This is a genomic window from Collinsella aerofaciens (assembly GCF_040926265.1).
GTDB lineage: Bacteria > Actinomycetota > Coriobacteriia > Coriobacteriales > Coriobacteriaceae > Collinsella > Collinsella aerofaciens_BB.
The window spans coordinates 1-57,671 of record NZ_JBCOIL010000014.1 but is presented as its reverse complement, the minus strand read 5'-3'; the positions used below and the strand labels follow the sequence as shown (position 1 = coordinate 57,671).

General features: G+C 61.3%; 44 protein-coding genes and 3 tRNA genes (1 of these 47 running past the window's edge). 10 read left to right on the top strand and 37 right to left on the bottom strand.

Annotated features, from left to right (window positions below; all coding sequences use genetic code 11):
* From AB5767_RS05695 to AB5767_RS05680, 4 genes are all read right to left on the bottom strand, one after another.
* Positions 1 to 1,795, bottom strand: the 5' portion of a protein-coding gene (locus AB5767_RS05695) for a proton-conducting transporter transmembrane domain-containing protein (protein WP_368132438.1). It extends 1,088 nt beyond the left edge of the window; the window shows 1,795 of its 2,883 coding nt (coding positions 1–1,795); it begins with the start codon at positions 1,793 to 1,795; its stop codon lies off the left edge, out of view.
* Between the two features lie 180 nt (positions 1,796 to 1,975).
* Positions 1,976 to 2,371 carry a helix-turn-helix domain-containing protein gene (locus AB5767_RS05690; protein ID WP_368132439.1) on the bottom strand — a complete coding sequence of 132 codons (396 nt, stop codon included), beginning with the start codon at positions 2,369 to 2,371 and terminating at the stop codon, positions 1,976 to 1,978.
* 448 nt (positions 2,372 to 2,819) lie between these two features.
* Positions 2,820 to 4,850 (bottom strand): bilirubin reductase, long form, encoded by a 2,031-nt coding sequence (bilR, locus tag AB5767_RS05685; protein WP_368132440.1) that lies wholly within the window; start codon positions 4,848 to 4,850, stop codon positions 2,820 to 2,822.
* 528 nt (positions 4,851 to 5,378) lie between these two features.
* Positions 5,379 to 5,455: transfer RNA gene (locus AB5767_RS05680), tRNA-Met, on the bottom strand.
* Between the two features lie 196 nt (positions 5,456 to 5,651).
* Between AB5767_RS05680 and AB5767_RS05675 the strand changes: the two genes are divergently transcribed.
* Positions 5,652 to 6,425, top strand: coding sequence for a type III pantothenate kinase (locus AB5767_RS05675; RefSeq protein WP_368132441.1), 774 nt, complete (start codon positions 5,652 to 5,654; stop codon positions 6,423 to 6,425).
* Between the two features lie 145 nt (positions 6,426 to 6,570).
* Here the strand turns inward: AB5767_RS05675 and AB5767_RS05670 are convergent, their stop codons facing one another.
* The 3 genes from AB5767_RS05670 to AB5767_RS05660 form a co-directional block, all read right to left on the bottom strand.
* Entirely contained in the window at positions 6,571 to 7,272 is a 702-nt protein-coding gene (locus AB5767_RS05670) for a hypothetical protein (protein ID WP_055310271.1), read from the bottom strand.
* Entirely contained in the window at positions 7,273 to 9,003 is a 1,731-nt protein-coding gene (gene folP / locus AB5767_RS05665) for a dihydropteroate synthase (protein WP_368132442.1), read from the bottom strand. It lies immediately after the preceding gene.
* A gap of 95 nt (positions 9,004 to 9,098) precedes the next feature.
* Complete coding sequence (locus AB5767_RS05660; protein WP_368132926.1) at positions 9,099 to 9,851, bottom strand: NAD-dependent protein deacylase; 753 nt, start codon at positions 9,849 to 9,851, stop codon at positions 9,099 to 9,101.
* Positions 9,852 to 9,986: 135 nt separating this feature from the next.
* On the opposite strand from AB5767_RS05660, the gene AB5767_RS05655 reads away from it, so the two are divergent.
* Complete coding sequence (locus tag AB5767_RS05655; protein WP_368132396.1) at positions 9,987 to 10,805, top strand: exodeoxyribonuclease III; 819 nt, start codon at positions 9,987 to 9,989, stop codon at positions 10,803 to 10,805.
* Positions 10,806 to 10,954: 149 nt separating this feature from the next.
* Here the strand turns inward: AB5767_RS05655 and AB5767_RS05650 are convergent, their stop codons facing one another.
* The 3 genes from AB5767_RS05650 to AB5767_RS05640 are packed head-to-tail and all read right to left on the bottom strand — an operon-like array spanning position 10,955 to position 14,203.
* Positions 10,955 to 11,668: a DUF6580 family putative transport protein gene (locus AB5767_RS05650; RefSeq protein WP_368132397.1), complete on the bottom strand. Its 714-nt coding sequence runs from the start codon at positions 11,666 to 11,668 to the stop codon at positions 10,955 to 10,957.
* Between the two features lie 4 nt (positions 11,669 to 11,672).
* Positions 11,673 to 13,316, bottom strand: a complete 1,644-nt coding sequence (locus AB5767_RS05645) for an ABC transporter ATP-binding protein (protein WP_368132398.1) — start codon at positions 13,314 to 13,316, stop codon at positions 11,673 to 11,675.
* Positions 13,316 to 14,203 (bottom strand): energy-coupling factor transporter transmembrane component T family protein, encoded by an 888-nt coding sequence (locus AB5767_RS05640; protein WP_368132399.1) that lies wholly within the window; start codon positions 14,201 to 14,203, stop codon positions 13,316 to 13,318. The genes AB5767_RS05645 and AB5767_RS05640 overlap by 1 nt, the downstream gene beginning before the upstream one ends.
* A gap of 199 nt (positions 14,204 to 14,402) precedes the next feature.
* Here AB5767_RS05640 and glmU point away from each other — a divergent pair, with 199 nt between their 5' ends.
* The 5 genes from glmU to gltA all read left to right on the top strand — a co-directional run bounded on the left by glmU (position 14,403) and on the right by gltA (position 20,480).
* Entirely contained in the window at positions 14,403 to 15,815 is a 1,413-nt protein-coding gene (glmU, locus tag AB5767_RS05635) for a bifunctional UDP-N-acetylglucosamine diphosphorylase/glucosamine-1-phosphate N-acetyltransferase GlmU (RefSeq protein WP_368132400.1), read from the top strand.
* Between the two features lie 191 nt (positions 15,816 to 16,006).
* Entirely contained in the window at positions 16,007 to 16,993 is a 987-nt protein-coding gene (locus AB5767_RS05630; protein ID WP_022094252.1) for a ribose-phosphate diphosphokinase, read from the top strand.
* Between the two features lie 243 nt (positions 16,994 to 17,236).
* Complete coding sequence (gene pth / locus AB5767_RS05625) at positions 17,237 to 17,866, top strand: aminoacyl-tRNA hydrolase (protein ID WP_199576303.1); 630 nt, start codon at positions 17,237 to 17,239, stop codon at positions 17,864 to 17,866.
* A 374-nt stretch (positions 17,867 to 18,240) separates the two neighbouring features.
* Positions 18,241 to 19,080, top strand: coding sequence for a sulfide/dihydroorotate dehydrogenase-like FAD/NAD-binding protein (locus AB5767_RS05620; RefSeq protein WP_368132401.1), 840 nt, complete (start codon positions 18,241 to 18,243; stop codon positions 19,078 to 19,080).
* Complete coding sequence (gene gltA / locus AB5767_RS05615) at positions 19,071 to 20,480, top strand: NADPH-dependent glutamate synthase (protein ID WP_006235794.1); 1,410 nt, start codon at positions 19,071 to 19,073, stop codon at positions 20,478 to 20,480. The genes AB5767_RS05620 and gltA overlap by 10 nt, the downstream gene beginning before the upstream one ends.
* A gap of 123 nt (positions 20,481 to 20,603) precedes the next feature.
* Here gltA and AB5767_RS05610 read toward each other — a convergent pair whose 3' ends face one another.
* The 11 genes from AB5767_RS05610 to AB5767_RS05560 all read right to left on the bottom strand — a co-directional run bounded on the left by AB5767_RS05610 (position 20,604) and on the right by AB5767_RS05560 (position 30,759).
* Positions 20,604 to 21,227, bottom strand: a complete 624-nt coding sequence (locus tag AB5767_RS05610) for a cytidylate kinase-like family protein (RefSeq protein WP_055285378.1) — start codon at positions 21,225 to 21,227, stop codon at positions 20,604 to 20,606.
* A 48-nt stretch (positions 21,228 to 21,275) separates the two neighbouring features.
* Positions 21,276 to 21,914 carry an amino acid ABC transporter permease gene (locus AB5767_RS05605; RefSeq protein ID WP_006235796.1) on the bottom strand — a complete coding sequence of 213 codons (639 nt, stop codon included), beginning with the start codon at positions 21,912 to 21,914 and terminating at the stop codon, positions 21,276 to 21,278.
* 3 nt (positions 21,915 to 21,917) lie between these two features.
* The gene (locus tag AB5767_RS05600) at positions 21,918 to 22,664 is read right to left on the bottom strand and encodes an amino acid ABC transporter permease (protein WP_035136546.1); all 747 of its coding nucleotides are present in this window, start codon (positions 22,662 to 22,664) and stop codon (positions 21,918 to 21,920) included.
* Positions 22,665 to 22,689: 25 nt separating this feature from the next.
* On the bottom strand, positions 22,690 to 23,565 hold the full coding sequence (locus AB5767_RS05595) for a transporter substrate-binding domain-containing protein (protein ID WP_368132402.1): 876 nt from the start codon (positions 23,563 to 23,565) through the stop codon (positions 22,690 to 22,692).
* Between the two features lie 8 nt (positions 23,566 to 23,573).
* Complete coding sequence (locus AB5767_RS05590) at positions 23,574 to 24,305, bottom strand: amino acid ABC transporter ATP-binding protein (RefSeq protein ID WP_022094215.1); 732 nt, start codon at positions 24,303 to 24,305, stop codon at positions 23,574 to 23,576.
* Positions 24,306 to 24,603: 298 nt separating this feature from the next.
* Positions 24,604 to 25,047 (bottom strand): GatB/YqeY domain-containing protein, encoded by a 444-nt coding sequence (locus AB5767_RS05585; protein WP_117862823.1) that lies wholly within the window; start codon positions 25,045 to 25,047, stop codon positions 24,604 to 24,606.
* Between the two features lie 54 nt (positions 25,048 to 25,101).
* Positions 25,102 to 26,322, bottom strand: coding sequence for a peptidylprolyl isomerase (locus AB5767_RS05580; RefSeq protein WP_368132524.1), 1,221 nt, complete (start codon positions 26,320 to 26,322; stop codon positions 25,102 to 25,104).
* Between the two features lie 197 nt (positions 26,323 to 26,519).
* Entirely contained in the window at positions 26,520 to 26,984 is a 465-nt protein-coding gene (locus AB5767_RS05575; RefSeq protein WP_368132525.1) for a PTS sugar transporter subunit IIA, read from the bottom strand.
* A gap of 152 nt (positions 26,985 to 27,136) precedes the next feature.
* Positions 27,137 to 27,838 carry a phosphoribosylglycinamide formyltransferase gene (purN, locus tag AB5767_RS05570; RefSeq protein WP_006235804.1) on the bottom strand — a complete coding sequence of 234 codons (702 nt, stop codon included), beginning with the start codon at positions 27,836 to 27,838 and terminating at the stop codon, positions 27,137 to 27,139.
* Positions 27,828 to 28,931 carry a phosphoribosylformylglycinamidine cyclo-ligase gene (gene purM / locus AB5767_RS05565; RefSeq protein WP_368132526.1) on the bottom strand — a complete coding sequence of 368 codons (1,104 nt, stop codon included), beginning with the start codon at positions 28,929 to 28,931 and terminating at the stop codon, positions 27,828 to 27,830. The genes purN and purM overlap by 11 nt, the downstream gene beginning before the upstream one ends.
* A 157-nt stretch (positions 28,932 to 29,088) precedes the next feature.
* Positions 29,089 to 30,759, bottom strand: coding sequence for an amidophosphoribosyltransferase (locus AB5767_RS05560; RefSeq protein WP_368132928.1), 1,671 nt, complete (start codon positions 30,757 to 30,759; stop codon positions 29,089 to 29,091).
* A 294-nt stretch (positions 30,760 to 31,053) separates the two neighbouring features.
* On the opposite strand from AB5767_RS05560, the gene AB5767_RS05555 reads away from it, so the two are divergent.
* Positions 31,054 to 32,283, top strand: coding sequence for a putative ABC transporter permease (locus tag AB5767_RS05555; protein WP_117848443.1), 1,230 nt, complete (start codon positions 31,054 to 31,056; stop codon positions 32,281 to 32,283).
* A gap of 90 nt (positions 32,284 to 32,373) precedes the next feature.
* Here AB5767_RS05555 and AB5767_RS05550 read toward each other — a convergent pair whose 3' ends face one another.
* From AB5767_RS05550 to rpsF, 16 genes are all read right to left on the bottom strand, one after another.
* Positions 32,374 to 32,790, bottom strand: coding sequence for a molybdenum cofactor biosynthesis protein MoaE (locus AB5767_RS05550; protein ID WP_368132528.1), 417 nt, complete (start codon positions 32,788 to 32,790; stop codon positions 32,374 to 32,376).
* A gap of 69 nt (positions 32,791 to 32,859) precedes the next feature.
* Positions 32,860 to 33,858 (bottom strand): class B sortase, encoded by a 999-nt coding sequence (locus tag AB5767_RS05545; RefSeq protein ID WP_368132529.1) that lies wholly within the window; start codon positions 33,856 to 33,858, stop codon positions 32,860 to 32,862.
* Between the two features lie 36 nt (positions 33,859 to 33,894).
* A complete protein-coding gene (purE, locus tag AB5767_RS05540; protein ID WP_006235810.1) occupies positions 33,895 to 34,359 on the bottom strand; it encodes a 5-(carboxyamino)imidazole ribonucleotide mutase in 465 nt (154 codons plus the stop codon).
* A gap of 289 nt (positions 34,360 to 34,648) precedes the next feature.
* Positions 34,649 to 41,008 (bottom strand): discoidin domain-containing protein, encoded by a 6,360-nt coding sequence (locus AB5767_RS05535; protein ID WP_368132507.1) that lies wholly within the window; start codon positions 41,006 to 41,008, stop codon positions 34,649 to 34,651.
* Positions 41,009 to 41,982: 974 nt separating this feature from the next.
* On the bottom strand, positions 41,983 to 45,297 hold the full coding sequence (gene carB / locus AB5767_RS05530; protein WP_368153310.1) for a carbamoyl-phosphate synthase large subunit: 3,315 nt from the start codon (positions 45,295 to 45,297) through the stop codon (positions 41,983 to 41,985).
* Between the two features lie 98 nt (positions 45,298 to 45,395).
* Positions 45,396 to 46,901, bottom strand: a complete 1,506-nt coding sequence (gene carA / locus AB5767_RS05525) for a glutamine-hydrolyzing carbamoyl-phosphate synthase small subunit (protein WP_368132567.1) — start codon at positions 46,899 to 46,901, stop codon at positions 45,396 to 45,398.
* Positions 46,902 to 47,111: 210 nt separating this feature from the next.
* Positions 47,112 to 48,074 (bottom strand): hypothetical protein, encoded by a 963-nt coding sequence (locus tag AB5767_RS05520; protein WP_035136527.1) that lies wholly within the window; start codon positions 48,072 to 48,074, stop codon positions 47,112 to 47,114.
* Between the two features lie 19 nt (positions 48,075 to 48,093).
* Complete coding sequence (locus tag AB5767_RS05515) at positions 48,094 to 49,866, bottom strand: ABC transporter ATP-binding protein (RefSeq protein ID WP_368132566.1); 1,773 nt, start codon at positions 49,864 to 49,866, stop codon at positions 48,094 to 48,096.
* 82 nt (positions 49,867 to 49,948) lie between these two features.
* Positions 49,949 to 50,644 carry an NUDIX domain-containing protein gene (locus AB5767_RS05510; protein WP_195232596.1) on the bottom strand — a complete coding sequence of 232 codons (696 nt, stop codon included), beginning with the start codon at positions 50,642 to 50,644 and terminating at the stop codon, positions 49,949 to 49,951.
* 21 nt (positions 50,645 to 50,665) lie between these two features.
* Positions 50,666 to 51,970, bottom strand: a complete 1,305-nt coding sequence (gene purD / locus AB5767_RS05505) for a phosphoribosylamine--glycine ligase (protein WP_035136518.1) — start codon at positions 51,968 to 51,970, stop codon at positions 50,666 to 50,668.
* 118 nt (positions 51,971 to 52,088) lie between these two features.
* A complete protein-coding gene (locus AB5767_RS05500) occupies positions 52,089 to 53,375 on the bottom strand; it encodes an adenylosuccinate synthase (protein ID WP_006235826.1) in 1,287 nt (428 codons plus the stop codon).
* Positions 53,376 to 53,468: 93 nt separating this feature from the next.
* A complete protein-coding gene (gene dnaB / locus AB5767_RS05495) occupies positions 53,469 to 54,866 on the bottom strand; it encodes a replicative DNA helicase (RefSeq protein ID WP_006235827.1) in 1,398 nt (465 codons plus the stop codon).
* 219 nt (positions 54,867 to 55,085) lie between these two features.
* On the bottom strand, positions 55,086 to 55,625 hold the full coding sequence (gene rplI, locus AB5767_RS05490; protein ID WP_368132470.1) for a 50S ribosomal protein L9: 540 nt from the start codon (positions 55,623 to 55,625) through the stop codon (positions 55,086 to 55,088).
* 15 nt (positions 55,626 to 55,640) lie between these two features.
* Positions 55,641 to 55,907: a 30S ribosomal protein S18 gene (gene rpsR / locus AB5767_RS05485; protein WP_368132471.1), complete on the bottom strand. Its 267-nt coding sequence runs from the start codon at positions 55,905 to 55,907 to the stop codon at positions 55,641 to 55,643.
* Positions 55,908 to 55,979: 72 nt separating this feature from the next.
* A complete protein-coding gene (locus AB5767_RS05480; RefSeq protein WP_368132472.1) occupies positions 55,980 to 56,432 on the bottom strand; it encodes a single-stranded DNA-binding protein in 453 nt (150 codons plus the stop codon).
* A 48-nt stretch (positions 56,433 to 56,480) separates the two neighbouring features.
* On the bottom strand, positions 56,481 to 56,774 hold the full coding sequence (gene rpsF, locus AB5767_RS05475) for a 30S ribosomal protein S6 (protein WP_006235831.1): 294 nt from the start codon (positions 56,772 to 56,774) through the stop codon (positions 56,481 to 56,483).
* A gap of 505 nt (positions 56,775 to 57,279) precedes the next feature.
* Between rpsF and AB5767_RS05470 the strand changes: the two genes are divergently transcribed.
* Together AB5767_RS05470 and AB5767_RS05465 are read left to right on the top strand one after the other, a co-directional pair.
* A tRNA-Ser gene (locus tag AB5767_RS05470) sits at positions 57,280 to 57,370 on the top strand.
* Positions 57,371 to 57,418: 48 nt separating this feature from the next.
* A tRNA-Ser gene (locus tag AB5767_RS05465) sits at positions 57,419 to 57,509 on the top strand.
* Positions 57,510 to 57,671 lie beyond the last annotated feature (162 nt).

The window sequence follows — 57,671 nt, the reverse complement described above, 5'->3', positions numbered from 1 at the left end:
GGCGATATTTGTCGGTCCCCACGCCCGAAAGGTACACGTTGACGTGCGGTTTGTTGCTCACGCGGAATGAAGTCAGCAGCACCACGGCGATAAACGCCACGATAACCACCATCAGGTACATGGCGTCCTTGCCAATAACGTACGGCACGCGGCCAAACACCATGGCCAAGTAAGGCGACACCAGACCGCTCGAGATAACCGGGAACGCCACGCAGCACAGAATCAGCAGCGCGGCGATGGTGTTGAGGGCCATCCATTCGGTCTTATGGACATTGACCTCAACGTTTTGAGCCGTGGGGTCGACGCCCGAAAGCTTGGCAAGCCACTTGCCCCAGAAGAAGAAGGTCGCGGCCGAGCCAAAGGCAAGTACCATGATCATGAGCACGTTGCCGGTCTGCGCGAACGCCACCAGAGCGCCCCACTTGGACACGAGCATGCCAAACGGCGCCACAAACATGCCCATGATGCCCAGCATCATCAGGCGCGTCAGGTGCGGCATGCGGCTGAACATACCGTCCATGTCCTCGATATTGCGGCTGCCGATATGATGCTCGGCCGTGCCCACGCACAGGAACAGCAGCGACTTTGCCACCGTGTGGAACAGGATCAGGAAGATGGCCGCCCATACGGCCTCGGGCGCGCCGACACCCAAGCAAGCACTGATGAGGCCCAAGTTGGAAATGGTGGAGTACGCGAGCACGCGCTTGGCATTGCTCTGCGAGATGGCCATAAGGGCAGCGAGCAAAAACGTGATGGCGCCCACGCTCGTGACCATAAAGCCGGTCACGGGATAGATGGCATAGAGCGGGCTCAGCTTGACCATCAGGAACACGCCGGCTTTGACCATGGTTGACGAGTGCAGCAGGGCGCTCGTGGGCGTGGGGGCAACCATGGCACCCAACAGCCAAGTGTGGAACGGCATCTGTGCGGCCTTGGTGAGCGCGGCGAGCGACAACAGGATGACCGGCATCACCAGCAGCGCGGACTGCGCGGTTCCGGCGCCGGAAAGCTCAATCATGCCCGAGATGGTCAGCGGCATGCCGTTAACGTGCAGGTACATGAGTCCGGCCAAAAACGCGATGCCGCCCAGCATGTTGAGGATGATCTGGTTAAAGGCGTTCTTGATGGCCTCGGGCGTGCGCGTATAGCCAATCATAAGGAACGAGCACACGGTGGTGATTTCCCAGCCGCAGAACAGCCACTCAAGGTTGTCGCTCGTCACGATGACGAACATGGCCGAGAGGAACAGGAACATAAGCGCCAGGAACTGCGGACGACGGTCGGGCGCGGTCTGCCCGCGCAGCGCGGCCTCGTGCTCATCATGGGTCTGGAAGTCCTTCATGTAGCCCAAAGCGTAGATACAGATAAGGCTGCCGACGATGCCGACGGCGAGGACCATGATCACGCTCATGTAATCCAGGTAGAGCGGCGTTGCGATGACGGCTTCGGCCGCGGGCAGCGTCATGGCTGCAAAGGCGAGCGAGCCCACCAGCTGGACGATGCCGAGCACCGTGGTGAGCGCGTTCCTATATTTGTACGCGTTGTACAGGATGACGGCGCACAGGATGACATCGATGACGGAGCTGATGATCGAGAGCACGTGCGAGGTGCCGGGGGCGACCTCAAAGCTCTGCGGACCCGTGCCAAAAAACATGACGGCGACTACAACTGTCACCGCCATAATAATGCCGGAACCTATGAGCCCCACCGCATCGCGGGCGCGGTCACCGCGCACGAGCAGCATGCCCAGCGCCGGTACCAGCGGAAACAGGGTAAGGAAATACAGTAGCGTCATACCATCACTCCCCCATGCAAAAACGCTGCAATTGTTTAACGTTATAGCTCAATTGATGAGTAGCGGCGGCGGGTTTTCGGTCAACTGGGGAGTTTTAGGCGTACGGGGCAAGGGCACGTCCGCTTTGGAGCAGAGAGGCGGCAAGAAAAATGCGCCCCTGTGGGCGCACCATCCCGTTCGCTATTCCGCCTTTTTAACGCGCGGCTTGCGACCGCGCGGCTCATCGACCAGTGCGGACTCACCGCTCTCGCGATACTGGCGGCACCAAGCCTTGACCGAAGACTCGCTGGGAATCTTGTGCTTGATCATGGCCTCGCGAACCGTTAAGCCATTTTCCAAGCGGTCCTTGACCACGGCGAGCTTAACTTCGTACGAATAGGTGTGATGATGCGAACCGGCGTTGAGAACGGCGTCGGCACCGCCCACGGCATACGCGCGGGCCCACTGACGAGCCGTGGCCTGGGGAATGCCAAGCTCCGCGGCGAGGGCGCGATGACCGACCCCCTCTTGGAGGATCTCGACGGCGCGCTGCCTAACCTCGGGCGCATGCGTGCGAGTCCTAGTTGCTTCCGACATACCTGCCACTTCTTAGCCTTAACCGTTAATCTGCTTTCTTACGTGCAAGTTAGATAGTAGCATTTTACTGTTTGCTCAAAGCAGTTAATTAAAATAGACGCGGTGTTATCTGGACATTTGGCACCAATTTACGACATTTCTTTATCGATTATTTACGCTGGTAGCTGACTCGCAGCTAATCGTCATTCGCTTGTCAACAAAATTGGCATCTCTTTATGTCCTTTGGCATAGAGGATATAGTTATTAACCCCTCCCTCAATAATTTTGAGTAATCGGCAAGGCAGTAGACGTCCTTACTCCTCATGATTACCGCGCATTGCCATCCACCGAAGCAAAACAAAAAGGGCGGGGCCTGCTGCGCTTGCAGGCCCCGCACCGGTTGACACCCGACGGGACACAGCCGGGCGAGGCGAATCCGTGCTACCGCCCCGCCTGGCCGCGAAGTTAACTACAGCTCGTTGGCCGCGTGATATGCCGTGCGAATGGCGCTCGCGATGTCGGCGGTGCGCTCGCCCGAGCAGTCGCCCACGCAGGTCACGGGCACCGTCACGCCGTTCAGGTCAAACGCGTTGGCCTTGGAGCCCACGGCCATCACCACGTAATCGCAGGCGATCTTCACCGGCTCCTCGGCGCCGTCCTCGGTGGTGCGAATGGCCTCCACGCCCTCGTCGGTAATGGCGGTCAGGCGGGTCTTCACGTGCTGCTCCACGTTATGCTCTGCAAAGTCGCTCATAATCAGCGGCAGAATGGTCTCGGACTCGCCCGCGGCAATCTTGTCGAGCATCTCCACGATCGCCACCTCGCAGCCGTGCTGCAGCAGGTACTCGGCAGTCTCGGTGCCCACCAGGCCACCGCCAATGACGGCGACGCGGCCCGTAAGCTCCGCCTTGCCGGCCAGCACGTCCCAGCTCGAGACGACCTTGTCCGAATCGGCACCCGGAACGGGGATGACCACGTCGTGCGCGCCCACGGCCACAATCGCGGCGTCGGCGGCGTTGAGGTCCTCAGCAGTAGCAACATGGTTGAGCTCGACCTTCACACCCAGGCCGGGCAGAATCTTCTCGTAGTACTCGACCGAGCGCATGATCTCGTCCTTGCGCGGAGGCGCGGCCGCCAGCACAATCTGGCCGCCCAGATGATCGCTCGCCTCGTAAACGGTCACATCGTAGCCGCGCTTGGCCGCCACGCGTGCGGCCTCCAGGCCGGCAATACCGCCGCCCACCACGGCGATCTTCTTGTCGCCCTCGCCCGGCTTGATGGCGATGGTCGCCTCGTCGCCGTTCTCGGCGTTGAGCACGCACGAGATGTACTTGCGGTTTTGAATCGCGTCGACGCAGCCCTTATTGCAGTTGAGGCACTCGCGGATAGGCTCGCCGGTCGCGGCCTTCAGCGCAATGTCGGGGTCGCACATGAGCGAGCGGCCATAGCCGATGATGTCGGCGGCGCCGTCTTCCAGAATCTTCTCGCCGGCCTCAACCGAGACAACACGTCCGACGGTGGCCACCGGCACGGAGACCAGGGCCTTGACGCGCTCGGCCACGGGCAGCGTCCAGTTGTAGGGCATGGCGCCCATGGGCGGAATGGTGTCGCCCATGTTGCCGGTGTGGTTGGCCTGCGCGACCTGGATCATGTCGATGCCCGCACCCTCGAGCAGCTTGGCGAACTCGCAGGCCTCGTCGGGCTGCAGGCCACCCTTGCCGCGCGGCGTGCCGTCGGGGTTCTCCATAATCACGGGGAGCTTGTACTCCACCATCAGCTGCGGCGCGGCTTCCTTAATGGCAGCGACGACCTCGAGCGCATAGCGGACGCGGTTCTCGAACGAGCCGCCGTACTCGTCGGTACGCTGGTTGAGGATGGCCGAGCACAGCGAACCCACCAGCCGGTCGCCGTGGACCTCGATGGCGTCGATGCCGGCCTGCTGCGCGCGAGCGGCCGAGGCGGCGATGGCCTCCTTGATCTGGGTGAGCTGCTCCACACTCGCCTCGTTCACAAAGTGCTGCATGTCGTGGTGCAGCTTGGCGTAGGCCTGCTTGCGAATCTCGTTGGACTCGGCCATCTTGGCGGCAAAGGTCTCCTCGTCGCCGGCGGCCTTGGCCTCCTGCGCGGCCTTGGCAGCAACCATGGACCCCATGACCATGCGGCCGACACCGGGCACGTCGTACTCGGGGTGGAACAGCTGCAGCGCGACCTTGGCGCCATGCTTGTGGACGGCGTCGGCCAGCGCCTTAAACGTGGGGATCTGGGCGTCGGTCGCCAGCTTGGGCGTGGGACTTGCGGTCATGACGGGGGCAACGTCGCCGATGACGATGTAGCTCACGCCGCCACGGGCCAAGCGCTCGTAAAAAGCCAGGCTGCGCTCGCCAATGGAGCCGTCGCGCTCCTCGTAGCCGGTGGTCAGCGGCGGGAACATAATGCGGTTCTTGAGCTCAAGGGGGCCAACCGTAATGGGTTGGAGCAGCTTGGATGCAGGTGCGGTCATGGACATTCCTCTCTTGTAGGCGCGGCGGCGATGATGCCGCGTAGTTGTCTAGAGGATATGGCATGGGAGTACGGCAGCGCAACGGAAATCGGCGGACAGCAGGTAGCGGCAGGTGGATGGGGCGGGGCGGCCTGTCGGTTTGTCTCGATCTGTAACAACAACTCAGCAAAACCGGGTCTTACTGTTACAGATCGAGATATTCCTCTCGACCCATCCTCAACAATCTAAATCTGTAACATCTAGACCGACTTTTGGCCCCTTACTGTTACAGATCGAGACAAACCAATCTGGCCTGCCGAAAGATCTCAATCTGTAACAACAACTCGGCAAAATCCGTCCCTCGTGTTACAGATTTAGACAAACAAAGATCGTCCTGCCGAAACATCTCGATCTGTAACACCTAGCCGTCCAAATCGGGTCTAAATGTTACAGATTGAGATTTTGTTTGAGAGGCTGAGAATTGGGCTGAGAAAACAGTCCCGGAATAACAAAAAAGCCCGCCGGCTAGGCCGACGAGCTGCAAGTTCTTGGTCGCGGGGGCAGGATTTGAACCTACGACCTCCGGGTTATGAGCCCGGCGAGCTACCAGACTGCTCCACCCCGCAATGTCTGGGCGCCTCATGTGCGCAAAAAAGAATATTACGTGGGAGTTCGGTAAACGGCAAGGAAAATCTCGCAGAGCATAATTCCTTCATATTTAAACCCCTCAGTCCATATCAGCGTAAACGAATCGCAGCCGAGCGCCGTCGGCGGCGCGTATACAATGGTGCGCGTCCTTTTACGCCGACACCGGGAGTAGACATGCTGCTCGCTATCGATATGGGAAACACGCAGACGGCCATGGGCCTGTTTGACGGAAACGAGCTGGTGCAGTCGTGGCGCATGCCCACCGACCGCTCCTATACCGCCGACGAGATCCATGTGCGCCTGATGGGTTTCTTTAAGATGTACGGCCTTTCGCTCGATGCGGTCGATGCGATCGCCTTTGCCGGCGTGGTTCCGCAGCTCTCACGTGAGTGGCATGCCGTGGCCGACCGCATCGCGGCGGACGCCATCGTCATTGGGCCGCAGACGGCCGCCGTGACCAAGCTGCGCGCGGCGCGCCCCCAGGCCGTTGGTGCCGACCGCATCGCCAACGCCGTCGCCGCCGATACCTTCTACGGCGCCCCGGCGATCGTTGTGGACTTTGGCACCGCAACCAATATCGACGTCATCGACGAGGACGGCTATTACATTGGCGGAGCGATTGCGCCGGGCATCCGCATTTCGATGGACGCGCTCGCCACCCGAGCCGCCAAGCTCGCCAGCGTTCCGCTCGAGGCGCCCGAGCATGCCATCGGTCGCGACACCGAAGAGTGCATCAAGGTCGGCGCCGTGATGGGCGCCGCCGCCATGGCTGAGGGCCTGGTCGCGCGCATGAAGCGCGAGCTGGGCCGCGAGGATGCCACCGTTATCGCCACGGGCGGTCTCGCCAGCATCGTCGCCGATTCGACCGATGCCTTCGACGTGGTCGACGGACAGCTCACCATCAAGGGTATCTGCGAAATCTACCGCCGCATGCAGGAGCTGGGATAGGACAGGGGCTTAAGTCGAGCACGCCCGATGCCACAGTCCCCGCAAACGTTCGCCAAGCCCATTCCCCAGACAGGCGAAACCCTCCCCGGCACAGGCCGAAGAGGGCTTCGTTGTCATCGTTATCTTTGAGCGCGAGCGCCCCGCGCTACAGCCCGCGAATTCGTACGGCCTCGGGCGGAAACTCCTGCTCGCCGGCATCGGTCTTAATGGTCGCGCGGCCCCAGATGTCCAGGCCTGCAAACACACCGACCGCAAGCGGCAGGCCGTTGGGCGACACCGCCGCAACTTGGCGGCCCAGCAGCGGCACCATGTCGAAGTACTCGCCCAGCACGGGAGCCAGCGGCCCTGCGGCGCCTTGCGGCGTGTTGGCAACAACCGCCCAAGCGTCCACGCGGGCCAGCACGGCGGCGGCCAGCGTCTCGACCAGCGCTTCGTCAGCCACGTCCACACCAAGCTCGCCCAGCGCCGAACGCTCAATATCCACCGTCACGGCACCGAACATGCCCGCAGCAGCGGCACCGCCGTTCACGGCAACACGCGCGAGCGACGTCTCAAACGCAGGCGCACCGCACACGATATCGCTCGGCCACTGGATACCCACCTTACCGGCAAGGCCCAACCCCGGCGTCGAAGCCGTGCCCACGAGCGCGTCCATCATGCCCATCGCGGCCACAAACGGCAGGCCGTGGAAGGCATGCATGTTCACGTCCGGGCGCACGATCAGCGAAAACGTCAGCGAAGCATCGCCCGCGCTCCAAGCGCACCAGCCCGCGGACGCACCCTCGCGGCCCGCGTCGCGCGCGGCGTCAAGCTCGGTACCGGCGACAACAGCATTCATCTCGATCATCTACATACGCCCCAATTCGCCCACGATATGGCCCACGCGGTCCTCGGGCTCCTTGACCTCGACACCGTTGTAGCGGAAGAACCGCGCCGGGTCGTGCATCAGGTCCTCGAGCGGCACCAGCACAAAGTCGCGCTCGCCAATGAGAGGATGCGGCAGGCGCAGCTTTTTGCCGCCGTGAGTCTCGCCGTCCATCCACAGCAGGTCCAGGTCGATGGTGCGCGGACCGTTGGCCTTGGCCTTTTTGGAGCGGTCGCGCCCAAGCTCGGCCTCGATCTTCATGAGCTCGTCGAGCAGCACCAGCGGCGCCAGCTCGGTCTTGATCTCGATGACGGCGTTGGCAAAGGCGTCCTGGCGCGTCTCGTAGGCCGGCTCGCTCTCGTAAATCTTGGAGGAGTTAGACACGCAGGTAAGTGGAATCTCGGCGATCATCTCACGTGCGGCGCGGATGTTGTCGCAGCGATGCCCCAGGTTGGAGCCCACGGCCACAAACGCGCGGCGCGGCTGCGGCTTGGCAACCGCCCAGTAGCCGTTCAGGAACTGCGCAAAACCCGCGGCGTCGTGCACGCGCACGATGTTGGCACCGGCCTGGATGGCGCCCAGGCACACGCCAAACGTGGCGGCATCGCGCGCGGCGGCCTCGGTCACGCCCGAGATAGCGCCCACAAAACGCTTGCGCGACACGGCGCACATGAGCGGATAGCCCAGTGACGCCATCTTGGCAGTCTCGCGCTGGATGACGATGTCCTCGTTAGCCGACTTACCAAAGCCCGGGCCAGGATCGATGCAGATGCGGTCGCGCGACACGCCGGCATGGATGAGTGTGCGGGCCTGGTCGGACAGAAAGCCCATGACGCGGCGCATGATGGGCGCCGAATCGGGCAGGGTGAAGCGGCGGAGCTGCGAGGTGGGCACGTAGGCTTCCTCGCGGCGGGCGCTGCGGCGCATCATGGCGGCCAGTCGGTCATTGGACTCCGATGCGGCCTCGGTGGCCTCGGGCGCGGGCGCGACGGTCTCGGCGGCAGCAGCCTGCTCGGCGGCCGGCGTCTCCTGCTCGCTTGAAGGCTCGGACGTGGGCTCCGGTTCGCCAAACGGCAACGAGGGCTGCACCACGCCGCCCGGAAGCTTGGCCTCCGGCTTAGGCTCGCCCAGCAACTTGCCGCGACGGCGGCGAGCCGGCTTCTCGGCCTCACGCGCGGCCTCGGCAGCCGCCTCGCGCGCCTTCTCGGCAACAAACGCCGCTGCCGAGGTATCGAGCTGCACCGTTGCGTGCGTGCGGGCGGGCGCGGCGACCTCGCCGGCATGCATCACGATGACGCCGCAGGTGCTCGTCTTAACGAACTCGACCATCTTGGGATCAGTGAAGCCCGTCACGTCGTTGACGATCGAGGCGCCGCAGCGCACGGCCGCCTTGGCAACCGCCACATGACGCGTGTCGATCGAGACGATGGCGCCCTCCTTGGCCAGCGCACGCACCACGGGCAGCACGCGGCGAGCCTCCTCGTCGGGGTTGACCGGGGTAAAGCCGGGGCGCGTGGACTCGCCGCCCACGTCGATGATGTCGGCGCCGGCGTCGAGCATCGCCAAGCCGTACTCGATGGCGGCATCCGGGTCGAAGTGCTCCCCGCCATCGCTAAACGAATCGGGCGTCACGTTGAGGACGCCCATGATGCGCGGACGGTCAAAGCTGAGCTCGTACTTTCCGCACCGCCATGTCTTGCTGTCGTTCGCCATGAACATCCTCCTAAAATGCCCACGCCGCCGAGCTTGGGGAGCTGGCGGCGGGGTCGCTTTGCACTCAGTCTTTCTATTGTATCCGCGCGCGCGGGCTAGAACGCAAACGCGGCCGCAATGTCGCAAGAAATCAGCAGGTCGGCATTTGCATCCTGATCGGTGGGCGCCAAATTGCAAATGGCCAGCGTATCGCCAGTAAAGTAACGCATGAGGCCCGCCGCCGGATACACCACGAGCGAGGTCCCGCCCACAATGAGGGCATCGGCCGCGGCGATGGCGGCAACGGCACCGGTCAACACATGCTCGTCGAGTGGCTCTTCGTAGAGCACCACATCGGGCTTGATGCGGCCGCCGCACGCGGGGCACGCGGGCACGCCCGCGGCATCCTCGTGCTCGCGCGAGCAAATCCACTCGGCGCTATAGACCGTGCCGCACGACTGGCAAATGTTGCGATGGACCGATCCGTGCAGCTCGAACACGCGCTGTGATCCGGCCATCTGATGCAGGCCGTCGATATTTTGCGTCACCACGGCATCAAGCTTACCGGCGCGCTCCAGCTCGGCCAGCTTGGTGTGGCAGCGGTTGGGTTTAGCGTTAAGCGCGATCATCTTGGTGCGGTAAAAGTCGAAGAACTCCGCCGGATGCGCCTCGTAAAAGCTATGCGACAGCATGGTCTCGGGCGGATAGGCAAACTGCTGGTGATACAGGCCGTCCACGCTGCGGAAATCGGGAATGCCACTTGCCGTAGAAACACCAGCGCCGCCAAAGAAGACCACGCGCTTGTGGGTGTCAAACAGATCCGCCAGCGCGGCGGAGGCCTGCCTGGGGTCCGATATTGCCTGCGTCATATGAGTCCTCCGTCCTTGTTAGTCGGGCAGCGTTGAGCGACGTCCCAGCATGCGGCCTTTAAGTCAGCATACGCGGATCCCACCCCGCCCCTGTTGCGCTAATCTTAAGCCTGCCAACCCCGTCGAAAGGACACTATGCCTCAGACTTACACTTTCGCCTCGTGGAACGTCAACGGCCTGCGCGCCGTGCTCAAAAAGGACCCGAGCTTTATCCAGATCGCGCAAGAACTCGACGTCGATATCTTGGCGCTGCAAGAGACCAAGCTGCAGGAGGGCCAGGTCGATATTGACCTGCCCGGCTATCACCAAACCTGGAGCTACGCCGAGCGTAAAGGCTATTCGGGCACCGCGGTCTTTAGCCGCCAGGAGCCGCTGCGCGTACTGCGCGCCGATGCGCTGCTGCCCTACGCCGGCGAAGGCGAGGCGGCCGTGCTCGTCGCCCAAGCCGCGACCGAGGGCCGCGTCTGCGCGCTGGAGTTCGACAAGTTCTGGTTTGTGGATGTCTACACTCCCAACGCGCAAAACGAACTCGCCCGCATCGACGTGCGCATGGCCTGGGACGATGCCTACCGCGGCTTTTTGAACGCGCTCGAGTGCGAGACCGGCAAACCCGTCGTAACTTGCGGCGACTTTAACGTGGCGCACGAGGAGATCGACCTTAAGAACCCCAAGTCCAACCGCGGCAACGCAGGCTTTTCGGACGAGGAGCGCGGCAAGTTTACCGAGCTGCTCAACGGCGGGTTTACCGATACCTGGCGCGCGGCAAACCCCGACGTCGAGGGCGTCTACAGCTGGTGGAGCTACCGCTTTAATGCCCGTAAGAACAACGCAGGCTGGCGCATCGATTACTTTCTGGTAAGCGATTCGATCGCCGCCAACGTTCGCGACACCGGTATCCGTGGCGATATCTTCGGCAGCGACCACTGCCCCGTCACCCTCACGCTAGAGCTCTAGCCCCAAGTAATTTCCTGGGGGACAGAGGAAAACAGATCATGTGACCCCTCTCCCCCTATAAGTTGCGGTGGAATAGTTCCTGTTTGGGCAGCAAATAGCCAAAAAAGAGAACTATTCCACCGCAAGTTCGTGAGGGAACGCGAAATGCCTTACAGCCCGTATTTCACGACGACACGGTTAATGCGGCGACACCAAGGCTTGTACAAGGCGGCCAAAAACACGCAGGTCGCAAGGCCGTGCGTAATATCGAACGGCACTGCCGTGGCAAGACGCGCCATGGTGCCCGCCCACGTGAGCGGTTGAACAAAACCGATGATGTCATACGCGTTGATCACCACGCCGTACAGCAAACCCGACGCAAAGCCGTAGGTCAGTAGCGCCGGCATGCGCACGGCTCCGTCCGCACGGTCGAACGCACCCGCATGCGCCAGCGCGCCGCCAACATAGCCAACCAGACCCCAGGCATACATCTGCCACGGCGTCCACATGCCCTGCCCAAAAAAGAAATTGCTGGTCAGCGCCGCCAGCGCGCCAACCATAAAACCATTGCGGCGACCAAGCGTCGCCCCCGCGATAATGGCGATGGCGCTCACCGGTTTAAAGTCGGGAATGGGCCCAAACAGGATGCGCCCCGCCGCCGCCAGCGCCGCCAGCACCAGCGTGGGCATAATCTGGCGCAAACCTGGACGAGATGCCTCGTAACCCGCAAAGAACAGCGCAAGCACCAACGCCACCACAACCAGCATGGCCAACGCTGCCTGCTCAATGCCCGCCAGCAACGCCGCAGCCATCACCACTGGCACCGCCAGCAGCAGCGGGATCTCCAGTTTTGTAAGCAGGCGCGCGACGCGATAATCCGTCATCCCATCACGCCCTATAAAACACGTTGTCGGTAAAGAAGTCGGCCGGCGGCTCCATGCAGGCAATCTCACCGTCAAACATCATGGCAATGTCATCGGCAACCTGCTCAGCAAAATCCAGATCGTGCGTAGCCATGATGACTGTGCCGCCAGCCTTCGCATGGTCACGCAGGGCGCGGGCGATGATGCGGCGACTCTCCAGGTCCAAGCCCTTCGTGGGCTCGTCAAGCAGCAGCAGCTCGGGGCCGATCAGCAGCAGTTTTGCCAGTGCGAGCAGCTGGCGCTGTCCGCCCGAGAGGTCGTAGGGGTGGCGCGTCTCCAGGCCGTCCAATCCCAGTTGCGTCGCACGCTCCCGCGCCAAGTTCTCGTCATATCCGCAGGTCGAAGCCCATTCCATCAGCTCGTCGCGAACCGTCTCGGCAACCAGCAATGCTTTGGGATTCTGAGGCAGCAGCGCCGCCGAGGCCGCCCCGCGCTCCATATGCCCACGCTGCAACTTGACCGTCTTGGCCAGCACCGAAAGCATCGTCGACTTACCGCATCCGTTGCCGCCCACGATCGCATGCACCGCACCGGGCGAAAACGACGCATCGAGCCCACGCAACACCCAGCCGGACGCTCGATCGTAGCGAAACCAACCTTCCGACAGGGTGGTAGCCGACCCAGCGTGCATTTTTTGGAGTATTCTGCTTCCATCCGTGCGCGGGAAGGCTTCCGAGCCATTCTCGAGCGACGTTTGCGCCACAAATTTGGACGATTTGTCCAATTCTGAACTTTTTTTCGCGCTCGATACGTCCCCGGGCGGCTCCAGAGAGCCCAAATTGTCCTCACGCCTGCTGAATACTCCGTTTTTTGCACATCGGATGGCACCCCACCCCAACATGTCATCGGAAAACAGCGATTCTCGGCGTCCCAAAGAAGCCATATCCGCCACCTCGCGCACGCGACCGTCCTCAATCCGGTACGCACGCGTCGCGTATTCGAGCATTGGGCGCGGCTGATGCGTCGCCACAACAACCGTGCAGCCCAGCTCGCGATTCACACGAAACAGCGCGTGCAGGAAATTCTTCTCCGCAACCGGATCAAGCTGAGACGTGGGCTCGTCGAGTAGCAGCACGCGCGGACGCAGCGCCAGGACGGCCGCAAGCGACAGCAGCTGCTTGCGGCCACCCGGAAGCGTATCGGTATCACGATGAAGCCAGTCCTCCAGACCAAAGAAATAGCTGGTCTCGGCAACACGGCGGCGCATCTCGTCGCGCGACACACCCAGATTCTCTAGGCCAAACGCCATCTCGTGCCACACGGTCTCGCACACGATCTGGTTCTCGGGATCCTGGAACACATAGCCCACGCGCTCCGCAGACGCGCGCACGTCCATGTCGGCAACGTTCTCGCCCAGCACGCGCGCATCGCCAGTGCGCTCGCCCGCCGGAGCGATCTCGGGCTTGAGCAGCGACAGCAGCGTCGACTTACCCGATCCGGTACCGCCGACAAGCAGCGCAAATGCACCTTGAGGAACAGACCAGTCGAGCCCCTCGAGCACCGCATCATCAGCCCCGGGGTAGGCAAAGCTCAGGCTCCGCACCTCAATCGCCGGCATATCCGGGCCGCACGCCGCGCCCGACACCGGGCCCCTATCCAACCGAGCCATCAGCCAAACCTCTTCTTATCAATCGCGTGCAACGCGCAAGGCAGCACCATCCAGGCAGCGTACACGACATAGCCCGGCCACGGCGCCGGCACCGAGAGCTGCGGATAAAACGAATACTGCGTCGTCGCGGTCCACGCCACCGCCACCGCGGCAGCGCCAAACAGTACGAGCCCCACCAGCGCGGCAACATCGCCGCGCCCCAGCCGGTACCGCGCATACGTCGTACGACGCGTCGCGGCACCCCACCCGCGCGAGCGCATCGCGTCCGCGCGCTCCAGCGAATCTTCCATGCCCCAGCCCATCAACACACTCGATGCCCGCAGGCGCGAGCGCACGGGGTCGGCCGGCGCGCGCCCCGGCACGTCAATCGCATCTTGCACCGCCAGCACCGTGCGGCCGCGGCGCAAAAACTGCGGGATAAGCCTCATGCACATCGAGATCATGAGCGCAATCACCGGCGCGGCGTTGCCTAACAGTGCGAGTACCTTGTCGTATTCGAGCATCGACGCCGCGGCCTCAAACCACAGCACGCTCGCCACAAACAGCCCGCCCATGCACAGGCCGTATACCATGCTTTCCAGATACACCGCGCGCATGCCAATACGGAACAGCTCCGTCGAGCCCGAGGCGTTAAACAGCGGATTGACCAGCGCGATAATCAAAATCACCGGCAACTGCCAGCGGAGTGCGCCCAGCGTGCGGGCAGCCCCACGCGTCGCAAATCCATACGCCAGCCCGCCTGCGAGCGACAGCGCGATTAGCACCGGTTGCATCGAGAACATGGTGAGCCCCAGCGTCAGCACAATATAGAGTGCCGGCACAGCCGGATGCGACATCGAGAACGCCGCGACGGGCTCGCCGCCAAACTCCTCTTGTATGTTGTCCACGGGCACCCCCGTCCCCTCGCTCAAACGACAGCTCCGCAGCACCGCCAACGCCGCACGCAAGCAGCGCAAACGCCACGACGGCGGCGCAAGCCCCAACCGCCGCAAACCAATCGCTACGCGCTCAACATATGCCTGCGGTATCATATTGCGCCGTGTATCGTTTCCAAACACACGTCTCTATAACGTAACAGGAGATCACATGGACGCAACCGCAATTATCCTCGCCGCCGGCGAGGGCACCCGCATGAAGTCGAACCACTGCAAGGTTTCGCACAAGATCCTGGGCAAGCCCATGGTCCAGTGGATCGTCGACGCCACCATCAAGGCCGGCTGCAGCCGCGTCGTGGTCGTCATCGGCAGCCACGCCGACGAGATGCGCGCCCTCATCGACGGCGCCTACGTCAGCAGCGCCACCAAGGTCGAGTGCGTCGAGCAGACCGAGCGCCTGGGCACCGGTCACGCCGTGAAGGTCGCGCTCGAGGCCTGCGGCATCACGCAAGGCCCCGTCGTCGTGCTCAACGGCGACCTGCCGCTCATCACCGCCGACACCGTCGCCAAGTTCGCACAGACCGTCGCTACCGGCGAGCTCGCCTGCACCGTCATGACCATGACCCCGCCCGACCCCTTCGGCTACGGCCGCATCAAGCTGGGCGCCGACGGCCAGATCGAGCGCATCATCGAGCAGAAGGACTGCACGCCCGAGCAGGCCGCCACGCTGCTGGAGTGCAACGCCGGCTGCTACGCCTTTGACGGCGCGCAGCTCGCCGCCCACATTAACGAGATCGGCAACGACAACGCGCAGTCCGAGTACTATCTGCCCGACATGCTCGAAATCCTCAAGGGTCACGGCCAGGCGGTCTCCATCTTCCACTGCGATGACTACCGCGACGGCCTGGGCGTCAACAGCCGCATCCAGCTCGCACAGCTCACCGCCATCGCGCGCGACCGCATCAACGAGCACTGGATGGCCGAGGGCGTCACGTTCATCGACCCCACGCAGGCCTGGATCGGCCCCGATGCCATTATCGGCCGCGACACCGTCGTGTGGCCGCAGACGCACCTGATCGGCCACGTCACCGTGGGCGAGGAGTGCCAGCTCGGCCCCAACAGCCGCCTCACCGACGCCACCGTCGGCAGCGGCTGCATCATCGATGAGACCATCGCCATCGAGGCCGTCATCGAGAACGGCGTCGACTGCGGCCCGCGCGCCTACCTGCGCCCGGGCACCCACATGCTCGACGGCTCCAAGGCCGGCACGCACGTGGAGATCAAGAAGTCCACGATCGGCGAGGGTTCCAAGGTGCCCCACCTGTCCTACATCGGCGACACCACCATGGGCTCCGGCGTCAACGTAGGCGCGGGCTCCATCACCTGCAACTACGACGGCGTCCACAAGCACAAGACCGTCATCGGCAAGGATGCCTTCATCGGTTCCGACACCATGATGGTCGCGCCCGCCCAGATTGGCGACGGTGCACTCGTGGCCGCCGGCTCCGTCATCACCGAGCCGGTTCCGGCCGACGCACTCGGTCTGGGCCGCGCCCGTCAGGTAAATATTGAGGGCTGGGCTGCCGATTATCGCCGCCGCCTGCACGAGGACAACGAAGCATAACGCTTTGCCAAGCACAAAAGGAGCTGTTCCCATAGGGGCGGCTCCTTTTTCTATCGTGACCTGCGCGACAGGATGAGTGGTCGGTTCGTGTCCGTTGACGGTAAAGACGTTATCAAGACCCGATTAACCCCGTCGCGCGGTTACAATGCAACAAGGCATCTATATGGCATTCGATATAAAGGAGAAGGGTAATGCCGATTAATGATCCCGAGAAGTCGGAGAATATGCGCAAGTCCATCCGCGTGTATTCCGGTTCCTCCAACCGTCCCCTCGCTCAGAAGATCGCTGAGTACCTTGGGGTCGAGCTTTCGGGCCTTACGCTAAAGCAGTTCGCCAACGGTGAGATTTACGCCCGCTACGACGAGACCGTCCGCGGCGCCGACGTCTTCCTGATTCAGTCCGTGGCCGGCGGCAACGTCAATGACATGCTCATGGAGCTGCTCATCGCCACCGACGCTGCCAAGCGCGCATCCGCCCGCTCCATCACCGCCGTTATCACCCACTACGGCTATGCCCGCCAGGACCGCAAGGCCGGCCCGCGCGAGCCCATCACCGCCCGCCTCGTCGCCAACCTGCTCGAGCGCGCCGGCGTCAACCGCATCATCACCCTCGACCTGCACCAGGGCCAGATCCAGGGCTTCTTCGATATCCCGGTTAACCACCTGTCCGCACTGCCGCTGTTTGGCCAGTACTACAACGACATGCACTTCGACACCGACAACCTGGTTGTCGTCTCCCCCGATGTGGGCCGCGCCAAGGCCGCCAAGAAGCTGTCCGACATGCTCGGCTGCGACCTGGCCATCGCCCACAAGGGCCGTCCGCGCCACAACGCCGCCGAGGTCATGGGCATCATCGGTGACATCAAGGGCAAGACCTGCATCATCAACGACGACATGATCGACACCGCTGGCACCCTGTGCGCCAACGTCAAGGAGCTCAAGGCTATGGGCGCTGGCGACATCTACGTCTGCGCCACCCACGGCATCTTCTCCGGTCCGGCCATCGAGCGTCTGAACGACGCCCCGATCGTCGAGTGCCTCGTCACCGACGCCATTCCCGTCGAGGTCGGCGGCAAGATCAAGACCATCTCGGTCGCCGAGGAGTTCGCTCAGGCCATCTCCGCCGTTTACCACGAGGAGCCCGTCTCCACGCTCGTCGGCGGCGACTTCGCGCTGTAGTCGCTCGACCCTCGCATCCCTCCGGAAGCCCCGGACGCGCCTGCGGGGTTATCACGCGAACGTCCTCGCCGCTTTGCGGCTGCGGGATGTTCGCTTTGATAACCCCTCCCGGCGCGTCCGGGGCTTCCCGCTGTCTCGGGGCAGCTGTTTTCTGAAATGACTTTGCTGCAACCTTTCCTCGCCTTCGGCGGGCGTGGTAGCCTTTGTCGTTGATTGAACTATTTGTGTAACGAAGGGACAAATATGGCAGCTGCACAGCCGCTTAAGATTCGCATGGTTGCCGGACTTGGCAACCCTGGCGAGGAATATGCCGAGACCCGTCACAACGCTGGTTTCAAAGCAATCGACGAGCTGGCCCGTCAGGCCGGCGTCACGTACTGGAAAAACCAGGCCGGCGCCGAGGTCGCGCTCATCAACATCAACGATGCCGAGGAAGAGGGCGGCAAGCGCCAGATCGTGCTGGTCAAGCCGCAGTCGTATATGAATACCTCGGGTGGCCCCATCTCCAAGCTCTGCCGCGAGTACAAGATCAAGGCCGAGGAGCTGCTCGTGATCCACGACGAGCTCGACATTCCCGCCGGCGACGTACGTGTTAAGGTGGGCGGTGGCCACGCCGGTCATAACGGCCTGCGCTCCATCATCGACAAGATGGGCAGCCGCGACTTCAGCCGCATCCGCACCGGCATCGGCAACCCTCCCGGCAAGATGCCCGTCGCTGACTACGTGCTTAAGCAGCTGCGCGCCCGCGAGGCCGAGGATTTCCAGGACACCTGCGCCCGCGCCGCAGACGCCGCCGGCCTGGCAATCGTGCACGGCGTGATCTATGCCCGCGACCATGTCAACGGCGCCGCCTCCGCCAACGGCAAGCACTAAAACCTACCATTTAGGGACAGGTTTAGTTTGGCAGGTTTTACCTGCGGAAACGCCCTAGTTGCGGCATCGCAATAAACCCTGCGCCGCCATATACACATAGCACCCCAAAGGGGGCCGGCCTCATCACAACCCGAGGCCGGCCCCCTTTGCCGTTTTACCCGATAAAACTGACCAAAATAAACCTGCCCCTATTTGGTAGGCCAAAGTGGATAGACCCTGCTCCCAACCGCCGAAGATACACGTAAGCGACATGTCCATGAGGGTATAATTTGCACCGTATGTCTGCACAACGCCTGTGCGCGTACGGTTTTATTCGGGCTACCGTCCATTTCCGTGGAGGCACAGTTCGGTCGCCCTAACAAGAGAGGGGTTCTATGTATAAGATCCTGGAGAAGACGCAGTTCTCGGAGAAGGTGTTCAAGTTCCGCATCGAGGCGCCCGCAATCGCCAAGCATGCGCACGCTGGACAGTTCCTCATGGTTCGCGCCAATGAGACGGGCGAGCGTGTCCCGTTTACCCTGGCCGGCTGGAATGGTGACGAGGGCTGGGTCGAGTTCATCTTCATGGTGATCGGCAAGACCACCGAGATGCTTTCCACTTTCGAGGCCGGCGAGTCGCTGCGCGACGTCGTGGGCCCGCTGGGCGTTCCCACCGAGATGGCCGAGGGCCCCTGCGCCGTCATTGGCGGCGGCGTCGGCCTGGCAATTGCCTTCCCGGTCGCTAAGCACCTGGTCGAGACCGGTCACGAGGTGCACGCCATCATGGGCGCCCGCACCAAGGACCTCCTGCTCATGGAGGACCAGTTCCGCGAGCTCCTCGACGAGGACCACATCCACATCACTACCGATGACGGCTCCTACGGCGAGCAGGGCGTTGTTACCGCTCCGCTGGAGCGCCTGCTGCAGGACAAGGCCGTGAGCCAGGTCTTCTGCGTCGGCCCCGTTCCGATGATGAAGTTCTCGACCCTCACCGCCCAGAAGTACGACACCCCCATCACCGCATCGCTCAACCCCATCATGGTTGACGGCACCGGCATGTGCGGCTGCTGCCGCGTCGAGGTGGGCGGCGTGACCAAGTTCGCTTGCGTCGACGGCCCCGACTTCGATGCCACCCTGGTCGACTGGGATGACCTTCGTGCCCGCCAGGCCGCTTACCGTTCCGAAGAGGGCGAGTCCCTCAAGGCCTATGAGGAAAAGAGCTGCGCATGCCACTAGTTAACGGTCGTTTCGTTGCCGATATGAAGTCGCCCCGCACCCCCGATAACGAGGAGCCGGCTGCCGAGCGCGCCTGCGACTTCCGCCCCGTCGACAAGGGCTTCACCGAGGAAATGGCGCTGGCCGAGGCCGAGCGCTGCCTCAACTGCAAGAAGCCGTTCTGTGTTGAGGGCTGCCCCGTCAACATCAACATCCCCCGCTTTATCGAGCAGATCCGCGAGAAGGACTTCGGCGGCGCTCTCGATACCATCCGCGAGGACTCCATGCTTCCCGCCATCTGCGGCCGCGTCTGCCCGCAGGAGAACCAGTGCGAGGGCAAGTGCATCCGTGGTAAGAAGTCCGAGCCCGTGGCCATCGGCCAGCTCGAGCGCTTCCTGGGTGACCGCCCCGAGCTCGCCTCCACACCCAAGATGGCCCCCAAGAACGGCAAGAAGGTCGCCGTCGTCGGCTCTGGCCCGTCCGGCATCACCTGCGCCGGCGAGCTCGCCCGTAACGGCTTTGACGTTACCGTCTTTGAGGCCTTCTTTACCGGCGGCGGCGTGCTGGTCTACGGCATCCCCGAGTTCCGTCTGCCCAAGGCGGTCGTCAAGCGCGAGATTGACGGCCTGGAGGACATGGGCGTCAAGTTTGAGTACAACTCCGTCGTGGGCAACATGGCCACGGCCGAGGAGCTGTTCGAGCAGGGCTTCGACGCCATCTACGTGGCGACCGGCGCTGGCCTGCCCAAGTTCCTCAATGTCCCCGGCGAGAACCTGCCCAACGTCTTCTTCGCGAACGAGTACCTCACCCGCGTGAACCTGATGAAGGCCAACAAGTTCCCCGAGTACGACACCCCCACCAAGCACGGCAAGAACGTCGTCGTCTTTGGTGGCGGCAACGTGGCTATGGACGCCGTCCGCACCGCCAAGCGTCTGGGCGCCGAGCACGCCATCATCGCCTACCGTCGTACCGAGGACGAGATGCCCTGCCGTCGCGCCGAGCTGCACCATGCTAAGGCCGAGGGCGTCGAGGTTCTGCCGCTCGTCTCCCCGCTCGAGTTTGTCGCTGGCGAGGACGGCTCCGTGTGTGCCGTCAAGGTCCAGAAGATGGAGCTCGGCGAGCCCGACGAGTCCGGCCGTCGTCGCCCGGTGCCCATCGAGGGCGCCATCGAGGAGATCCCCTGCGACGTTGCGATCTCGGCTATCGGCACCAACGCCAACCCCTTCGCAAAGAAGATCGGCGGCAAGATGGAGCTCAACAAGTGGGGCTACATCGTTGCCGACGAGGAGACCGGCCAGACCACCGATCCCCGTATCTGGGCCGGCGGCGACATCGTCACCGGTGCCGCAACGGTCATTCTGGCGATGGGCGCCGGCAAGAAGGCCGCCGCTTCGATCACCAAGAGCCTGCTGGGCGAGTAATCACCCGCAGCGCTAGCCACCAAACGGCAAAGTCCCCGTCGAGCACACGCCCGGCGGGGACTTTTTTATAGCGGCCGCCCGACCACCATAAAGGGGCGGCGCCTTCGTGGTGGTTTTGGTCGGTCAGTCTTCGAGCTGCGCCACCTTGTAGCGGTAGGCTGCGGCGATGACGTCCTTGCAGCCTTCGCGGCCCAGCTTGGCGCGGTTGACGACGATGTCTTTACCGCTCGTCATCTTCCACTTGCCGGCGCTATAGCGCTTATAGAACGCCTCGCGCGCCTTCTGCTGCTGTTTGACCAGCTTGGCGCCCTTCTTTTTGTTAAGGCCACGCTTCTTGCGCACAATCTCGACGCGGTCCTCAAAGGGTGCGGTCACCAACACGGCAATGTGGTTGGGGTTGTTGCGCAGCAGGTAATCGGACAGACGGCCTTCGATAATGCAGCTCTCGGTCTCGCCCAGATCCAAAATCACCTGGCTCATCTTTTGGAACAACTTATCCGAGTACGAACGCGCATCGTAGCGGTCGGGCAGAAACGCCATGTTCTCCACGGCCAGACGCTCATCATAGGCGGCCATCTTATCAAGCGACTCGCCCGCGCGCAGCGACGCACGTACCAACAGCTCGTTATCGTACAGCGGAATCCCCAACTCGTCGGCAAGCATGCGGCCAATCTCGTGGCCCTCGGCGCCAAAGTCGCGCGCGATGGTAATGACCACAGGATTCTTCTTATTCTCCAGATCGCTCATCGCGATTCCTTTCTCTATGTGACAAAGGGGCTGTCCCTTTGCCACATTCTACGCTGCCACCATTCGCCTCTGATATGCGCGAACCAGCAACGAGATGCCAAAGTTGAGCACAAAGTACATCGCAAACACCAGGCCGTAGAGCATAAGAACCTGCGACAGGTCAATCGCGTGGGCCATCACGACATTTGCCGTGTACATGAGCTCGGCCACGTTAATGCCCGAAAGATACGAGCTGTCCTTAATGACGGTCGTGCACTGGCTAAACAGCGCCGGAATGATCGTCTTAAACGTCTGCGGCAGAATGATGTAGCGCATGGTGGCAAAGAAGCCAAAGCCCTGGCTCTGCGCTGCCTCAAACTGGCCGCGCGGAATCGAGTTGAGACCGCCGCGCACAATCTCGGCCATAACGGCGCTGGTAAACAGCGTAAAGGCGATGGTCGAAATCACAATGTCCAAACCCTGCACTGTAAAGTAGATAAACAGGATCCACAGCAGGTTCGGCGTGCAACGGAACAGCTCGATATAGGCGCTCACCAAAATACGGAACGGGCGGGGCGCATAGCTTTTAACGAGTGCCAGCACCGTGCCAAAGATGAGCGAGAAAAAGATCGACAGCGCCGAGATCTCGATCGTCTTAACAAAGCCGCCCCAAATGTAGAGCAGGTTGGTCGCGTTGAAGATTTCCATGCGCTAGGCCTCCTCTACGTTGTCGAGCCCCAGCTCGGCCAAGCTCACACCGCGCGGACGCTCCTTTGAGCGGCGCTCGAGCCACTGCACCAGCATGGCGAGCGGAAAGCAGATGATGAAGTACATAAGGCAGCAGACGATGTATCCCTGCAGGTAACCGTACAGACTCACAAAGTTGTCGGAACGGTACATAAGGTCGCCGCCGGCCACAAGCGCCAGCACCGACGTATTCTTGACCAGGTTGAGCGCCTGGTTACACAGCGGCGGCAAAATGATCTTGAATGTCTGGGGCAGCACGATGTACCAGTACGCCTGCGCACGGGTGAAGCCCTGGCTCTGGGCCGCCTCCATCTGACCGCGCGGAACCGCCTCGATACCGGTGCGGATGACCTCCGAAATGTAGGCCGCGTGATACAGACCCACGCCCAAGAAGCCCAGCACAAACGGCGCGATGCGCACCGGCTGGTCGGCACCGGTTATGGCCTGCAAAAACTGCGGTCCGGCCATGTACATAAAGAGCACCTGCACGGGCAACGGGGTGTTCTGGTAAAACTCCACGTACACGCGGCTTATGGCGCGCAACACGCGCGAGCGAGTGGTAGAGAACACACCCAGTAGCGTGCCCAGCACCAGCGACAGCAGCAGACCGGCAACGACCACCTGTAGCGTCACGCCAAAGCCCTCCCAGAAGGGCCCCATGTTTTGAAATGTCGTCGACCAACGGTCGGCGTCAAATAATCCTTCGAGCATTTGATTCCTTCCTTGGACGATGCGCCTATACAAGACCCCAGGTCTTGACCTCTTGGTCGAGCCAGCCGTCGGCCAGGCGATCGCAAATCACCTGATCGACCACGGCCGAAAGGTCGCAGCCCTTCTTGGTCGCCACGCCGTAGCCCTGCTCGCCAAACTTGACCTCGGGCTGCAGCAGCTCAACGGTCTCGTTCATGTAACCGGCCAGCGTGGAGCGGTCCATAGCAAAGACGTCGATATTGCCGGCGTCGAGCGAACTCTTGATGATTGGGTAGCCGCTAAAGGCCCTAAACTCGGGCTTACAGCTAAAGCCGTTGTCCTTAATCATCTGCTCGATCAGGCCCTGCGTGGTAGCACCCTGGCTCACGCCGATGATCTTGCCGTCCAGGTCCTCAATCGAGGTAAAACCCGAACGCTTCTTGACCATGAGTCCCACGTAGTCGGTGCGGTACGGCGTCGAGAAATCCCAGCTCTTCTTGCGCTCGTCGGTGATAGTGTAGGTCGCCGCGACCACGTCGAGTTGGCCGTTATCGATCAGCGGGCCGCGCGTCTTGGGCGTTACGTCGGTAAACTCGACAAGCTCCTGGGCGCGGGCCTCCTTGTAGCTCACGCCAAAGACGGCAGCGGCGATCTGGTAGCACAAATCGACTTCCATACCCTCAAAGCGGCCCTTGGCGGTGTCGTAATAGCCATAGCCGGGAACATCCTTCTTAACGCCGGCATTCAGATGGCCACGCGACTTGATGGCCGCAAGCTTGGACCCCTTGTCGGAGCCCTCGTCGCTGGTGGAGGTGCCGCAACCGGTAAGCGCGGTCCCCGTCAGCGCAAGCATACCGGCGCCCGCCAGCTGCAAAAAGTGACGGCGCGACACGGCCGCCCTCGTCATATCCGTCATGTCCATCACCGCGCCTAGTGCAAAATCTTGGACAGAAACTCGCGGCAGCGCGGGTTCTCGGGGTTATCGAAGAAGTGCTCGGGCGTGCCCTCCTCCAGAATGCGGCCGTCCTCCATAAAGATGACGCGGTCGGCCACCTGGCGCGCAAAGCCCATCTCGTGCGTCACGCAGATCATGGTGATGTCCTCCTGCGCGAGCTCAATCATAACGTCCAGAACCTCCTGGACCATCTCGGGGTCGAGCGCCGAGGTCGGCTCGTCAAACAGAATGATGGGCTGCTTGGTGCACAGAGCACGGGCGATGGCGATGCGCTGTTGCTGACCACCCGAGAGATTCTGCGGATACTCGCCGGCCTTATGAGCCATGCCGACGCGCTTGAGTGCGGCGATGGCGATCTCGGTCGCCTCCTCCTTGCTCTTCTTTTGCAGCTTGATGGGCGCGAGCGTCAGGTTGCCGAGCACCGTCATGTTGGGATACAGGTTGAACTGCTGAAACACCATGGAACTATACTTACGAGCCATCTCCAGGTGATTCTTCTTGGTGAGCGGCGTACCGTCGATGACGACCTCGCCCGACGTGGGCTCCTCCAGATAATCGACGCAACGGATGAGCGTCGACTTACCCGAGCCGGAAGGCCCGATCATTACGAGCTTCTCGCCGCGCTTAACGGTGAGATTGATATCTTTGAGCACATGCAGGTCGCCAAAGTACTTGTTGAGATGCTTGATCTCGATCATGTCTGCCATGAATGTCCCTTCCCTGCGTTTACACGAGTTGCACTATTGTACGGAAAGAACCACGTTTCCGCAGCCCACACTACATTCCCGTAAAGAACCCGCAACCTTTAACCCACTCATTGGGGACAGACTTAAATGAGTGCCCGCTCATTGGGTACTCATTTAAGTCTGTCCCCAATGAGCACCCAACCCCCTTGTTGAGCACAAGTCAGCGAAAACCCGTACACGCGAGCAAGGTGACGTGAAATGAAGGGGCGCGACCGCAATGGCCACGCCCCCTCAACATCAACTATATGCCGCTCGGCCCCTACGCGAGCTTTGCGCCGACGATCTTTGCCGCGGCAGGCTTATCAAAGTTACCGCCGGTGGCCTTGCCGAGTGCTCCCATGACCTGGCCCATCTGCTTCTTGGACGTGGCGCCCAGCTCGGCGATGACCTGCTCGATCAGAGCCTCGAGCTCCTCGCCCGAAACCTGTGCGGGCAGCAGGCTCTCCAGAATCTTGACCTGCTCGGTCAGGTTGTCGGTACGGTCTTGGTCGGTACCGGCCTTAATGGACATCTCCAGCGTCTCGCTCGTCTGCTTAATCAGACGCTTGATCATGCTGTTGACGTCTTCCTCGGTCACGTCGCGGCGCTCGTTAACCTCGATATTCTTCACCTCGGCCTTGACCTGGCGGATGATGGACAGGCGAACCTTATCCTTGGCCTTCATGGCGGCGATCATTTCCTGCTGCAGCTCTTCGTTGGTCATCTGCAAATCCTCCTCAATAGCGTGGGCGGCACTCGCGCGAGCACCGCCCCATGATTACTCAGTCGTCGACGAATCGTCGGTCGAACTCTTGGTGACGCCCTTCAGGCTGACGTTGTATGGCACGTCTTTGGGCATGGGATTAACGGTGATGTCGGCATCCTTCTTGTACTGCTCCAGCCACTCGCTGTATGCAGTACTGGCCGCCTGCGTCTTCACCACGTTGGAAACATACTTCTTGATGTCCTTGGGTACCTGCTTGATGTCATCGACCTGGCTATCGACATGGAAGTAGTCGGTGCACTTGATGACATGGTAACCGTACGTCGACTCAACCACGTCGCTCACATCGCCCTTGCTGAGGCCCTCGAGCGCCGTCTGATAGCTGTCGACGAAGGTAGTGAGCTTATCCCAACCCACATCGCCCTTCTTCTCCTTGGAGCCAGTGTCGTCGGAATACTGCTCCACGGCGTCCTCAAAGCTCAGCTCGCCGGAGTTGATCTTGTCCAGGCACTCCTGTGCCTTGGCCTTGGCGGCGGCCTTGTCCTCGTCAGATGCGTCGGAATCGACCTTGACCAGGATGTTCGACGAGCGGCGGGCATCGTTGTAGTTAGACAGATTCTCGTTGATGTAATCGACGATCTCGCTGTCCTTGGGCTTGCTGGTGGGCGCCACGGCATCCTTAAGCTTTTGCTGTGCCAGGCTCTCCTTGAGCGAGTCCTTGTAGGTGTCCTCGGTATAGCCGTAGGTCTTAAGGGTCTTCTTAAAGGTCTTGGCACCGCCCGCGCTCTTGCACGCGTCCTTCCATGCCTTCTCGACCTCCTCGTCCGACACCGTCACGCCGTTCTCCTTCTGTGCCTGCTGAAGCAGAATCTGCTGCGTGTAGGAGTCGATGAGCTGCTTGCGGTACTTCTTGGGCGTGAGGTCGTTGTCAACCAGATACTGCGCCCAATCCTCATCCTTGGTGTAGCCGTAGGACGTGCGCATGCTCATGATCTGCTTGGTCACGGTGTCCTCGGTAAGGTTGGTGCCGTTGATAGTGGCAGCAACACCGCCGGTCAGCTTGTAGCCCGAGGTGTCCTCAGCCTGCGACATAAGGCCGGAGCACGCCATCGCCGAGACAGAAAGCAGCATCGCCAGCACGCCGATGACCACCAGAACGATCTTGACGGTCTTAGACACGTACGTCTTGCGCTGCTTCTTGCGAGAGCTGGAGGCAGCGCGGGCCTGCTGCTCGGGCGTCGGCGCGGCCTCGGAGTTCTTTTTCTTATTTGCCATAGTTGGCCTTTCGCATAACGAATCGAACAAACGCCATTGTGTCACAACGCAGCCCCCGCGGCACGCTTGGTGCATTGGGGACAGGTTAATCTGCACCATTTTGGTGCAAAGGGGACAGATGCGGCACTTGGCACTTGGGGACTGTCCCTTACTGCCGGCAGAAAAGGAACGTCCCCAAGTGCCGACTCAGCCCCACCTTAGAAGTGGCGGCGGATGGCGTCGACCATGCCCTGGGACGTGGTCTGGCCGAGCACGTCGGCTGCGGCATCGGCGTCCATAAAGATGTTCATGAGCGCCTGCAGGGCCTCGACCTGGCCGCCCGGCTCGGCAATACCCAGATTGATGACGATCTGCACCGGCACCGGAGCGCCCATGCCAGCCATAGCGTTAAATGTCACGGACGCGGCGGGCTTCACCACCGCGATATAGGGCTTGGCCACAAACCCCGGATCGGTATGCGGAATGGCAATGTTTGCCGCCGGCATGGCAAGACCCGTGGGATAGGCATCCTCGCGCGTGCGAACGGCGCCGAGCCAACCGGACGCAATGTAGCCACGTGGTGCAAGCTCGCCCTCGAGCCGCGCAAACACCTCATCCGGCGTCGCACACTCCCAATCAAAAAACACCAACTCAGGCGTAAACAGCGCTTCGTTATCCGCCATGCGCTCACCTCTCTCACCTTGTCACCTGCGACGTTCTTTAACGACTAGTCATTGAAGATCGTCGCAGGTGATTACCTAAAACAAAGGATGGCCACTTGCGCCTTGGCGCCAATGACCACCCTGACTACTCGGCTAAATTGTACTGTGCGCCGCTAGCCGCGAGGCGCGTCAATTGCAACCTTGCCGCTCTCCAGCACGTGGACGCGGCCGTCGGCGAGCATCTGCACGACCTCGGGATACAGCACGTGCTCAATCGCGTGGATGTGCTCCTCGAGCGTGTCGACGTCCCAGCCCTCCTCAACAGCCAGCGCGCGCTGGGCGATGATGGGGCCGTTGTCGTAGATCTCGTTGGCAAAGTGCACGGTCACACCGGTTACCTTGACGCCGCGCGCAAAGGCATCGTCGATCGCATGCGCGCCGGTAAAGCTCGGCAGCAGTGCCGGATGCAAGTTGACCACGCGGTTGGGAAACGCCGCCAGCAGCGGCGTGTGCACCATGCGCATGTAACCGGCCATGACCACATATTCGCAGCCGCGCTCGAGCAGCTCGTGCGCGATGATCTCGTCGGCGGCGATGGGGTCGGCATAGACATCCTTGGACAGCGTGAGCGTCTGGATGCCCGCGCGCTCAGCGCGCTGCAAACCCTTAGCCGAAGGACGGCTCGACACCACAAGCTCAATCGAAGCGTTGAGCTTGCCGGCGGCGATCAGATCGATCAGCGCCTGCAGGTTGGTACCCGAACCGCTGATGAGCACACCGATCTTGAGCGGCTCGGCCGTATCGGTGCCGGTCGGACGGGTGTAGGGCACAAAGCCCAGGCTCGCGGCAGCAGCCATCTGCTCGTTAGCGCTCATCGGAGTACACGACCTTACCGGAGCCCTCGACGCACTCGCCCACGCGGAACGGCTTCTCGCCCAGCGCGACCAGGGCCTCGGTCACGGCAGCCTCGTCCTCGGGGGCGACGATCAGGCACAGGCCAACGCCCATGTTGAAGGTCTTGCATGCCTCGTTGGGCGCGAGCTCGGCCTGGCGCGACACGTAGGTGATGACGGGCGGAACGTCCCAACCCATCTCGGCGCCGTTGCGGGTGACCACGGCGTCGACGTCGTCGGCGAGCGCGCGGTTGAGGTTCTCGGTAATACCGCCGCCAGTGATATGGGCGATGGCGTGCACCGGAGCGCCACCGCGCAGCAGCTCCAGAATCGGCTTGACATAGATGCGCGTGGGGGCCAACAGGGCGTCTGCCAGCGATGCGCCGCCGAGTTCCTCGAGCGGACGGCTCAGCTCCTCGGCCTTAGCGGCGGCCTCGGGCGTGCCCGGCTTAATACCGTCGACGCCAATGACCTTACGCACGAGCGAGTAGCCGTTGGAGTGCACGCCGGTGGAAGGCAGGCCCAGGATCACGTCGCCGGGACGGACATTCGCGGGGTCGAGCATCTTGGGACGGTCGACGACGCCCACGGTAAATCCGGCAAGGTCGTAGTCGGCAGGAGCCATGACGCCGGGGTGCTCGGCCATCTCGCCGCCCACGAGCGCGCAGCCCGCGAGCTTGCAGCCGTCGGCCACACCCTTGATGATCTTTGCCATGTGCTCGGCCTCGATGTGGCCGATGGCAACGTAGTCCAGGAAGAACAGCGGCTCGGCACCCGAAGCCAGAATGTCGTTGACGCACATAGCAACCAGGTCCTGGCCCACCGTCTCGTGACGGTCCATGATCTGGGCGAGCACGAGCTTGGTGCCCACGCCGTCGGTACCGCTAATCAGAATCGGGTCTTCCATATCCTTAAGCGCGGCAGCCGAGAACAGGCCACCAAAGCCACCGATGCCGCCGATGACCTCGGGACGGTTGGTGTCCTTAACCATCTGCTTAATAGCGTCAACGGCGCGGCCGCCCTCGGCGATATCGACGCCGGCATCCTCATACGCCACATGCTTGCTGTCGCTCATCTGAGCCTTCCTCTCCCACTACCGTGGCGCCGCCCGGGCGCCAAACGGTGCTCATAGTTGCGTTCATTTCGGCGCGCGCCATAACAACGCGCGCCGTCATATCAACAAAACAGCAGGTAAAACCTACCAAAATAAACCTGTCCCTTTTTGGCAGGTTTTAGGCCTCGCCGTGTTCCTCTTCCCAGCTGCGATCGTCGTATTTCTCGACCACGGCGTCGTCATCAAAGTGCAGCGGCTTGTCCAGGTTGCGGGGCTTAAAGCCCTCCATGAACTTGTCGCGGCCAAAGCTCTCGGGAATCGCCACGGGGTAGCGGCCGGTAAAGCACGCATCGCAGTAACCGCCCTTGGGCATGACCTTAAGCAGGCCCTCGACCGAAAGGAAGGCCAGCGAATCGGCGCCGATATACTCGCAAATCTCGTCGACCGTCTTGTTGGCGCTGATAAGCTGCGACTGCACGTCGGTATCGATACCGTAGAAGCACGGCCAGATGACCTCGGGCGAGTTGATGCGGATATGAATCTCCTTGGCGCCGGCGTTGCGCAGCATCTTGACGAGCTGCACCATGGTGGTGCCGCGCACGATGGAGTCGTCGATGACGACCAGGCGCTTGCCCTCGATGTTGTCACGCAGCGGGTTGAGCTTCATACGCACGCCCATGGCACGCAGCTCCTGCGTAGGCTCGATAAACGTACGGCCCACATAGCGGTTCTTGATGAGGCCCTCGCCAAAGGGAATGCCACTCTCGTGCGAATAGCCCTCCGCGGGCGGCAGGCCGGAGTCGGGCACGCCGATGACCAGGTCGGCCTCGACGGGCTCCTCATGTGCCAGCTGACGACCCATGTCATAACGGCAGGCGTAGACGCTCTTGCCGTTCATGATGGAATCGGGGCGAGCAAAGTAGACCTGCTCAAAAATGCAGTTAGCAGGCTCTTCGGCGGCAGGCACGCCCTGCTCGGACACAAGGCCCTCGGCGCTGATGCGCAAAATCTCACCGGGACGGACGTCGCGGACGTACTCGGCGCCCACGATATCGAGCGCGCAGGTCTCGGAGGCAACGACCCAGCCGCCGGCGCGCGTGACATGGGTGGTGGCGTCGACCGTCGCGGCGCCGTCCTGCGACGGCAGCTGCGAAACGGATGCGGCATCGGCCTGGTCCAGGCCCTCATCCACCAGCTTGCCCAGCACGAGCGGGCGAATGCCGTGCGGATCGCGGAATGCGTAGAGCGCCTGCTCGTTGATGAGCGTCATGGCGTAGCCGCCGCGCACGAGCTCCATGGTCTTGCGAATGCCCTCGCGTAGATGGCCTGTACGCTGGGCAAAGTAGCCGATAAGCTTGGTCGCGACCTCGGAATCCGAATTGGAGAGGAACGGCACGCCCAGCTCGATCAGCTGGCGGCGCAGCTCGTCGGTGTTGACCAGAGTGCCGTTGTGCGCGAGCGCGATAATGACGCTGTTGATGGTGGAGAGGTGCGGCTGCGAGGCTTCCCAGCTCTTGGCGCCGGCGGTGCCATAGCGCACGTGGCCCACGGCCAGCTGGCCGGAGAGTGTCGACAGGTCAGCGTTGGAGAACACGCGGTCGAGCAGGCCCAGATCCTTGCGGACCATAACCGTGCCGCCATCACCCACGGCGATTCCCGCCGATTCCTGGCCGCGATGCTGCAGCGCGCGCAGACCAAAGTACGTCAGTCGAGCCACATCGCGATCGGGTGCCCACACACCAAAAATGCCGCATTCCTCATGCAGCTGGTCGGAGTCCGGATCATACGTCGACATGGTCTTCACCTGTCCCGCGGCGCGCTCGGCCGCGCGGATGGTTTCTTGAGACATGGCATCCCCTCAGAGCCTCGTATTTTGGCGTTACCCGCCTTATTATACGCACGGCGCGACGCGCTCCCCAGCGCATGAGCAGCGCTTTTTAAAAGCCCACCGAGCTAATAATCAGTTTTGTTGCCAAACATTTATTTGGCTTCACGACGTGGGTGGCAGTGCCACGCCGACCCTCACTACGCCACGCTTCGCCCGCCGTTAGGACTTACATTGTTGCAATTGGGACGTTCGTCCTGTCTTTTGGCAGGTCGGCGGCGTATCCTTGTACCTACAGCAAAACGAGAAAGGTTATGTATGGATCGAAACGAACTCGACCCCAGCGTCCCCAGCGCCACGGAGGTCAAGAAGATCCCCCTCATCATTAAGGTATACGCCGTCCTGTGCATCCTGTCCGGCGTGGGCACGCTCCCGTCGGTCGGCGCCTTTATGTGGCAGGTCATCACCGCACTCATCAACGGCAACGCCGCCGCCAAGCTCGGCGACAACACGCTCGTCGCGGTCGGACTGATTGTCGCCGGCATCATGCTCTCGGCTGCCAGTGCCGTCATCTTGATCATCTTTGGCCTGGACCTCATCAAGAACCAGCGCCGCAATGCCGCCCGTCTGTCCTATATCCTTATCGCGTTTACCGTCGTCGAGCTTTTGGTTGACGTGATGCTCCAGGGCATCGGGCCCTTCTTGCTGCGCCCTGCCATCCAGCTCGGCATCCTCGTCGCGCTTTCGGCCACCGTCGACCCCACACTGCGCCAGGAGCGCGAGCTGCAGCGCCGCCTGCAGGAGATGCTCGACCGCGACGCCGCCGCCGAGGGCATGCTCGGGCGCGATGAAACCGGCGAGGGCTACATCAAGCTCAACTACTTCAACCTGTTCTGGGTATTCTTTGTCTGCTGCGTGCTCGGCCTGGTCCTGGAGGATATCTGGCATATGACCGTCAACGATCCGGGTGTCTACCAGGACCGCGCCGGTATGCTGTTTGGCCCCTTCAGCCCCATCTACGGCTTTGGTGCCGTGCTCATGACCATGGTGCTCAACCGCTTCTATAAAAAGAACCCCATCATCATTTTCCTGGTGAGCGCCCTGCTCGGCGCCAGCTTTGAGGTGTTCGTGGGCTGGTTTATGCAGACCGCGTTTGGCGTGGTCTCGTGGAGCTACTCGCACATAACGCTGTTCGGTATGCCCGACCCGCTCGTGGTCCTCACGGGCGGACGCACCTGCACGGGCTTCGCCTGTCTGTGGGGCCTGGGTGGCCTCATCTGGATCAAGCTGCTGCTGCCGAGGCTGCTCAAGCTCATCAACATGATTCCGTGGAAGAGCCGCTACTCGGCTACCGTCATCTTCACCATCATTATGCTGGTCGATGGCGTTATGACGCTGCAGTCGCTCGATTATTGGTATCAGCGCGTCAACGGCACGGAACCGGATATTCCCGTTGCGCAGTTCTACGGCAAGTACTTCGATAATGACTTTATGGAGAATCGCTTCCAGAGCATGACCATGAGCCCCAAGGATGCGACGCGCGTGTAGCGTCAACCGCGTCCAAAACGCAAAATGCCCGCCGGTATCACACGTACCGCCAGGCATTTTTATAAACGAGTCTTCTATCGACGCAAGCCTCTACGCCTCGCGCTCGACCTCACTCACGCATTCGTTCTTGATGGTGCCAACGAGTGCCTGCAGCGCATCGACCACATGCGGGCGAATGTCCCCGCCAATGAGTACGAGCATGATGTCGTCGCCCACGGTAAGCTCGCCACTCGCCAGCCACACGCGCACATAGCCGATACCCGGCATCGCGCGCGTTGCCTCGATAGCAGCCTGCACCTTTTCGGCATCGAAGCCAAACACCATGCCGCCCACCTTATGTCCAGGCGCCACACCATCTGTCTCGACCCCACGCACCTCGGACTTAGGCGTCGCGCGCACCACGCCGTTATGCGTCAGATACATACCGCACGCAGATGCCGACGAATCGGTCTTGGCTTCGCGCAGCCAAGCATCAACCGAAGGCATCGATTTGCCACTTTCAAGCATCATTTCTCCTTTTTACTGTCGTCGAGTAGCTCATTTGGGACGGGGCTCTTTTAGCTACTCTCGAACCACTTATTCCTCGACCGGCGTGAGCACCATGACTGCGCGCGTATTGCTAAATGACAGCGAGCGGCAGGTCACAAGCGTTACGACCTTGGTTGCCGAAGCGGCACGATCGGTGGCATCACTCGCCACGGCAGAGGCACCGTCGAGCATCTCGGACAGGTAATTCTTCAGTCCGTCATCGCCCTCAAAGTTGGGCGTGCGCGCCTTGGCATACGTGTCCTCGACCACCTTGGTCGCCAGCGGGCGCAACTTATACGTCGCATCGCGCGTGATGTAGTACACGTATTCCATGCTGTCGAACGTCGCTTGATCGGTCGTATCCGAAATCACGTTGAACATCGAACCGTCATTCATATGATGACCGTAAATCGTGGTCTGCTGATCCACCATGCCCGGCGCGGTGTCGTCGCTATCCAAGAAGATGGCTCCCGAGGCATTGGCCGTACCGTCAAACAGCGTGTTGAGGTACTTGGAGTTGTTGTTGGTTTGCACCACGGGGTAGTTGATGTTAGTGCCGGGCGTGTAAATCCAACCAACAACCTCGGGATTTGTCTGGGCAAGCGCGTTGAAGTCGATAATCGGCACGCCGCTGGCGTCCTTGTCGCTCACATATTGCTTTTCGATCTTTTGATACGACTCGCTCGCCTGCTTGTAGCCAATCTGCGCGTTGATAAAGATGGCGGCCGCGGCAACGATCAGGCCAATGCCGATGATGATGAGCAGAATGGGAATGACGGAGCGGCGCTTTTTGCGCGGCGGCTCGGTATGGCTCGATGGCGCGGTATGCGCCGAAGAGCGAGGTGACTTCTTGGCCGTACTGTATGACGAAGGGCGATATGCAGCCGGCGTATCCTGACGGCGATGCTTCGCCGGCGTCACGGGACGCGGCGCGCGCGGCTGCTGAGGAGAGGATGTCCGACCCTGCTGCGGCGCGCGGGCTGCTCCCAACTTGGCTGAATCGGGAATCCGAGAAGCCGAAAAACGCTTTCCCTGATAGTCGGACATGGCTCTCCTTATGCTGCAAATGGACTGGCAGAGCGCTTAGGCGTCAGCCATCTCCTGCTTCATCTTCTCGATAACCTTGCGGTACTCGGGATCGCAGGCGCCCAGGATCTGCGTGGCGTAGATGGCAGCGTTCTTGGCACCGTTGATGGCCACACAGGCAACGGGCACGCCCGAAGGCATCTGCACCATCGACAGCAGCGAGTCCATACCACCCAGATCGCTCGTCTTCATAGGCACGCCGATAACCGGCAGCGGCGTAAACGCAGCCACGACACCGCCCAGGTGAGCAGCCTTGCCGGCAGCAGCGATAATCACCTTGATGCCGCGGTCGGCAGCAGTCGAGGCCCACTCATGGACCTTCGCCGGCGTGCGGTGCGCGCTCGCAATCACGAGCTCATAGGGCACGCCCAGTGCCTCGAGCTCGGCGGTGCAACCTTCCATAACGCCCAGATCGGACTTGGAGCCCATGATGATCCCGACAACCGGCTTCTGATCTGCCATAAACAAAGACCTCCTGTTGAGAGCGGTGACGCGGCGAATCCGCGACCCTTAACTACTGAGAGTAGTATAGCTGCTCCCGTCCCTGCGGTCTCTGTGGCGCTTCGCGGGCGGGCCAGGCTTTATCTTCACTCCGGTTGCTTCGCAAAGTCGTTCAGATAGAGCCTGGCCCGCCCGCGAAGCGCCCTGCGACCTACCGGATATTGCCATGACGTACGTTGGCTGAAATAATAAAGCAATGCCCGCCGTCCTTGACGGAGCGGCGGGCACGTTTGCTTAGTTGTCGCTGGGACTACTTAGCCTTGCTGCGACGATGGAAGAAAGCGCCGATCGCGGCGATGATGGCGCCAAGACCACCGACGGCCGCGACGGTCGCCGCCGTCTGGTCGCCGGTATTGGGGATCGCCGAACCGCTCTTCTTGCTGCCCTGGGCCTTGTCGCCTGCGGGCTTGCCCGCCTGGTTGCCGCCGTTTGAGCCATTGCCGGAACCCTGGTTGCCGGAATCGGCATCCTTGAGGCTCTCAATGGCCAGCTTGAGCTGGTCATAGGCCGCCTGGAGCTGGATGTCGGAAGCATTCTCATCACCCAAGACGTCCTCGGCGTAGGTAATGGCATCCGTCAGGGCCTTGACGGACTCGTCCGTCTTGCCCCTGGTGTCAGTCTCCTTCGCCTGCTTGACCAAGGCCTTGAGCTGCTTCTTGGTCGGGTTCTCGACCGGGGTCACCGGAGTCTTCTCAAGCGCGTCGCGAGCACTCTCGAGTGCCTTGAGTGCCTGGTCGACCTCGTCCTGCGTGGCGTTCTCGTCGTTCAGGATGGCGCGGGCGCTCGCCAAGGCGTTCTGGAACGCGGTCCAGGAAGCCTCGGTGTAGTCGCTGGCCTTAAGGTCGCCGGCTGCAACCTCGGCATCAACCTTTTCAATCGCGGCAGTGAGGTCGTCCTTCGCCACCGGATTGGGAACGGCCGTACCGTAGAACTTGAGCTCCGCCATGCTGCAGTAGGCGTCAACGCTGCCACCGCCGGCGTGGAGCACCTTGACGGTCACGTAGCGACCGCGCGCGGCACCAAAGCTCATCTGCTTCCAGTCGCCACGGTCGGTGAGCACGCGGCCGTCGTTGTCGAAGGTAAACGTACCCATCGACGTGGCGGTGCCCATCTCATAACCGTCGGCGGTGTCGGAAACCAGCACCTCGGCCTCAAAGATATCGCCGTTCGTGCCGCCGTCCTGGCGCGGCAGGAACGTGACGTCGGTGAGATCGTAGTCGCGGCCCAGGTCGACGGTCAGGTACTGGGGCATACCGGCCTTATAGGCCCAGTCGCTGTGCCAGAGCGTCTGCTCATCGCCGTCAAGAGCGTTGACGGCGTTGCTGCCCTCATAGTCGGCCTCGCTCGAGAAGCCGGTCACCTTGACGTTCTCGCGGTTCTCGGGCGTGTTGATGAGGCTCTTCTCATCGACGGGGCGCATCTTGAGGCCGTCGATTGCCTTCTCGATCTTGGCCGTGGCGTCTGCGACATCCTTCTTGCTATAGCTGCCCTGGCCGCCATCGAGGAGCTTCTGAGCCGCCTCGACCGCAGCGGTGAGGGCTGCATAGGAATCCTTGGTGTAGACGGACTCGCTGTAGCCCGCGGCCTTGGAAAGCGCTGCCATGAGCGCAGAGGTGTCGACACCAGCCTTGACCTCGGCCTCATAGGATGCGGTCTTGGAGGGATCGAGCGCCGACGCCACCGTGATCGTTGCCTTGCCGGCCTTGTTGGCGCGCAGGTAGTAGCTCACGCTATCGCCGGCCTGGACAGCGGAGACGCTCACCACAGAAGGATCGGAGCTCTCGACCGTCACATAGGGGTAGCCGGCGCTCTCGGGCGTGGCCTTGGCGTCGACGAGCGTCACATCGCCCTCGAAGAACTCGGTCTGGTTCTTGCCCAGTTCGACACCCTCGATGGCCTCGACACCCTGTGTGTAGTTGAAGTTGATCTCGCGCAGCGTGAGCATCTGGTCACCCGATGCCTCAAGCGGCGTGATCTCGACCTTGGTCGCCTTCTTGCCCTTGTTCTCGGCAGAGAGGCCAAAGGCGTAGCGAGCCTGATAGGAATCAAAGCTTCCGCCCGAGAACTCCTGGGTCGAGCCGTCCTCGAACGTCACGACGGACTTAATCTTCTGCACGGTGCCGTTGCCACCGTTGCGGTTAACGACCTCGACGCTATCGAGTTTCGACGGCGTCTTGAAGGCGAACGTCATCGTGGCGGGCAGCTTGACGTAGGTCGGCATCTTGCCGTCGATCCAGTTGGGCCCATAGTTCCACAGGAACTCGAAGTCGTTGCCGCCCTCATTGTTGTCGAACAGTCCGTCATAGCTCTTCTGCTGGATGAGCTTCTCGACGTTGGTGCCGTCGTCGGTGGGGAGCTCGTCGTTGGTCATCGTGATGTCAAAGGCGTCGCGGCCGTACTCGGACTTGGTGGGCTGCGGGACACCGGGCATCGTCACGGTGCCATCACTCACGAACTCGAGCGCGTCGCACGCCGGGCCGACGAGCCAAGACGTCGAGGGCAGCTCGACCTTGCCGGCCGTCTTAGCCTTGAGTTTAAAGCTCGCGACCACACCAGTACTGTTGAAGAGCTTGGCGTCGCCGCGGTTGGCGAAGGCCAGGTTGATGGTCTGGTGGCCATCCGTGAACTGCACTTTCTCGCGCGAGAGGTTCTCCATGCCCGCCGTCGACGCATCCTGCGCGATGCTCTCGGAGACATACTCGAACTGGTCGCTGTTGAAGTTGACGAGCGCACCGAGCGCGTTGATGTTCTCGGCGTCGGTGGCGTAGACGTCGACCGTGATCTCGTCGCCGGCCTCGACCTCCATCTTGCTCGGGATCACCGCGAGGGTGCCAGCAGCCTTGCCCTTTTGCTTGGTGCCGCCGTCGAGCGCCGCCATGGTGAAGGAGTAGTCGTACACGTCGTAGACGCCGTTGCCGTTGAGGTCGGCGAAGTGGGCGCGGATCTGGGAGTCGAACGTCGAGGTGTCGGGCTCGCGGTTCTCAAGACCCAGGTAATTCTTCATGTTGGAGTAGTCGCCGTCGGAGACCGTGGCCTTGTTGAGGTTGGAGCCCACAGCGAAGCCGTCCGTGCCGTCGGTCTTGTAGATGGCGATCTCGGAGGCGGAGAAGAAGTTGCCCACGGACGCGAGCGGCGTCATACGCACGTAGCGCGCGGCCACGGCGCCGTCGAACGCCACCGTCTTGCAAGCGGCGGAGCGCTCCCAGTCGACCTCCTGCGTCGTCCAATGCACGCCGTCGAGGCTCGTCTCGATGCGCATCTTGGTCACAGTGCCGTTACCGGCATCATCGCGCGGATAGTACTCGAGCTTGTCGAGCTTGTAAGCGCGACCGTAGTCAACGGTAAGCGCCTTGCCCAGATCGTTGCCACCGGAGTGGAAACCGCCGTCGCCCGACTGGAACTCATGGTCGAAGGCGAGTTCGGCCTTATGGCTACCGTAGAGCGAGCCCTCCCAAGTGATTTCCTCGGCCTCAGGCACGTTCCGCCACGGGTCGAGCGCAGAGTTCGCCTCAAGCACGTCGCTCCATGCGGAGTAGCCATCGGCGTTGCGCGAACGAATCTGGTAGGTATGCTTGCTGTTGTAGGCAAGATCGGTATGCGTGAATTCTGCCGCATCGCCCACGGCGAACACAGTGCCGTCTACCTTAAGGTCGTAGGAGGTAGCACCATCGACCTTCCCCCAGGTGAGCTTAATGCTCGTGGGGGTCGTGGCGTCCTCGGGGGCAGCAAGGTTCGCGGGTGCGGAGAGGTTCTCGTTGAAGCGGTCGGCCGCGAGCGTGGCATCGGCGTTCACGAAATCGCCCAGTTCGAGCGTCTGCGCTGCCGTGGCGACATCGGTCTTCGCGAACTTGACGTAGACCTTGGGATTCGTGGTGATCTTGGTGTTGTTGAAGCTCTCGCCCTGCTCGGCCTCGGTGCTGCCCGCGTCGCTACCGTAGTGGTTGAGGTTGGGGGTCTCGTTGTAGAAGTAGACCGCCTGGCCGGCCTCGGGGGTCGCGGCGTCAAAGGCCTCCTGCGAGTCGACCTCAACCACGTTGAGCGCGGATCCGCCGTTCTTGGCGGAGACGCTCGTGGGCTTGGCGGAGACGTTGGCCACAAAGGTCGTGGTGCGGTTGGAGTCGTAGCCGCTGTAGCCGCCCTGCGATGCCTCGGCGGTAAAGGTCGCCGTGCCGCCCACCACGCTCGACTTATAGACGGTGCTCACATGCTCACCGTAGGAAATATTGTCGATTGTGCCGTAGGAATCGTCCTCGGTCGTGTTGTTCTCGATGGAGGAGCCGTCATCCTCGTACTGCGTAAAGCTGCCCTCACCCTCGGTGGCGAAGAACTCGACGATACGCTGGCTGCGATTGGTGCCCTTGGTGTTGGTCTCGGTCACAGCCTCGGGGTTGTTGTTCTCGGCGTACATCGGCACGATGGCGTTGGCCTTAACAAAGAGTGGCAGCTTCCAAAGCGGAGCCTCGTAGTTGTTGAGGACCTGACCGCCGCGGTACTGCTTGCCCGAGAAGTAGTCAATCCAGATGGTGGGATTCTCGTCGGTACCGTAGTTGGGCAGGTAGATACCGTTGCGGACATCGTTGCCGTTCTCATCTGCCTGGGTATCCTGATACACCGGTGCCACCAGGAAGTTCTCACCGAACATGTACTGGTACTGCGTCGAGGTGCTTGCGGCGTACTCGGAGTTGTCGGAAAGCAGCATGGCGCGGATCATGGGAAGGCCGGTATCGCCGTTGCCCGTGTCGATGTTGGCCGCCGAGGCCGCGCTCGTGTAGATATAGGGCATGAGTTGTGCTTTGAGCTTGAGATAGAAGCGCGAGATGCCCGTGTATGGATCGCCGTGCGTCATGGGCGACTTGCGGTAGGTGCCCCAACCGTCCATGTCAAGCATAGAGGGCGTGAATGTCTTCCACTGGTAGTCGCGAGCGGAGATGATGGGATCGCCACCAAAGATGCCGTCCATATCGGAGCCGATGTTGGGGTTGCCCGAGAGGCTCTGGCCGATATACGTGGGGATATGGAAGCGAATGTACTCCCAGTTACCGCCGTACTGGTCGCCGGTCCAGATGCCGCCAAAGCGCTGCGTGCCGGCCCAGCCGTCAAGCGTGATGATGTTGGGGCGCTTGTTGGCGCCGGTGGTCACGGTGTCATAGGCCGTCTTGATGCCGTTGAGGCCAAAGGAGTAGCCGGAGCCGACCCAAGCGACGTCGGTCTTGAGCGTGGTGATGCCACCAGTCTTAACCTCAGAATCGAAATCGCGCAGCAGATGCCACGGGGTCTCGGAGTTGCTATCGGGCTCGAGGTTCGACTGGGTCCAGAGACCGGTGCTCACGCCCTTGGAGTTGGCATACTCGGTGAACTTCTTAAGATTGTCGACGTTGGCGCGCACGGCGTTGAGGCGCTCGGCAGAACTCGTTCCGTCGGAGTTGACGCCGCCGGTCTTGTAGTAACCGTTCTGGCCGTAGCCAGCACCGTAACCGTCGTTCGGCAGGAACCAGCCGAGCGGCATGTCGTTGTCCTCGTAGTCATCGATAACCTGCCGGGCGGAGAACTGGCGGTCGAAATCGGTCGCCTTCATGTTCTCGGTATCAACCGTAGGGCCCTCACCGTTGAGCGTCTCGGCCGCAAGCGTGCCGTCGAGCTTGTAGCCCGTCGACATGCCGGACTCGTATTTAACGTCGCCCTTCTCACTCGAGGACTTGCTGCCCTTGGTCTCCCACTTCTTTTGACCCGAGGTCGTTGACCAGCCATCACGGTTATAGGCATTAAGATGACCCAGGTAGAAACCGTACTCGGGCAGCAGCACCGGATTGCCGGTCACCTTGTAGTAGTCCTGCAGCATCTCGGTTGCCACGTTCGAGGCGCCCTCGTTGGTCGCCACGAAGTAATAGGCATCAAACTCATTCTCGCTGTGCAAAGTCGTGACCGTCGATGAGTCCGTGGAACCGAAGTCGTAGGAACCCTCTGCAAACGTGTTTCGGAGCACGCCGTAGCCGTCGCTCGTCCAATAGAACGGGTTGGGCGAGGCAACGCCGCCATCGGTCCAGTTGTTAGTGTTGGAGATGGCGATGGTCTGGTTGGTGTGCAGGAAGCGGCCGTTCTGGGTGCCACCGCCAAAGAAGTTCTCGGACTTCTCCTTGGCGAGCGTCTGGACGGTACCCTTCTTATCAAGGTCGAGGGGCGCAGACTCAGAAACCACGCCACGGTCGCCTGACTTGATACTCATCTTGCCAGTCGTCTTGTCCAGGATCACGGTCGCCTTTCCGCCGGTGATCTCGATAGTGTCGCCCTTGTCGGCAACCGTCGCACTCGGCTTGCTGTAGGTGTCCGAGGTATCGGGCTGAGCCTGGATCTTAGCCGTGTGGGACTTACTGCGCGGCGTGGCGTACTCGGAAAACTCACCCTTGGGGTCGACGTTATAACGGAAAATACCGTCCTCGAGGAACGTAATACGGCCCTTGATGCCGTCAGCGAAATCGATGTCGACGACGTTCGAGGCAGACTGAGACACGGTCGCTGAGTCGACACCCTTGAGTGGCGTGGCAATCGCCTGCTGGGGATTGACAAACACAAGCGTCGCTGCAGTGGCAACGAGGACCGCGCTTCCCTTCACCCACCGTTTCGTAAAAATGGAATTCCTACACACCTGGACTCCTTCCCTCCGACATGCGGAAGTGTCGCGGACGCACGCCCTGCAGCATGGCGCACGCATCAAACGGGAGGGGTGTTCGGTACATTCCGTGCAGTGGGCCCACCCGTTACCAAGTGGTCAACTGGTAGTAACCAGATATCCACCTATTAGGTTGAATCAGCATACAGGAGCAGTTGCGCAACCAAGTTCGGAATTCTCCCAGTGGTATTAAAATGAGCGTCAATGGCAAAGTGGGCTTAATAAGCCACACCAATTGGTTCTTCTCCCAAATATCAATTAAGCAAAAATGTACTGTTTATCTGGTATTACACAGACCATACCTTTCCCTCGGGAACTGGACTTCGCGAAGTTTCCCGAAGAAAAGGCTCAGCCGCCACCCTGCGACCTACCGGGGATTGCTATGACATACGTTGGCTGATTTGGTTTGAATAGAAAGGTTGACAGAGGGTGGTGGGCAGTTAGTTCAGATTTGTATTTTTTTGGCAGTGGCTTTTGCTTAATCATCTCGGTTTTTGAGTCACTGGGACCCAGCGATAAGCCTTTTCCGCCCTTGAGTAAGCATATCTGCCTCATTAGGAAAGCGAAAACAGTTCAATTGAGCCTAAATTAACCGACTTCTGCTCTTTGAGAAATACAAATCTGAACTAACTGTCCAAAGACATATCTCTCCCTTGGTAAAAGGCCTTCATATGATTGCAATTCACCTGAAGGCCCCATACAAAATGTGGGCTCTGTCGTCCGAATGAACGACAGAGCCCACACTCATTTTCTGTTCAGCCCCAATCATCGCGCAAAGCCCCTTCGGCAGCACACGGTGCAATTGAGTCACCGTAGGCCGGGGCGGGAGGGGCCGAGTTTCCTCCTGAACGACTCTGCTTGCAGCCGGAGCGAAAGGGGGAAATCTCGGCCCCTCCCGCCCCGGCCGGACAGGTCAACTACACCGTGTGCTGCGGCAGGTCCTGCAGGGCGATGACGTCCATGCCCATGTCGTTGGCGCTGCCGTGACCCTGCTGGTCCTCGCGCACCGCCTCGATGGCGCTCACGTAGGTGTTGGCGGCAGACATCGCCGTCACGCAGGTCACGCCGCGACGCACGGCCTCGGTACGTAGCATGTAGCCATCGCCACGCGAGCCCGGACCGTACGGCGTGTTGATGATTACCGCAATCTTGCCATCGGCGATGAGGTCGCCGATGTTGGGACGCTCGCCGTCGTGCGGGCCGCTGATCTTCTCCACGACTTCGCACGTCACGTTGCCGCCGCGCAGCACGCGCGCCGTACCCTCGGTGGAGCAGATGTCAAAGCCCAGGTAGCGCAGGATGCGGGCGACCGAAAGGATATGGCGCTTGTCGCGGTCGCACACGCTGATGAACACCTTGCCGCAGCTCGGATCGGGCAGCTTGTAGTCGATCGCCAGCTGCGTCTTGGCATATGCCTCGGGATAGCTCTTGGCGATACCCATGACCTCGCCCGTCGACTTCATCTCGGGCCCCAGGATAACGTCGGCACCGGGGAAACGGCCCCAGGGCATAACGGCTTCCTTCATGCAGAACCAATCGAGCTGACGCTCGTCGCTCGGCAGGCCCAGGCTGGCGATAGAATCGCCCGCCATGATACGCGCCGCGCACTTGGCGAGCGGCACACCGGTGGCCTTGGAGATAAACGGCACGGTGCGGCTCGCGCGCGGGTTGGCCTCGATCACGTAGACGGTCTCGCCCTTGATGGCGTACTGCACGTTGACCAGGCCGCGGACCCCCAGCGCCATCGCGATGCGGCGCGTGGTCTCGCGGAGCTTCGCCTGCAGGCTCTCGCTAAAGCTGAACGGCGGGATGCAGGTCGCAGAGTCGCCGGAGTGAATACCGGCCTCCTCGATATACTCCAGAATGCCGCCGATGTAGACCTCCTCGCCGTCGCACAGGGCGTCGACGTCGGACTCGATCGCACCCTCCAGGAAGCGGTCCAGATACACCGGGTAGTCGGGGCTAATGCGCGCAGCCTCGGCCATGTAATCGCGCAGATGCTCGGCATCGTAGGCGATCATCATGCCGCGGCCGCCCAGCACGTAGCTCGGACGCACCAGCAGCGGGTAGCCGATGTGCGCGGCCACGGCCTCGGCCTCCTCAAACGAGGTGGCCTGGCCCGCCGGCGGGTACATAATGCCCAGCTTGTCGAGCAGGGCGGCAAAGCGCTCGCGGTCCTCGGCAAAGTCGATGGCATCGGGCTTGGTGCCCATGATGTTAACGCCGCTCTCCTCGAGCATGCGCGCCAACTTAAGCGGAGTCTGGCCGCCGAGCGTCACCACGACGCCATCGGGTCGCTCAACATCGATGACATCCATGACGTCCTCGTAGGTGAGCGGCTCAAAGTACAAGCGGTCGGACGTGTCGTAGTCAGTCGAGACGGTCTCGGGGTTGCAGTTGACCATGATGGTCTCAAAGCCGCGGGCCGCCAGCGCGTAGCTCGCGTGCACGCAGCAGTAATCGAACTCGATACCCTGGCCAATGCGGTTGGGGCCGGCACCCAGGATCATCGCCTTGGGCTTGTCCGCCGGCGTGGTCTCGTCGGGAGCCACGCACTTCTTGGCATCCGGGCTCGTGCGGTAGATGTTCTCGTACGTCTTGTAGTGGTACTCCGTGGCGCTCGAGAACTCCGCAGCGCAGGTATCGACCGTCTTCATGCTGGGAACCACGCCCAGACCCTTGCGATAGGCGCGAACAAAGCGCTCGTCCGAGCCGGTCAGCGCGGCAATCTCGGCGTCGCTCGTGCCGTACTGCTTGAGCAGGCGCATCGCGTCGGCGTCGATATCCTCCACGCGCAGGCCGCGGATGCTCTCCTGAACCTGCACCATGCCGTTGATACGGTTGAGGTACCACGGGTCGATGCCGCAGATGGCATGGATACGTGCGACATCCCAGCCGCGGCGCAGGGCTTCGACCACAAAGAAAATGCGGTGCTCAGTCGGGGTTGCCACGGCCTGAGTGAGCTCCTCGTCGCTCAGTTTGTCGGCGCCCTCCTTGCCACCGGCGCAGATACCCTGGTGACCGCCCTCCAGCGAACGCATGGCCTTGCCGAAGGCCTCCTCAAAGGTGCGGCCGATCGCCATGATCTCGCCCACGGCCTTCATGCGCGTGGTGAGCGTGGGGTCGGTACCCTTGAACTTCTCGAAGGCAAAGCGCGGCACCTTAACGACGCAGTAGTCGATCGTGGGCTCAAAGCAGGCGGGCGTGGCCTTGGTGATGTCGTTGACGATTTCGTCGAGCGTATAGCCCACAGCCAGGCGCGCGGCGGCCTTAGCGATGGGAAAACCCGTGGCCTTGGAGGCCAGCGCGGACGAACGGCTCACGCGCGGGTTCATCTCGATGACGATCAAGCGACCGGTGTTGGGGTTCACGGCAAACTGCACGTTGGAGCCACCGGTCTCGACGCCGATCTTCTCCAGAATGGCGAGCGAGGCCACGCGCATGCGCTGATACTCAAGGTCGGAGAGCGTCTGCGCCGGCGCCACGGTGATGGAGTCGCCGGTATGCACGCCCATGGGGTCGAGATTCTCGATGGAGCACACGATGATGCCGTTGCCGGCGTGGTCACGCATGACCTCCATCTCATACTCTTTCCAGCCCTCGATGGATTCCTCGACCAGCACCTCGTGGGCGGGCGAAAGCTCCAAGCCCTGGCTCACGATGGAGACGAGCTCCTCGTGGGTGTGAGCGATGCCGCCGCCGGCGCCGCCGAGGGTAAAGCTCGGGCGCAGTACGCAGGGATAGCCCACGCGCTCGGCGATAGCCTCGGCGTCGGCCACGCTGTAGGCATAGCCCGAGCGCGCGACCTCCAGGCCAATCTCGGCCATGGCCTCGTTAAAGAGCTTGCGGTCCTCGCCGCGCTCGATAGCGGCCAGGTCGCAGCCAATCATCTCGACGCCGTACTTGTCCAGCGTGCCGTCTTTCGCCAGCTCGACGGCGGCGTTCAGACCGGTCTGGCCGCCCAGCGTGGGCAGCAGCGCGTCCGGGCGCTCTTTCTTGATTACGCGCTCGATAAACTCAGCGGTGATGGGCTCGACATAGGTTCGGTCGGCAAGACCCGGGTCGGTCATGATGGTCGCCGGGTTGGAGTTGACCAGGATGACCTCAAAGCCATCCTCCTTGAGCACCTTGCAGGCCTGGGCGCCGGAGTAGTCGAACTCACAGGCCTGGCCAATAACGATGGGACCCGAACCAATGACGAGGATGCGCTTGATGTCAGTACGTTTCGGCATGTTTAAAACCTCCTAGAGAGGCTGACTCAATGTTTTGGAAAAGTCAGCGAGGGTGCAGCTGGTGCATCAGGTTGCCGTGATGCGAGGGCGCGCTGGGCTTATGCCCGCGCGACCGAAGCAGAGCGGCAAGATGATGTGCCAGATGCAGCCGCAGCGTCGACCGGTCCGCCGTTCGGTAGAACGGCGGAACCATCGTCGGCAAAATTCCAGCCGGCAAGGCGGTCCTTCGCGGTGTCGATGTCCAGGTAGTTCTCCTCGCCGTCCATGAGTCGCGTAAAGGCGGTAAAGAGATAGTGGGCATCGGTGGGGCCGGGCGAGGCCTCGGGGTGGTACTGGACCGAGAAGCACGGGGCATCGAGCAGCTGGATGCCCTCGGCGGTGCCGTCGTTGAGGTTCACGTGCGTCAGGCGAATGCGGCCGAAGCGCTCGTTCATCACGACCGGCGCGATGCCGCGACGCACCCAGGCGCGCAGGTCGCCGTCGGCCTCATGCTCGGTCTCGCCGCCGGAAAGCTCCGGGATCAGTTTGCCCAGACTTGGGAACAGCAGGCCAAAGCCGTGGTTTTGCGAGGTGATCTCCACGCGACGGCTCACCAGGTTCATAACCGGCTGGTTACCGCCACGGTGACCGAATTTAAGCTTTTCCATTTGGGCGCCACACGCCAAGCTGATCATCTGGTGACCAAGGCAAATGCCAAAGACCGGCACCTTGCCGATCAGCTGCTGCACCTGCTCATAGGTCTCCACCACGGCATCGGGGTCGCCGGGGCCGTTGGATAAAAAGACGCCGTCGGGATTCATGTCGAGCACCTCACTCGCGGGCGTATCCCACGGCACGACAGTAAGGTCGCAGCCGGCGCGGACGAGGCCCTCCAGAATGCCGCGCTTGACGCCGCAGTCGTAGGCGACCACGTTGTGGCGGGCGGGGGCGGCAGGGGCAAGCGCAAAGTCATGCGTAGCGGGCAGGTCGGCAGCTGCAAACTCGCGGGGCTCAGGGCAGCTCACGGTCTTGACCAGGTTCTCGCCCACCAGCGTCGGCGCTGCGGCCAGACGCTCGGCAAGCTCGACGACGTCAAAGATTTCCGTCGAGATAATGCCCATCTTGGAGCCGTTGTCGCGCAGGTGGCGCACAAGAGCGCGGGTGTCGACGCCCTCGATAGCGACGATGCCGTGGGCACGCAGGTACTCCGGCACGCTGACGGCCGAGCGCCAGTTGGAAGGCGTGGCGCACATGTCGCGGACGATCATGCCGCGCATGGCGGGAGCACTCACGGGGCGAGCGGTATCGCCGGGGAAGGCCGACTGGACGTCGGTCTCGTCGATGCCATAGTTGCCGATCTGCGGATAGGTCATGGTTACAATTTGGCCGGCATAGCTCGGGTCGGTCATGACCTCAAAGTAGCCCTCAAGCGAGGTGTTGAAGCAGACCTCGCCGGTCGCAGTACCCTCGGCACCGCATGCACGGCCATAAAAAATGGTCCCATCCTCAAGGTACAGGATGCAGGGACCGCAGGTGCCCTTGCTGGTTTTGGCCAGCATGCGCTGGCAAAGCTCGCTGGGCGCGAAGGTGCGGACAGCAGTGCCCGCAGTATGGTTGTTCGCCATAATTCTCCTTCCCGGTCTCACAGGACCGGCTTAAAGGTGTGTAGTTAGGCCTCGCGGTATTGTAACCGCAAGCATGCCTCATGGCGTTAATTTCATCGAAATGTTTACGAAATGATAATTATGACTTTCTATGCATAATGATTTTTTAATCCCCGTCCCAGAAAAATCATCCCGCGGGGCTTGTGGCTCACGCGGGATGATGGCGTCTTATTATTTCTTGTCCTGTTCCAGCAGTTCGGACGGTGTGCGATCGGGCTTGCCGCCGCGGAAAATCTCGCGGCCATGCAGACGATGCTCCAGGTCACGCTCGGCCTTTTCCTCGTCAATCTTGGTCTGGCTCACCACCGGATCCTCAATCAACGACGACACCGAGTTCACCTGCTTCTGAATGCGCTCGGCGATGGTGTCATCCATACTCACGATGCGCATCTTCCAGTCGATACTCGTGGCGTTGGATGAGCTCTTGGTCCACACGAACGTCAAAATGGCGCTCTGGTGGCCCCGCGCGGGGAACATGCCAAAGAAGGAATCGTGCTGAATGTTGCTATCCTCGTCGATATAGGCGTGAACGTTATACACCACGCGGTCGATCTTATCGTTGAGCAGCGCGTTGGTCGCAAGCGCCGCGGCCTGAATCTGCCCGTTGGACAACAGCTCGAGCTCGTTGGCAGAAGACGTGTCCAACACCGTCACCTCGACCGTGCCCGTGCGTTCATCGGCTTCATCGACGGTAAAGTCGAGCGGGAACTGCGTAAAGCCGTTGCCCCACTCAAGGCCGCCCTTCAGCGCCGTCGAAACGGTATCAACCGAAACGCTCTCGGACAGGTTGGCGGTATTCAGACGGCGCATCACGCCGTAGCCGATCTGCATGCCCACGATCAGCACCAAAATACCGATGACCACGGCCATCGCGGTCTTCGTAATGGTATGGCTCACCTGCGAGCCCGAAGGATCGTCCTCGGACAGCGGGTCGATATGTTTTGCCTGGCTCGCGCGGTCCTCGCTGCGCAGCTGCGCTAGCGCCGCTTTGTCACCGCGCTTGGCCGCGGCCTCCTTCTCACGCATGCGCTCAGTTCGCTTTTTGGCAAGCGTGGGATCCAAGACACCGGATGCATCGATTTCGGAGAATAACTCCGTCACTTCTTCCGGAGTCAAAGGGTTCTTGTCAGCCATAAACTTCCTGTCATATCAATCAGTCGAGCTCGTGCGCACGCGCACCTTCGAACTGCATTCGATAGTAACGGGCATAGGTGCCGCCACGGGCGAGAAGCTCCTCGTGCGTGCCACGCTCCACAACGCGACCATGCTCAACGGTCGCAATCTCATCGGCATGCTTAATGGTCGAAAGACGGTGGGCGATGATAATCGTGGTGCGGCCGCGTGCCAGCTCTTCGAGTGACTCCTGCACCGCCTCCTCGCTCTCGTTATCCAAAGCACTCGTCGCCTCGTCCAAAATCAGGATCTTGGGGTTCTTGAGAAACACGCGCGCGATGGCAACGCGCTGCTTCTGTCCGCCCGAAAGACGGCTGCCGCGCTCGCCCACCACGGTGTCGTAGCCCTGCGGAAGCGACTCGATAAAGGCATCGATGTTGGCGCGACGGGCGGCCTCGGCGATCTCTTCTGCCGTAGCGCCCGGCTTGCCGTAGGCGATGTTCTCGCCAATCGTACCGTCAAACAGATAGACATCCTGCTGCACCAGGCCGATGGCGCGGCGCAGGCTCTGCTGCGTCACATCGCGCACGTCCTGACCGTCGATGCTAATGGATCCGGTAGCCACGTCATAAAAGCGCGGCAGCAGCGAACAGGTCGTGGACTTGCCGCCACCCGAGGGGCCAACCAACGCGATGGTCTGCCCGGGCTTGATAGACAGGTCCATGTGGTCGATAACAGGACGCTCGTCGGCATCGCCCTCGCCCAGCTCAACATCCTCGTAGTTAAAGCACACGTCGTGATACTCCACGGCGCCGGCAGTCACCTGCAGATCCGTAGCGCCCGGCTTGTCCTGAATATCTGGCGCCGTCGAGAGCACCTCGTCCATACGCTTAAAGCCGGCGATAGCCTTCTGATACGTTTCGGCCGAATTGACGAGCGTCTCAAGCGGCGTGCAGAACAGCGAAATATAGAGTGCGAAGGTCGCCATATCGACCGCCTGTAGCTGTCCCTGGGCGACCAGCCATCCGCCCAGCAGCACTACGATCACATAGAGCACACCCGAGAGCAGGCCATACGTCGCGGTATAGACGCCCATGGCGTGATACATGTTCTCCTTGGACAAAAGGTAGCGGTCGTTAGAGGCACGGAACTTGGCACGCTCGGTCTCCTCGTTGGCAAAGCTCTTGACCACGCGCATGCCCGCCAGAGAATCCTGCAGCTGTGCATTAATGCCGCTGATCTTCTTGCGGTTGTCGCTAAAGACCTCGCGCATGCGCATGTTCTGCCAAAACATGACGACCGCAAACGCCGCCGTCACCACGGCCATGGCAAGCGCCAGCACCGGAGCGATGGTAAAGAGGATCACAAACGAGCCGATAATCTCGATACCGCAGATGATGATCCACTCGGGTACGTGATGCGCCGCCTCGCAGATATCGAACAGGTCGTTGACCACGCGGCTCATCATGTCGCCCGAGCTGTTGCGGTCGAAGTACGCAAAGCTAAAGCGCTCATACTGGTCGAACAGGTCCTCGCGCATTTTGGACTCCATGCGCGCGCCCATCACGTGACCCCAATAGCTCACAAAGTAGCGGCAGGCGCAGCGGACGGCATACATCAGCACCAAGCCCACCGCGATCATGCCGAGCGCCTGCATAATGGCAGCCTGACCCTGAGTAAATAGCCCACCGGTCAAATTGCGCAGGATAATGGGGAACGCCAGGTCAATGGCGGCAAGCACCAGAGCACAAACAGTATCAGCAACAAAAAGCCCCATCTGGGGCTTGTAATACGAAAGAAACCTCTTCAGCATGTGATCCTCAAAGAAATATCAGCAACGTAAGGCCCTGGGACAAAGCAATCAGTAGTACTTGTCCCAGGGCTATCCCCACTCGTTACAGTTCGGCTCCGCCCAACCTATGTGCGATGCTATCGCAGGCCAAGGCGCCCACGACGGTCTTGGCGTCTTCGATCTTGCCGTCGAGCACGGCGTCGATCAGCTCGTGCAGCGGCACCAGGTCCACGTTGACAAACTCGTCATCATCGGGGTTGGGCGCATCAAACTCGAGCTTGGTGGCCAAGTAGATGTGGATGATCTCATCGCAAAAACCGCAGGACGTGACAATCGACGTCAAAAAGCGAATACGACCAGCCCTAAAGCCCGTCTCCTCGTGCAGTTCGCGCTTGGCGCAATCGAGCGGGTCCTCGCCTGGATCGAGCTTGCCGGCGGGAATCTCGACCGTCACGCGGTCGATGGCGGTGCGGTACTGACGCACCAGTACGATCTTGCCGCTCTCGGTCAGTGCCACAACGGCCGCCGCACCCGGATGGCGAACGATATCGCGGGCGCTGCGGTGACCGTTGGGCAGCTCAACCTCAAGACGGTGGACGTCGAGGATCTTGCCCTTCCAGGCACACTCCTCCGAAAGAATCTTCTCGTGCAGCTCGGCATCGTGCGGGTCGTCGTCGCCCAGCACCAGCGCCGGCTCGTCAGCGACCTCGCCACCAGGCTCGCCCTCGGCGTGCCCATACATGCGGCTGTCCTCTTCGACGATCTGCGCGTCCACGAGCTCTTCGTTCTTCTCGTCCATCCGTCTCATTCCTCTCGGATTTTAGGCATCCCAGGCGTCGCGGCCGCGCAGCGCGCGCAGGCCGATATCGTGACGCAGGGTCTTGCCCTCAAAATCAATCTTCTCGCAGGCCTCGTAGGCAAGGTTGCGAGCGTTCTCGAACGTGTCGCCCAGAGCGGTCACGGCAAGCACGCGGCCACCATTGGTCACGAGCTGGCCGTCCACCACGGCAGTGCCCGCGTGGTACACGGTCACGTTCTCCATGGCCTCGGCATCGGCGATACCGGTAATGACCTTGCCTTTCTCGTAGCTGCCGGGATAACCCGCACTCGTCAGGACAACGGCCACGGCCCACTCGTCACGCCAGTCGAGTTCAATCTGGTCGAGCTCGCAGTTGGCACAAGCCAACATGACCTCGACCAGGTCGTTCTTAAGGCGCGGCAGAACGACCTGCGTCTCGGGGTCGCCAAAGCGGGCATTGAACTCCAGCACCTTGGGGCCGGCGGGGGTGAGCATAAAGCCGCCATACAGGCAGCCGCGGTAGTCGATGCCCTCGGCAGCGAGCTCGGCCACGGTCTGCTCCATGACTTTCACCATGGTGGCGTGCTCCTCGTCGGTCACGATGGGTACCGGGCTGTAAACGCCCATGCCACCGGTGTTGGGACCCTTGTCGCCCTCGAGCGCACGCTTGTGGTCCTGCGAAGTGGCCATGGGGCGCACGGTCTTGCCGTCGGTAAAGGCCAGCAGCGAGCACTCGGGGCCGGTCAGCATCTCCTCGATGACCACGGTATTGCCGGCATCGCCAAAGGTGCCGCCAAAACACTCGCGCACGGCCTCTTCGGCCTGCTCGAGCTCAGTCGCCACGATAACGCCCTTGCCTGCGGCCAGGCCGTCAGCCTTGACGACCAGCGGAGCGCCCTGCTCACGCACATAGGCAAGAGCCGAAGCCTCGTCGGTAAACGAGCCGTAGGCTGCCGTCGGGATACCGGCGCGCTCCATGAGCTGCTTGGAGAACAGCTTGGAGCCCTCCATCTGGGCGCCCTCGGCACCCGGGCCAAAGCAGGGAATACCCGCCGCGCGCACGGCGTCGGCCACGCCCGCCACGAGCGGAGCCTCGGGGCCAATCACCACGAGTCCGCATCCGTGGCTCTGCGCAAACGCCGCCACGGCCGCAGGATCGCAGTCGTCGAGAACAACGTTCTCGCCGCAGCTCGCAGTGCCGCCGTTACCCGGCGCGATGTAGAGCTTGCCGGCGCGCGGTGATGCTGCGAGCTTAGCTGCCAAAGCATGCTCGCGGCCGCCGCTGCCCAACAACAGGATGTCGATGGTTTGAGTGTCCGCCTTCAAGGGTGCCTCCTCTATGGATGAACGGCCCGCTCCGCACGAGCCCTTTGCAAGCAAATATACCCCTCGGCCGCCCGTCCGGGCTGCAAAGGGGTATATCGCAATAACCAAATAGTCCCGATTACTTCCAGAATCGGTTGATGATCTGCTCGCGACCAGCGCCAACGCCAATGAACGTCACGCGGGTGTGTGCCAGATCCTCGATAAACGCCACGTAGTCCTGAGCCTCCTGCGGCAGCTCCTCAAAGCTGCGGCAGCCGGTGATATCGCACTTCCAACCAGGAAGCTCCTCGTAGATGGGCTTGGCGTGCTCAAAGCGAACCTGATGCTCGGGCACGCTGGTATAGCGCTCGCCATCGACGTCGTAGGCCACGCACACCTTGATGGTGTCGAAAGCCGAAAGCACGTCGAGCTTGGTCATGGCGATATCGGTGAGGCCGTTGACGCGCGAAGCGTAGTTGGCGATGGGGCCGTCGAACCAGCCGCAGCGACGACGACGACCGGTGGTCACGCCGTACTCGTAGCCCTCCTCGGTCAGCGTGTGACCGGCCTCGGACTCATAGGAAAGCTCGGTGGGCATGGGGCCCGAACCGACGCGGGTGATATAGGCCTTCATGACGCCCAGCACGCGGTCGACATTCTTCATACCGACGCCGGATCCGGTGATGGCACCGCCGGCGGTGCAGTTGGAGGACGTCACGTACGGATAGGTGCCGTGGTCGATGTCGAGCAGCGTCGCCTGGGCGCCCTCAAACAGCAGGTCCTTGCCCTCGTCGATCATGTTGTTGAGCAGCAGGCTCGTCTCGGTGATGTAGGGACGCAGGCGCTCGGCCATCGGCAGGTACTCGTCGCAAATCTGGTCCACGGTGTAGGTGGGCAGGTTGTAGATGAGCTCGAGCTCGGGGTTCACGCGGGCGAGAGCGGTCTCCAGCTTGTCGCGGAACAGTGCCTCGTCCAGCATGTCCTGCATGCGCAGGCCGATGCGAGCCATCTTGTCCTGATAGCACGGACCGATGCCGCGCTTGGTGGTACCGATGTTCTTCTTGCCGAGCTTCTGCTCAAAGGCGCCATCCAGATCGATGTGGTACGGCATGATGACATGCGCGTTGCCACTAATCTTGAGGTTCTTGGTGGTGATGCCGTCGGCCTCGAACATATCGATCTCCTCAAGGACAACCTTGGGGTTGACGACGCAGCCGTTACCGATCACCGACACGTGGTCGGAATACATGATGCCGGAGGGCACCTGGTGCAGGCCGTACTTCTTGCCGTTGACGACGATGGTGTGACCGGCGTTGTTGCCGCCCGAGTAGCGCACGACGGCATCGAAGTCGCCGGCGACCAGGTCGCAAATCTTACCCTTGCCCTCATCGCCCCACTGGGCACCGACCAAAACGGTTGACGGCATGTTTACTCCTTACATTCATGGACTGTCTACGCGCCACGCCGGCACGCAGAAGCACAAAACATTCCCAGTATACCCGTGCAACGGGCGCCTGTCCTACTCCTCGGCATGTGCCCCATCAAGCTCATAAAACTTGGTGGATGCCGGCAGGAACATCAGATCGACGTCGCCGATCGGGCCCGAACGGTTCTTGGCCACGACGATACGCGTAACGCCCTCGTCGGGTCGATCGTCGCGCGAGGCTTCGGCCTCGTCGGCGGAGCGGTCCAAGAACATAACGATATCGGCGTCCTGCTCGATGGAGCCCGATTCACGAAGGTCGGAAAGCTGCGGGCGCTTGCCGGTACGGGATTCGACCTGACGTGACAGCTGCGACAGCGCGATGAGCGGAATCTTGAGCTCCTTGGCCATGATCTTCAGACCACGCGACATCTCCGAAACCTCGACGGTACGGCTCTCAGAGCGGCGTCCCGGCGGAGGACTCACCAGCTGCAGGTAGTCCAGGATAATGATGGCCTTCTCCTTGTTATGGAGCATACGGCGGCTCTTGGCGCGAATCTCGGTCACTGTGGTGCCGGGCGTATCGTCAATCAGAATATCCAGCTTGGACAAGGTCTGCGTGGCCTCGTTGATATTGGCCCACTGCTCGGGGCTAATGCGGCCCATGCGGAAGTCACTGATCGAGATCATGGCGTAGGCGCAAATCAGACGCTGGGCAATTTCTTTGCCCGACATCTCCAGCGAGAAGAAGCCGACGGTATAACCAGCAGCGGCAGCGTTGAGCGCCAGATTCAGGGCGAACGACGTCTTACCCACGGCAGGACGGGCGCCGATGATAATGAGCTGGCCCTCGCGAAAACCCATGAGCATGCGGTCGAGCGACGGGAAGCCCGTGGGCACGCCCGCAGCCTGGCCACCGGCCTGGCACACTTCCTCGGCCTCGTTATAGGCCTCGACCATAAACTCGGTCAGCGTCTTGTAGCTCGACTTGACCTCGCGTGCCGTGACCTTGAGCAGCTTGCTCTCGGCTAGCTCCACGACCTCTTTGGTGTCGGTGGGGGCGTTATATGCCAGCGCGTTGATCTCGTTGGTGGCGCCGATCAGCTCGCGCAGCATCGAGTCGCGACGCACGATGGCGGCATGGTGCTGCCAGTTGACGAGCGACAGGGTCTGACCCATCAACTCCAAAATGTACGCTTCGCCGCCCACGGCATCGAGCTTGTTGATGCTTCGCAGGTAATCGATCAGCGAGATGGAGTCGATGGGAATGCGGCTGTTGTACATATCGACCATCGCGGTATAGATGGTCTTATGAATGGGCCGGTAGAAGTCATCGGGCTGCAGCTCGACCTGGGCCTCTTCGACCACCTCGGGCGATAGCAGCATAGCGGCCAGTACATTGGCCTCTGCATCTTGGTTTTGGGGAAGACCCAACTTTGAGCCGCGGTCCTCAACCGTCAGCCCGGTCTCCCTATCGTCATATGCCATGAGCATCCTCATTCATATCGCTTGCGAGCATCCATAGTATCAGCCATGGTCCCAAAACGCGCCGCGCGCCGCCAATCATCACCGAACCAAACGGATGAACGGTCCTGTATATAGGACTTCGGCGCAACGTTCGCCATGACACTCACTCAGCGCAAAAAAACAAAAGGGCGCCCTGGTTTCCCAGAGCGCCCTTCTTAGAACAAGATTGTTGCGTTGCAGCAAATGCTACTCGGCAGCAGCCTCAGTCTCGACCTCGGCGGTCTCGGCCTCGGCGACCTCAGCGGCCTCCTCGACCTCAGCCTCGGCAGCGAGCTCCTCGGCGGTAACGCCGACGAGAACGACAACCTCGGCCTTGATCTCGCGGTACAGCGAGATGGCAACGGTGTGGGCACCGGCAACCTTGATGGGCTTACCGAGCTCGACGCGCTTACGGTCGATGTCCATACCGAGCTGAGCCTTGATGGCGTCAGCGATCGTAGCGGCGGTAACGGAGCCAAAGAGGATGCCCTCGTCGCCGACCTTGACGTCAACGGTGACCGTCTTGCCCTCGAAGGCAGCCTTGGTCTCGTTGGCAGTAGCCAGACGGACGGCCTCGCGCTTGGCGATGTTGTTGCGACGCTCGTCAAGCTGCTTGAGGTTGCCCTTGGTGGCGGCAACAGCGAGCTTCTTGGGGAACAGGAAGTTCTCAGCGTAACCCTGAGCGACCTCTACGACGTCACCCTCGCCGCCCTTGCCCTTGATCTCATCGAGAAGAATAACCTTCATGATGTGTCTCCCTTCTTAGCCGCGGTCGCGGTTGCCACGAGAGGAAACCACGGGGACGGTGTACGGCAGGAGAGCCATCTCGCGGGCGCGCTTGATGGCGTTGGCGATGTCATGCTGATGCTGCGTGCAAGCGCCAGTGACGCGACGGGGCTTGATCTTGCCACGGTCGGTCATGTACTTACGGAGAAGCTGAGTGTCCTTATAGTCGATGAGCTCAGTGTTCTCCTTGCAGAACTGGCAGTACTTACGACGCGGCTGACGTGCAGAAAAATCATTAGCCATGTCAAAATACCTTTCATTTGGCAACTTCGGCGAACCGAAGCCGCCTCTCACTCAAAAATAGGTGAACAACCCTTAGAACGGGATGTCCTCATCGTAGACGTCGACCGCGGGCGGCGTAGCCACCGGTGCGGCAGGACGTGCTGCGGGCGCGGAAGCTGCGGGGGCGTAACCGCCCTGATCGTAGCCACTCTGGCCACCACGGGAGCTCATAAACTCGATCTCATCGACGATGACCTCAAGTTTGCTCCGGCGCTGGCCGTCGCGCTCCCAAGAGCTGTAGCGCAGCTTGCCCTCGATCGCGACCTTGTTTCCCTTTGCCAGGAAACGGCTCACGGCCTCGGCGCGGGTGCCGAACATGGTGCAGTCGACAAAGTTGGGATAGTCCTCCCACTCGCCAGTCTGCGCGTTGCGGCGGCGATCGTTCACGGCGACGCCAAAGGACAGAACCTGGGTTCCGCCGGCGGTGGCGCGCAGCTCGGGATCGCGGGTGAGGTTACCGGTGATGTTCACTCGATTGATGCTCATAACTCACTACTTCCTCTTGGGGCACAAGCCCAGTCCAAAACGACAGTCTTACTCCTGGTCGTCGCGACGGACGATCATGTGGCGGACCACAGCGTCGGTGATGCGCAGGACGCGATCAAGCTCGGCGATCTGGGTAGGATCTGCGTGGAAGTTGATGAGGGTGTAGTCACCATCGGTGAGGTCGTTGATCTCGTAGGCGAGCTTGCGCTTGCCCCACTCGTCAACGGAGTCGACCTTGCCAGCGCCCTCAGCGATCGTGGTATCGATACGCTTCATAACAGCGAGACGAGTCTCGGGGTCGAGCGACGGGTCAACAAAGAACAGCAGTTCATAAGCCTTCATATTGTCACCTCCTCTGGGCAAATGTGGCTTCAGGTCGTGAAGGTGCGCCTGAAGCAGGAAAAGACTTGGTAATAATATCTTTCAACCTCCTAGGCTGCAAGAATATGCAGCTACAACCTCATGACCTCCACATATGCCCATACTCGCACGACGTTTCATGCGCATTCCAACCAAATGCTGACCAAAAGCTTGACGGATCTGTGGACAAGATACGGTGCCGTGAGGACAAGCTGAGCCAAGTCGCAGGTCAACGGGCGCATGGTTGTGGTCGCAAAATGCATACCAGTGGCCCACAGCACCACCCAAAGATTTTTAAATTCATTGCCAAATCGCTTATAAATACCCCTTTTGAACAATTGAGTTGATCAACTACGCTGGTCGGAAGCCGTTTTTTTGGCATCTCAAACCCCGCTGCAACGCCAAACGCGGCCAAGCGTTTTAAAAAATGCCAACTTTTCTGTTTGCACTTTGCGATTCCTCGTGTATACTGACTTTCGCATTTAACGGAGAGTTGTCCGAGTGGCCGAAGGAGCACGATTGGAAATCGTGTAGGCGTCAAAAGCGTCTCCAGGGTTCAAATCCCTGACTCTCCGCCAGTTAATTCCAAAGCAGGCCTTCGAGCCTGCTTTGTTTTTACCCCACGCGGAGGGGTGGCAGAGTGGTTGAATGCGGCGGTCTCGAAAACCGTTTGGCCTGTATAAGGTCACGAGGGTTCGAATCCCTCCTCCTCCGCCATTAGATGGTATGAGCCCCAGCAATGGGGCTTTTTTGTTATCGAAATACGTCTCGATCCCACGCTTCCCCAAACATGTACGTCACCCTCCAAAACCGACATTTTTCGACATCTTTGAAGGCTGACGTACACGTTTGGATTGAGTTCACGGAAGTAGCACTATT

What these genes read in the sequence shown, in the direction of transcription:
- AB5767_RS05690 (WP_368132439.1), bottom strand. Translation starts at nt 2,371, where the DNA reads ATGTCGGAAGCAACTAGGACTCGCACGCATGCGCCCGAGGTTAGGCAG.
- bilR (WP_368132440.1), bottom strand. Translation starts at nt 4,850, where the DNA reads ATGACCGCACCTGCATCCAAGCTGCTCCAACCCATTACGGTTGGCCCC.
- AB5767_RS05675 (WP_368132441.1), top strand. Translation starts at nt 5,652, where the DNA reads ATGCTGCTCGCTATCGATATGGGAAACACGCAGACGGCCATGGGCCTG.
- AB5767_RS05670 (WP_055310271.1), bottom strand. Translation starts at nt 7,272, where the DNA reads ATGATCGAGATGAATGCTGTTGTCGCCGGTACCGAGCTTGACGCCGCG.
- folP (WP_368132442.1), bottom strand. Translation starts at nt 9,003, where the DNA reads ATGGCGAACGACAGCAAGACATGGCGGTGCGGAAAGTACGAGCTCAGC.
- AB5767_RS05660 (WP_368132926.1), bottom strand. Translation starts at nt 9,851, where the DNA reads ATGACGCAGGCAATATCGGACCCCAGGCAGGCCTCCGCCGCGCTGGCG.
- AB5767_RS05655 (WP_368132396.1), top strand. Translation starts at nt 9,987, where the DNA reads ATGCCTCAGACTTACACTTTCGCCTCGTGGAACGTCAACGGCCTGCGC.
- AB5767_RS05650 (WP_368132397.1), bottom strand. Translation starts at nt 11,668, where the DNA reads ATGACGGATTATCGCGTCGCGCGCCTGCTTACAAAACTGGAGATCCCG.
- AB5767_RS05645 (WP_368132398.1), bottom strand. Translation starts at nt 13,316, where the DNA reads ATGGCTCGGTTGGATAGGGGCCCGGTGTCGGGCGCGGCGTGCGGCCCG.
- glmU (WP_368132400.1), top strand. Translation starts at nt 14,403, where the DNA reads ATGGACGCAACCGCAATTATCCTCGCCGCCGGCGAGGGCACCCGCATG.
- AB5767_RS05630 (WP_022094252.1), top strand. Translation starts at nt 16,007, where the DNA reads ATGCCGATTAATGATCCCGAGAAGTCGGAGAATATGCGCAAGTCCATC.
- pth (WP_199576303.1), top strand. Translation starts at nt 17,237, where the DNA reads ATGGCAGCTGCACAGCCGCTTAAGATTCGCATGGTTGCCGGACTTGGC.
- AB5767_RS05620 (WP_368132401.1), top strand. Translation starts at nt 18,241, where the DNA reads ATGTATAAGATCCTGGAGAAGACGCAGTTCTCGGAGAAGGTGTTCAAG.
- gltA (WP_006235794.1), top strand. Translation starts at nt 19,071, where the DNA reads ATGCCACTAGTTAACGGTCGTTTCGTTGCCGATATGAAGTCGCCCCGC.
- AB5767_RS05610 (WP_055285378.1), bottom strand. Translation starts at nt 21,227, where the DNA reads ATGAGCGATCTGGAGAATAAGAAGAATCCTGTGGTCATTACCATCGCG.
- AB5767_RS05605 (WP_006235796.1), bottom strand. Translation starts at nt 21,914, where the DNA reads ATGGAAATCTTCAACGCGACCAACCTGCTCTACATTTGGGGCGGCTTT.
- AB5767_RS05600 (WP_035136546.1), bottom strand. Translation starts at nt 22,664, where the DNA reads ATGCTCGAAGGATTATTTGACGCCGACCGTTGGTCGACGACATTTCAA.
- AB5767_RS05595 (WP_368132402.1), bottom strand. Translation starts at nt 23,565, where the DNA reads ATGGACATGACGGATATGACGAGGGCGGCCGTGTCGCGCCGTCACTTT.
- AB5767_RS05590 (WP_022094215.1), bottom strand. Translation starts at nt 24,305, where the DNA reads ATGGCAGACATGATCGAGATCAAGCATCTCAACAAGTACTTTGGCGAC.
- AB5767_RS05585 (WP_117862823.1), bottom strand. Translation starts at nt 25,047, where the DNA reads ATGACCAACGAAGAGCTGCAGCAGGAAATGATCGCCGCCATGAAGGCC.
- AB5767_RS05580 (WP_368132524.1), bottom strand. Translation starts at nt 26,322, where the DNA reads ATGGCAAATAAGAAAAAGAACTCCGAGGCCGCGCCGACGCCCGAGCAG.
- AB5767_RS05575 (WP_368132525.1), bottom strand. Translation starts at nt 26,984, where the DNA reads ATGGCGGATAACGAAGCGCTGTTTACGCCTGAGTTGGTGTTTTTTGAT.
- purN (WP_006235804.1), bottom strand. Translation starts at nt 27,838, where the DNA reads ATGAGCGCTAACGAGCAGATGGCTGCTGCCGCGAGCCTGGGCTTTGTG.
- purM (WP_368132526.1), bottom strand. Translation starts at nt 28,931, where the DNA reads ATGAGCGACAGCAAGCATGTGGCGTATGAGGATGCCGGCGTCGATATC.
- AB5767_RS05560 (WP_368132928.1), bottom strand. Translation starts at nt 30,759, where the DNA reads ATGTCTCAAGAAACCATCCGCGCGGCCGAGCGCGCCGCGGGACAGGTG.
- AB5767_RS05555 (WP_117848443.1), top strand. Translation starts at nt 31,054, where the DNA reads ATGGATCGAAACGAACTCGACCCCAGCGTCCCCAGCGCCACGGAGGTC.
- AB5767_RS05550 (WP_368132528.1), bottom strand. Translation starts at nt 32,790, where the DNA reads ATGCTTGAAAGTGGCAAATCGATGCCTTCGGTTGATGCTTGGCTGCGC.
- AB5767_RS05545 (WP_368132529.1), bottom strand. Translation starts at nt 33,858, where the DNA reads ATGTCCGACTATCAGGGAAAGCGTTTTTCGGCTTCTCGGATTCCCGAT.
- purE (WP_006235810.1), bottom strand. Translation starts at nt 34,359, where the DNA reads ATGGCAGATCAGAAGCCGGTTGTCGGGATCATCATGGGCTCCAAGTCC.
- carB (WP_368153310.1), bottom strand. Translation starts at nt 45,297, where the DNA reads ATGCCGAAACGTACTGACATCAAGCGCATCCTCGTCATTGGTTCGGGT.
- carA (WP_368132567.1), bottom strand. Translation starts at nt 46,901, where the DNA reads ATGGCGAACAACCATACTGCGGGCACTGCTGTCCGCACCTTCGCGCCC.
- AB5767_RS05520 (WP_035136527.1), bottom strand. Translation starts at nt 48,074, where the DNA reads ATGGCTGACAAGAACCCTTTGACTCCGGAAGAAGTGACGGAGTTATTC.
- AB5767_RS05515 (WP_368132566.1), bottom strand. Translation starts at nt 49,866, where the DNA reads ATGCTGAAGAGGTTTCTTTCGTATTACAAGCCCCAGATGGGGCTTTTT.
- AB5767_RS05510 (WP_195232596.1), bottom strand. Translation starts at nt 50,644, where the DNA reads ATGGACGAGAAGAACGAAGAGCTCGTGGACGCGCAGATCGTCGAAGAG.
- AB5767_RS05500 (WP_006235826.1), bottom strand. Translation starts at nt 53,375, where the DNA reads ATGCCGTCAACCGTTTTGGTCGGTGCCCAGTGGGGCGATGAGGGCAAG.
- dnaB (WP_006235827.1), bottom strand. Translation starts at nt 54,866, where the DNA reads ATGCTCATGGCATATGACGATAGGGAGACCGGGCTGACGGTTGAGGAC.
- rplI (WP_368132470.1), bottom strand. Translation starts at nt 55,625, where the DNA reads ATGAAGGTTATTCTTCTCGATGAGATCAAGGGCAAGGGCGGCGAGGGT.
- rpsR (WP_368132471.1), bottom strand. Translation starts at nt 55,907, where the DNA reads ATGGCTAATGATTTTTCTGCACGTCAGCCGCGTCGTAAGTACTGCCAG.
- AB5767_RS05480 (WP_368132472.1), bottom strand. Translation starts at nt 56,432, where the DNA reads ATGAGCATCAATCGAGTGAACATCACCGGTAACCTCACCCGCGATCCC.
- rpsF (WP_006235831.1), bottom strand. Translation starts at nt 56,774, where the DNA reads ATGAAGGCTTATGAACTGCTGTTCTTTGTTGACCCGTCGCTCGACCCC.